This window comes from Candidatus Nanopelagicales bacterium (genome assembly GCA_030700225.1).
Taxonomy (GTDB): domain Bacteria; phylum Actinomycetota; class Actinomycetes; order S36-B12.
This window is the reverse complement of the sequence record JAUYJT010000020.1, coordinates 1-57,671: the sequence shown is the minus strand read 5'-3', so window position 1 is coordinate 57,671 and position 57,671 is coordinate 1. Positions and strand designations below refer to the sequence as shown.

Below are 57,671 nucleotides of genomic sequence, written 5' to 3'. Positions count from 1 at the left end.
GTTGGAGATCTGATGCGCGTTCCTGTGTCCTGGCTACGCGTCTACGCGGCAGTTCCGTCAAGCGAAACCGGGCGGGACATCGCCCACCGATTGATCGCCGCCGGGCTCGAGGTTGAGACGGTTGACGTCATCGGCGGGGACGTCAAGGGGCCGCTGGTTGTCGGCCGGGTCCTGGGGATCGAGGAGCTGGTCGGACACCGTAAGCCCATACGGTTCTGCCGGGTCGAAGTCGGCGCGGCGCACGGCCACCCCGATACCCCAGGAGTCCGCGACGTCATCTGCGGCGCGTCGAACTTCGCGGTCGGTGATCTGGTTGCTGTGGCGCTGCCGGGATCAGTGCTGGCGGGAGGCTTCGAGATCGAGTCCCGCAAGACCTACGGCCACGTATCCGACGGAATGATCTGCTCGGCCGCAGAAGTCGGCCTCGCCGGGGACCCAGCCGGGATCATGGTTTTGCCTTCCGACGCTGGAACGCCTGGCGATGACGCTGCCCCGCTGCTGGGACTGGGCGAGGAAGTCCTCGACATCGCCGTGACCCCCGACCGCGGGTACGCGCTGAGCATCCGAGGCGTCGCCCGCGAAGCCGCGATCGCGTACGACGTGCCATTCGAGGACCCAGGCACGGTGTTGTCCGAGCTGCCAGTGCCCGCGGAGGGGGAACCTCATCCTTGCGGCACGAAGGACCCGACTGGATGCGACCTGTTCACGTTGCGCACGATCAAAGGCTTCGACCCGTCCGTTCCCACGCCGCTGTGGATGTTGAGACGGCTCGAAGCCTGCGGAATGAGGTCCGTGAGCCTGGCCGTTGATGTCACGAACTACGTGATGCTCGAAACCGGTCAGCCGCTTCACGCGTTCGATTTGGACTCGCTGCGAGGACCAGTGCGTGCCCGCCGCGCCCACCTGGGCGAGAAGCTCGAAACCCTCGATCACGTCGAACGACTGCTTGACCCCGACGACATCGTCATAGCCGACGACCGGGGGGCGGTTGGGCTGGCCGGCACGATGGGAGGTCTCGACGCGGAGATCACCCGGGAGTCTACGAACCTCGCGCTCGAGGCGGCTCACTTCAGCCCGCGGGGGGTCGCCCGGATGTCACGGCGGCACAAGCTGTCAAGCGAGGCCTCGCGTCGGTTCGAACGTGGCGTAGACACCACGCTCGCCCCCTACGCCTCCGCGAAAGCGACGGCGCTGATGCTCGAACTCAGCGGCGGGACCTACCTGGGCATGACCGGCGTGGAGACCGGGCACGAGGAAGTGCGGATAGAGATGGCCGCCGGGCTGCCGGCCGAGGTCGCCGGCACGCCGATTGATGGATCGGTGGCGGCGGATCTGCTCGGCCGGGTTGGCTGCGAGGTCGCGGTCACCGGGAACACGCTTGTCGTGACTCCACCGCCTTGGCGCCCGGACCTGACAGACCCCTACGACCTAGTTGAGGAAGTTGTCCGCCTCGTTGGGTATGAGCACGTGCCGTCAGTGCTCCCAGCGGTACCCGCTCAGCGGGGCTGGACGCGCGATCAGCGGCTCCGGAGGCGCGCGGGCATAGCCCTGGCGGGGGCTGGATACGTTGAGGTGCCGGCGTACCCGTTCATGGGCCAGGCGGATTTCGATGTGCTCCGCTTGCCGCCCGATGATCTGCGGCGCCGCGCGGTTCGCCTCGCGAATCCGCTCAGCGATGAGGCGCCGTTGCTGCGCACGACGCTGCTGAACGGACTTCTGGCGTGTGCGCGGCGGAATCTGAGCCGGGGCTCCGATGACTTGGCGCTGTTCGAGCAGGGGCTGGTGTTCCTCGCCTTGGATGGCCCGTCGGCCGGATCTGCGGGTCGCCCGGACGTGTCAGCGCGCCCGTCCGAGGCCGAGCTGGACGAGCTGGATGGTGTACTCCCGGACCAGCCCCGGCATTTCGCCGTAGTGCTGACCGGGTTGCGCGAGCGCGCCGGCTGGTGGGGTCCGGGGCGTACGGCGTCGTGGGCGGACGCGATAACGGCGGCACGTGTGATCGCGGTCGCTGTGGGATCTGAGATTGACGTCGCGGCGGGCAGCGATCCGATGTTCCATCCCGGCCGGTGCGCGGCTCTGAGCACCGGTGGCACCGTGATCGGAAGCGCGGGGGAGCTGCATCCGCAAGTGATCGCAGCGGCGGGATTGCCAGCCCGGACTTGTGCGATGGAGATGGATTTCGACGCGCTGACTAGCGCCGCCGTGGCGGTCGTGCCCGCCCCTGTGGTCGGCACTATGCCGGTCGCGAAGGAGGACGTTGCTCTGGTCGTCGACGCCGACGTGCCCGCAGCGGCGGTGATGGCCGCGCTAGCCAGCGGGGCGGGTCCGCTGCTTGAATCAGTGCGCCTTTTCGACGAGTACTCCGGGGAGCAGATCGGCGCTGGGCGCAGATCGTTGGCGTTCTCGCTGCGGTTCCGCGCCCCGGACAGGACGCTCACGGCGGCGGAAGTGGCCGAGGCGCGCAACGGCGCCGTCGCCGCGGCCGAGGTGGCGCTGGGCGCCGTGCTGCGCAGCTAGGGCGCAGACTGCCCTCCCCAGCGAATCAGATCGAGCGGGGCAGCGTCGACATTCCTGAGTCCAGCGCATCTTCGATCGCCGCCAGAGGGGTAGTCGCCGGACCCTTAGCCTTGGTTGCCTGCTGCACCGGCGACCGAGCTGGCACGACCCCAGTGGCGCTGACGCTGTGCAATCTGTCAGACACGTTAGCGAATGCCGCCAGGGCCGCGTCCAATTCCGGACTAGCGGTGTCGGCGACTCCATCGGCAAGGTCGGCTCCGTAGAGCGAGACGTTGTTGAGCTCGCGCAGAACCCGCTGCCCAACCTGCGGGTGGAGGCCATGTCCGGACGGCTCGGCCCAGACTTGGTCGAGCTGCGCCGCCGCCTCATACCTGAGCTTGTTCGATGCGGCGACGACGACGGTCAGGTCGCCCTCCGGGGCCCCATCGCGGATGAGGATCAGGGAGGAACGGACGGAGTCAGCCAATGCGGCCAGCTTGGGTGCCAGATTGGGAGCGGAACGCTGCGGGGCGATCATCGCCGCCACGATGACGAGAGCACCGCCAATGAGAGTATCCACGGCTCGGAAGAGAACTGGCCTGTCGCCCGGACCAATCAGAATCTCGATAGTCAGCACCGCGAATACCGTGATGAACACAACGGCGACGCCGTAGTTGGCTGGCATGAACAGGTATATGCCGACAGAGGCGGCCCACAGAATGAGGATCGAGAAGGCGGGGGTAGGGGCAAGGTCGAGCACAAGAGCTGTGACGACCAGGCCGAGCATGGTCCCCGCGACCCGTGACATGGTCTTGTAGATCGTCGCGGAGTACCCGGGCTGTGTGATCAGCGCGACGGTAAAGGCGATCCAGTAGCCCAGGTCGGGGCTTATAGCCATTCCCAGAAGCGTCGCGAGCGTGAACGTTATCGACAGGGGGATAGCTTGGCGAACGACGGGCGAGGCCATTCCCAGTGCCAGCGGCCGTGTCACAAGAGCGCCGCTTGCCGAGTAGCTGCGCAGCGTCGCTTGAGCGCTTGGCCGGTGCAGAGCGACTAGGGACGCGATCGCGTCGTCGAGCGCGCGGTCGATCTTCGATCTATCCGGCCTGACCCTGGGCTCGACACTGGGACTAGCGAGAACCGAAGCCACCGCGTCCGTGGCCGCCTTCACCTGTCGGCGCATGGAAACCGCTCGGCCGATGAGCAGGCAAGCCGTCGCCGCCGCAGTCACATATGCCGTCGGCAGGGGGGTGCGGGAGGTCGCTGACGCTCTCTCGGAGGTGCCATGGGAGTCGGTGGGCGTGCTCCTCTTCGGATTGCTCACAGTTAGCGTTCTTCGGACGATGTTGGCGTCTATGGCCAACGCCAGTAAGTCGTCACGGCCCGGAGCGCCTGGGGGTAGGTCCTCGGCGCGGCGTAGTGCGGAACTGGTCGCCTCGGTCAACGACGGGGACAGCAGGGATGGGCCTTCCGGCATCGCGGCGCGGCCAATCATGCGCCACGCGTCGCCCACGGGCGAGAATGCTTGTCCGGGGCGACGCAGGAGCCAGGCCGACAAGGTGACGGCGAGTTGGAAGGCCCCGCCGAGAGCGAAGGCGGCCGCTGCCCAGACGGCGGACGCTACCGATTCCGGGGCTGCGGCGAAAGCGGCGAAGACCGCCAGCGCGATCGCCGCCGCGTGGCCAAAGCGCGGACCCCAGGCAGTCGATAGCCCGCAGCCGAGGGCGACTACCGCCGCCGCGGCCACGTGCCAGCCAACCGAAAAGCTTACGATGCCCGCCACGAGCACGACCGGCGTCATGACGCCGAGTCCCATGAGCATGGTTTGAACGCGGTGCCGATAGGCGTCGCGCTCATCGAGCATGCCGATCAGTAGGGCGCCAAACGCGGGCGTGGACGCCGACGCCAGATCGCCCATGACCAGGCCCGCCAGGAAGCAGAGAGCCACTGGCGTGCTGCGTGTTAGGGCGAGCCCTGGGTGGATCGCGTCGCGATCGAAGCGCAGGAGCCGTGCCTTGAGGGCCTGAGCCCGCGACGCCATGCGGGGATCATCTCAGATCGCGATGGCATAGTCCGGGCAAGACGAGGAAGGCGCGGGCCGGGACAATCGGAGCTCTAGCGTCGATAGCCGCGGGTCTTGAGGTACTTCGTGTACGAATCGGTTAGGGGCGCCTTCAACGTGATTGTCGTGGCCCCCCATTGCCCTTTCGTGCGGATGCGCAGTTCATGCGTGATTGGGCAGGATCTGAAGCCGCGTCCGTAACCAGCTTTGCCCGTCGTGGTCGCTTCCTCTCCAGGGGCCTTGCAGACCAGGTCGTACTTGCTCTTGTTCGCTACGACCTTGACGCCCACCAGCTGCCCGGCGTTGGTCTGGCAACCCAGATCCACGAGCGTGCGACGGCCCGATGCGGGCAGCTTCTTCGGCAGCGAGGCGCACTTGGCGACGGGGTGCTGCTTGTACTTGCCGTAGACGCGTGCGATGCGGTTCACGTGGCGCCTGCCGCCAGCGTGAGTGAAGCCGCCGGTCAGGAGGATCTTGCCGTTGGCCTGCATCGCCACTGAGGAGCCGAAGTTGTTCAGGCCGCCGCTGTCGCTGATGTTGGTGTTGAACCTCGTGTCGGGCGTGCCGTCGGCGTTGAACCGGCCGACGTGGAGCACACCTTCGCCACCCACGCTGAAGAAATCACCGGTGACGGTGATCTTGCCGTCAGCCTGTGCCGCCACCGAGGCGCCATCACCGCCCAGGCCGCCGTTGGCGGCGATGACGTTGTTGAAGGCAACGTCTGGCGTGCCGTTAGCGTTGAACCGAGCGATGCCGTTCGTGGCAGCACCACCGGCGGCTGTGAACTCGCCCGTCACCAGGATCTTGCCGTCGGGCTGCACTACAACCGATCCGCCCCCTTCGTTCAGCCCGCCATTGACGGTGATGTTGTTGTTGAAGGCAGCGTCTGGGGTGCCGTTGGCGTTGAAGCGAGCGATGCGGTTCGTGAGCGCTCCGCCGGCCGCTGTGAACCAGCCAGTGACGACGATCTTGCCGTCGTCCTGCACGGCCAGAGACGATCCGGTGTTATCGAGCCCGCCGTTGGCGACGATGTTGTTGTTGAATACCGCGTTTGGCGTGCCGCCCGCGTTGAAGCTCGCGATGCGGTTCGTGAGCGCTCCGCCGGCTGTCGTGAACCAGCCCGTGACGACGATCTTGCCGTTGTCCTGAACCGCCAGCGACCGGGCCGTCTCGTTGAGTCCGCCGTTGGTGTTGATGTTGCGGTTGAACTTCTTGTTCGGCGTGCCGTTGGCGTTGAACCGGGCGATCCGGTGAGTGGTGTTGCGGCCAGCCCTCGTGAAGGAGCCCGCCGTCACGATTCTGCCGCTGTTCTGCAGGGCTACCGAGGCTGCCCAGCCGTTGAGTCCGCCGTTGCTTCCGATGTTGCGGTTGAACTTCCTATTTGGCGTGCCGCTGGCGTTGAACCGGGCAATGCGGTGGGCCTTGGTGCGGCCGACTCGGGTGAAGTCCCCGCTGACTACGATCTTGCCGTTGTCCTGAATCGCCAGCTCTGAGCCCTGGCCGTTGAGTCCGCCGTTCGTGTTGTTCGAGAAGCTGGTGTCGAACCGGCCTGGGCGCCCCGCGGCATTAGCCGGGGCTGCGCCAGAGATGAGCAGTCCAGCCGCCACTAGAACACCTGATGTCAGTCCGGCGAGCAGTTGGCTCGACTGCTTCCGCTGCGCTGGGTTAAAGAGGTTCATGTGAAACAAGCTACACGTCCAGGCTTGGTGACGCTCGCGCATCGAAGCTGCTTCACCGACGCCCAACCTTCACCAGGTCCGGGCCCTCGACTGTTGCGCACCGGTTGAGTCGGGGCTATCGGCTCCCCTAGCGTTCGCTTATGGCTTCACGCACAGCGGGGGAGATCATCGCTGAGGGTCTGGAATTGCACGGAGTACGCCACGTCTTCGGCATCCCCGGGGCGAAGATCGACGGGGTCTTCAACGCGCTGGAGGATCACACGCCTGAGGTTGTCGTGTGTCGGCACGAGCAAAACGCCGCTTTCATGGCGGCCGCTGTTGGTCGCCTGACACGGCGTCCGGGAGTGTGCATCGCTACATCGGGTCCGGGCGCGACAAATCTCGTGACGGGGTTGGCGACTGCCACGACCGAGGGCGACCCAGTAGTGGCCCTGGTCGGTGCTGTGTCCCGGGCTGATCAGCCCAAACGAACTCACCAATCCCTGCATGCCGCCGAGATGTTCGCACCCGTCACCAAGCGGAGTATAGAGCTGCAGGACCCTGTCGACGCTCCGGACGTACTGGCTAACGCCTTTCGGATCGCTACCGAAGCGCCGTCGGGTGCTGTGGTAGTCACGCTGCCGCAGGACGTGTTGGCGGAGCGGACCGAGGCTCACGCGATCGGGTGGCATGAGCCACCGGAGCTTGGCCCGCCACCGGCACACGTGGTGCGTCAGGCAGCGGATCTGATCGCCGCGGCGGACTTGCCTGTCTGGATGATTGGGGCTCGCGGCAGTCAACCTGACGCCATCCCCCCGTCGCACGCGCTACTCAACGCCTTCCCGATGCCGATTGTGGAGACCTTCCAGGGCGCGGGCGCCGCGTGCGGGGATCCCGAGCACCTCTTCGTGGGGCGCGTAGGCCTGTTCCGCAACCAGCCGGGCGACAAGGTGCTGGCCAAAGCGGATGTCGTTATCACCGTCGGGTACGACCCGGTCGAGTACGAGGCGAGGTTCTGGAACTCCGGACGGCCGAAGAAGATCATCCACCTGGACTCGCTGGCGGCTGACTGGGATGCCAGCTACGAACCGGACATGGAACTGCGTGGAGGCATCGCGGCTACGATCGCGGCCCTCGGGGCGACGCTGACCCCGCGACCTTTGCCGCCAGGAATCGTCGCTGTCATCGACGAGAATCGGCCCGCCCTGGGTGGGGCACTCGAGTACGAGCTTGGCACGGCCCAACGCTGCCACCCCCTGGCGATCGTGTCCCAGCTGCGCCTCGCCGCACCCTTGGATGCGGTCGTTGCGTGTGACGTGGGCTCGAACTACATCTGGATGGCCCGGCACTTCCGCGCGGGGGGTCCCAACCAGCTGCTCTTCAGTAACGGGCAGCAGACCCTCGGCGTCGCGTTGCCTTGGGCGATGGCCGCGAGCTTCCTGGGGTATCGGGCCGTGTCCGTGTCCGGTGACGGCGGATTCTTGTTCTCCGGCGTGGAGCTGGAGACGGCCGTACGCAACGGCTTGAACCTGGTCCACGTCGTCATGCGGGACGAGGCATACGACATGGTGGCGTTCCAAGAAGTCATGAAGTATGGCCGAACCTCTGGCACACAACTGGGGTACTACGACGTGGTCGGATTCGCCCAGGCATTCGGTGCGACCGGGCTGCGGGTTGAGTCGGAAGATCAACTTCCTGAGGTTTTCGAAGCGGCGTTCAATACCCCTGGCGTTGTCGTCGTCGATGTCCCCGTGAACTACGAACATAACGCTGACCTTGCTGGCAGCCTGCTGCCGACCAGCTCTGCCTGACCAGCGAACAGGAGCACATGGTGAACGAAACCGGCACTCAGGGTCCCGCCGGGACCACCGGCTCTTGCTGGGACCTGGCGATCGCGGCGGCCGCGCACCACGCGGGGGGTGGCCGTTTGTCCCCCCATGAGGCTCACCATGAGATCTTCCAGGTGTCGACCATGAGCGCCCTGGTCGAGGGCATCCTGGACGGCGACACCCCGTACCGCGAGCTCATGCTCCACGGCGACTTCGGGTTGGGCACCTTCAACGGCCTGGACGGCGAGATGGCCGCGGTGGATGGCGCTTTCTTCCACATGTACGGTGACGGTTCCATCAAGCCCGTGAACCCCGATGATCTCACCCCCTTCGCCGCTGTCACGTTCTTCAGCGGCGACGCGGAGGTGGACGTCGCCGAGCCCCAGACGCGGGACGAGCTGCTGGCGGCCGTTGACGCCACGGTGCCCAGCGAGAACCTGTTCTACGCCATTCGGATCGACGGCACGTTCTCATACGTGACCACGCGCACAGCGGTGCGCCAGGAGCGGCCGTATCCATCGCTACTGGAGGCGACGGGGGGTCAAGTGGAGAACAGATTCGATAACGTCAAAGGGACTATCGTCGGCTTCCGCGCGCCGCACTACGCACAGGGCATGACAGTCGCTGGGTATCACCTCCACTTCCTCGACTCCGATCGAGCTCGCGGAGGACATGTGCTCGACTTCGTGATCGAGTCCGGCTCGGTGCTGGTGGACGAAGACACCGACGTGCACCTGGAGATGCCCACCTCGCCGATGTTCCTGGACACGCATATCGATACCGAAACCGAAGATGTCGCTCGTCAGGTCGAGGCGGCCGAGAACGCTCCCCGAGTGGGGGTCCCCCCGCCCGCCGCGCACGCTGGACCTGTGGATGACGACTTGGTCTGAGCAGCCGGGCGCGATTGGAGTGGACTCCCCGAGTTCGAAGTGGAAGCGTGAAGTGATCGAGTTCGGCGGGCTAAGGAAGCCGAACTCCTGACATCCGGAGGATCAATCGTGCCCGACGACTCGAAGGCGATGGCAATAAACCCGTTGTTCACCAGGCCTGGGGAGACATCCAGCCACCCGATGATGTCTTTGGCCGACACAGAGATGCTCTCGCAGACCGCCTACCAGATCGTCCACGACGAGGTGATGCGGGACGGCAACGCCCGGCTGAACCTGGCGACGTTCGTTGGCACCTGGATGGACCCGTGGGCCGATCGCCTGGCCGAGGAGACGGCTGACAAGAACATGATCGACAAGGATGAGTACCCCGCCACGGCTGCCATCGAGGACCGGTGCTGGCGGATACTCGGGGACTTGTGGCACGCGCCTGACCCGTCGAAGACGATCGGCACGTCAACAGTGGGCTCGTCGGAGGCCTGCATGCTCGGCGGCCTGGCGTTCAAGAGGCTTTGGCAACACAGGAGGCGGGCGGAAGGCAAGTCCACGGACAAGCCGAACATCGTGATGAGTTCGGCGGTTCAGGTGTGTTGGGAGAAGTTCGCCAACTACTGGGACGTCGAGATGCGCCTAGTGCCCATCTCGGAGTCGCACAAGACGCTGGACGCTGAGGGCGTGGAGAAGCACGTTGACGAGAACACGATCGGCGTCGTGGCGCTCTTGGGTGTGACCTACACCGGAATGTATGAGCCGATCGCGGAGATCGCCGCCGCTTTGGACCGGGTCCAGACCTCCACCGGCCTCGATATTCCGATCCACGTCGATGGGGCGTCCGGAGGCATGGTCGCGCCGTTCCTGCAGCCTGACCTGGAGTGGGATTTCCGGCTCGACAGGGTTCACTCCATCAGCACCTCGGGTCACAAGTACGGACTGGTCTACCCCGGCGTCGGGTGGGTGGTGTGGCGCGACAAGGAGTACCTGCCGGAAGACTTGATCTTCAGGGTCAGCTACCTGGGCGGCGACATGCCCACGTTCGCGCTCAACTTCTCACGACCCGGATCCCAGGTCCTGCTGCAGTATTACGTGTTCCTCAGGCTGGGACGGCCCGGCTTCGAGGCAGTGCAGGGGAACTGCCGGGATGTTGCCATGTTCCTGTCCGATGGGATCTCGCGGATATCGGCGTTCGAGCTGTGGAACGACGGCTCGCAGATCCCCGTATTCGCCTACAGATTGAAGCCCGACCACACCAAGAACTGGAACCTGTACGACCTGGCGGAGCGCCTGCGGCTGGCGGGCTGGCTGGTTCCGGCGTACCCGATGCCGGACGACCTGACTGATCTTGTCGTGCAGCGGATTGTGGTTCGGAACGGGTTGAGCATGGAGCTCGCCGGGAGCCTGCTTGAAGACATCCAGCGTGAAGTGGAGTTCCTGGACAGCCTCGATGGCCCGCTTCCACGCACCAAGCCGCGCGTGGCGTTCCACCACTGAACAGGAGAGAGTCGTGAGCCAGAAGCAGGAATCTACGCCGACCCCGAGGCCCGCAGCGCGAATCTCGATCTTCCAGCTGGCGATCCTTACTACTGTCACTGTCGCGAGCCTGCGCAGCCTGCCGACGATGGCCACTTTCGGGATGGGCAGCATCTTGATGTACGTCATCCCGGCGGTGTTCTTCCTCGTCCCGACAGCCTTGGTGGCGGCCGAACTGGCTACGGGGTGGCACGGTGGTGTGTACGTCTGGGTCAGGGAAGCGTTCGGCAATCGTTGGGGATTCCAGGCGGTCTGGTTGCAGTGGATACAGAACGTCGTGTGGTACCCGGTGCAGCTGGCCTTCATCGGCGCCGCCTTCGCCTACATGGTCGTGGACCCCGGCCTAGCCACTTCCGGGCTCTACACCGCGATCATCATCCTGGTGTTCTACTGGCTCGCCACCTTGCTCACGTTGCGCGGCGGCAACCTGTTCGCCCGCGTCGGGTCGTGGGCTGGGCTTGTGGGAACGATCATCCCGGGGGTCATTCTGATCATTCTCGGCGCACTATGGCTGTCGACCGGGAACCGGAGCCAGGTTCCCCTGGAGGCGGGGGACATGATCCCCCCGTTCGCCGGTATCGCGAGCATCGTGCTAATCGTCAGCAACTTCCTAGGATTCGCGGGGATGGAGGTCAACGCGGTTCACGCGCAGGACATGAAGAAGCCAGGCAAGGAGTATCCGAGGGCGATCCTGCTGGCGACTGTGTTGATCCTGATCGTGTTCGTGTTGCCGACGATCGCTGTGGCGCTGGTCGTCACCCCTGACGACCTGGGTCTGACGACCGGCATCGTCGTGGCGTTCCAGAACTACTTCGCTCACTGGGGCCTGGGCTGGGCCGCCCCGGTGCTCGCCGGGATGGTCGCGATTGGTGCCCTGTCGTCCGTCATCGCGTGGGTAGCGGGCCCGAGCCGGGGTCTACTCAATGCCGCACGTACGGGCCTGCTGCCTCCGCTTCTGCAGCGGCGCAACGCCGCCGGTGTGCAGGTCAACATCCTGATAATGCAGGGAATGATCGTCACGCTTCTGGCAGCGATATTCGTGGTTCTTCCCAATGTCAGCGCGGCGTTCTTCACGCTGGTCGACATGGCGGCGGCGCTGTACCTGATCATGTACATGCTGATGTTCGCTGCCGCGATCAAGCTGCGCCGCAGTCGGCCCGGTGTCGTGCGAAGTTACCGCGTGCCGGCCCTGACCGCTGTGGCGTCAATCGGGTTCATCGCTTCGCTGTTGGCGTTCCTGCTCGGTTTCGTCCCACCGAGCGGCCTGGCTGGGATACCGACGAGTGTGTACCCGTTCTTGATGGGTGTGGTGATCGTCGCGCTGGGGGTTCCTCCGCTGCTGTTCTTCCGCTTCCGGAAGGCCAAATGGGACCAGCGCACAGATTCCGAGAAGGCCCAGAGTGAGCAGGACATGCTGGCCAATCCGTTGCCCGCCTCGCCGGGCGCGTCCTGATCCGGTAGTGATCTTGTCGCGAATTCGGCCACATTTGGCCGCTTGCCGTCATTTTGGCGGCCACAGCCGCAGCCGCAGCTGACGAGCTGACCCGGAGGACTACGCAGCGTCATGGGGCACGTTCGCTGAGCAACAGCCTCTAGGAAGTGCTAGCTTCGCCGCATTCCCTAACGGGAGTACCGGCGAAGGCCGGGCGAATGGGATAGAGACGGGGCGTGAGCGCCATCGGCGGGCTCAGCCGTACAAGAGTTAAGGAGAAAACCATGAGAAAAGTAGGCATAGCTCTCGCAGCGGCCTTGACACTCGTCCTGGCCGCTTGCTCGAGCAGCCCGGCACCGCAAGAAACGCGGGAGGCGGCGGGGGATCAGACGGCCACTGTCACGTTCAACGGTGGGACGCTCAAGTTCCCGAAGGGTGACCCGCAGGCGATGGACGCGTTGGCTCCCATGACGGCGACCAACACGGGCGGCTCGAACTGGTCGATCCAGGACTTCGAATGGCCTTGCGTGTCTGAGAAGGTCTCAATCGGTACCGTATACGTCCAGTCGAGCGCGACCGCCGTCACGATGACGTGGGCTTCGGGCAGCCCGGAACAGACAACCTTCAGCACTGACGTGAGCGTCACGGTCTCAACTGACAAGCCCGCGGGCAAGACATGCACACCCGTTGCGAAGTCTGGGTTGTCGCTGCGCAAGGCTGATCTCGCCGGCGTCGAGAACGGTTCAACCGTAACGATCGCGATCTCGGGGCTCAAGGTCAGCTACGTGAAGTCGTCGGGGAGCGACTACAGCCTGGCGAACAGCAAGGTGTCCATCCCCAAGGCGACAGGCAGCGTACTCCTCGCGACCGTTATCAACGCGCTGTACGGGCTTCCCGGAACGGGTGCGGTGACCGCCGACCTCACCATCACGTCACCGTGACCAACTAGGTCCGCGGCCTCTGATCCTTCGGGCGGGAGCACCGCCTGAAGGAAACGGCCAAGGATCTGGTTGGCGTGAGCCGGGCCGACCTCAGCCCCGCGACCGGCGCGGGGCATGGGGCCGACCCGGCTCCACGTGGCCGGAGGTCACAGAAGCCGTCGCTGGACCTTGCCAAGCTCATCGCGGGGAATGGTGTCGTGCACGACGACCTTCTTCGGCCTTTGGTACGGCGCGAGGCGCTCGGCTGCCCAGTCCTGGATCCGTGCCGCCAACGCGTCGGGCTCGGCGTCCGGGTCGGCGGGCACGACGTGCGCTGCCACGACCTGTCCGAACGTTTCGTCCGCGATGCCGACGGCGACCACATCGGCGATCTCCGGATGCTGTTGAAGCACGGTTTCTACCTCGGCCGGGTGGACGTTCTCCCCGCCGCAGATGATCAAGTCGTCGTCCCGGCCTACGACCTTCAGGCGGCCTTCGAAGTCGATCAGTCCCTGGTCGCCCAGGGTCAGCAGACCCGACTCGCGCTTCGAATCGGTGCCGTCGACGTAGCCGTCGAACGCGATGGGCGAGCCGGCCCAGATCTCGCCGATCTGCCCTGGGCCGAGAGGTCTGCCCTGGTCGTCGAGGACCCTGACGTCGACGCCAGGAAGCGGCCGCCCCGCCGTCGACGGGTCAGCAGCGAGGTCTTCGGGAGACGCGCACGTAGTCGGCCCAGCCTCAGTCGACCCGTAGACGTTGTACAGCACCGGCCCGAAGGCATCGAGGAAGCGGGTGACCACATCAGGGCCTAGCAGTGACCCGCTAACGAGCACTCCTTCGAGGCAGGACAGGTCCCGGTCGCCCGGGCCCTCCTCGGCGAGGCGCCCCACGGCCACGGGGGTAGTGACGACTATCCGGGCGCGGTGATCTTCGACGGCGTCCAGGATGTCGGTGGCGGACGCGCGGGTGAGCATCACCTCGGTCACATCGAGCAGTCCCGCGAGCCTGTGGTTCATCCACCCCCACGCGTGGAACATGGGAGCGGCCATCACATGGGTCGAGCCCTGCCGGAAGGGCAGCGCTGCGAGCATCGAGACTGTGGCCTCGAGCGGAGTTCGAGACCGGTCGGCGCCCTTGGGCTTGCCAGTGGTCCCCGAGGTCAAGATCACGTGGCGCCCGCCCGGGGACTTCGTCAAGTCGGCTGGCGCGCCGATTGATCTGGACGCCAGGTCGTCGAGCAGCCACATGGGTGTTCCCTCGGGCAGCCGGGGGGCCAGGGCCGCGTCGGCGAGAACCAGCTTGATGCCGCGGTCGGCGATCATCGCCTCCAGTTGCGGCTCGGTGAATCCCGGGTTGAGGTAGACCAGGTCCGCTCCGGTCCGTGAGACCGACGCCATCGCAAGGGCGAAACCACCGCTGTTGCGGCCGAGGATCGCCGCGGTTTTGCCGGGCTCGAGTCCCGCTTCACGCAATTGATGCGTGCAGCTCAGCGTCAGCGCCTCGGCCTGTGCGAAAGTCCAGCGCTGGCCGTCAGTGTCGATGAGTGCGATTTGCTTGGGGTGGCGGGCCGCGCCGCCCGCCCAGCCGATTGACGGTGAGACCCCGCGGGTCAGCAGCTCGAGCGCCAATTGCAGGCCGTGCCAAGGTACGACCGGCGGTGTGAGTCGTGCACTCGTGGCTGCGCGGACTGCCGGTTTGATCAGGGAAGCTTTTCGTCGAAGATCCCGCCAAGCCATGGTCCCCATCATGGCGGGGTGTGGGCCGGGTCGCACTCCGGGCTTGGCCTGCCCGCCTCGGGGCATGGCCTGAAGCGGCGCCCCCCGCCCCGCAGAAGCGGCCGCTCCCGACAAACGCGCCCGTTGGGCAAGGAAACACTCGTTGCAACGGGCGCGTCTGTACCCAAACGAACGCGTTTGTCCGGAGCGGCCGCTTCTGCGATTGGGGGGTGGGCTCCACCTGGTGGAGTCGCGCCACAACAGCGATATGCGTATACTCGCATATCGTGAGCGATACTCATGCCGTCGCGATAGCGGGAGCCAGCGGGTACTCCGGTGGGGAATTGCTGCGCATCCTGGCGGGTCACCCAGGATTCGATGTGGTGATAGCGGGTGCCGGCGGCAAGGCGGGTAAGCCGATCACGGAGGTGCATCCGCATCTTGTGGACAACGCGGGGCGAGTATTCGACGCCACCGATCCAGACCGCATGGCCGACGCTGATGTTGTGTTCCTGGCCCTGCCGCACGGTGAGTCGGCGGCGATCGCTCGCAAGATTCCCTCAAGCACGCTGGTCATAGACCTTGGGGCGGACCACAGGCTGAGCGACGCCGACGCGTGGGAGTCGTTCTACGGTTCTGGCCACGCGGGAACCTGGTTGTACGGACTGCCCGAACTGGCGGGGACCAGGGACGCACTGCCCGGAGCATCCCGGATCGCCAACCCTGGCTGTTACCCGACAGCGGTCGGCCTCGCCCTCGCGCCGCTGCTGGCCGCGGGCTTGATGGAGCCTGATGATCTGATCGTCGTCGCGGCGAGCGGCACGAGCGGTGCTGGCCGGACACCATCGGATGCCCTGTTGGCCTCGCAGGTCATGGGGTCGATGACCGCTTACAAAGTCGGCGGAGTCCATCAACACACACCCGAGATGGAGCAAGTCCTGGGCCAAGCCGCGGGACAGCCGGTCAAGGTCTCGTTCACGCCGACGCTGGCGCCAATGCCCAGGGGGATCCTGGCGACGTGCTCGGGTCGGGTCGCGGGATCGGTGACTGAGGAGGACATCCGGGACGCGTTCCACGAGGCCTACGGCGCCGAGCCGTTCGTGCATCTGCTGCCGCACGGCCGCTGGCCCGCGACGGCCTCGACCGTCGGCTCGAACTGTGCGCACATTCAAGCCGCGGTGGACGCTAGGACCGGTCGCGTGACCGTTGTCTCGTCCATCGACAACCTGGTGAAGGGCGCGGCGGGCCAGGCTGTGCAGAACGCCAACCTGGCGCTGGAACTGCCCGAGACGATGGGCTTGGTAGCGAATGGGGTGGCGCCATGACGCGCGGAACGTCAGGGGCCGTTGGAGTGACGGCTGCCTCCGGTTTCCGGGCAGCCGGAGTCGCGGCGGGGTTGAAGAACTCGGGCAAGCCTGACGTGGCTGTCGTCGTCAACGACGGGCCGCTTCAGTCGGCGGCGGGGGTGTTCACGGCGAACCGCGTCAAGGCCGCTCCCGTCATCTGGACGCAGCAGTGTCTGGCCAAGCCGGACGCGGCCGCGTCCCAAATGCGCGCGGTGGTCTTGAACTCCGGCGGCGCGAACGCGTGCACCGGCGCGCAAGGGTTCGCTGACACTCGCGAGACCGCCGAGCGTGCCGCAGAGCTTCTGGACTGCGACCCGTCGTTGATCGGCGTCTGTTCGACCGGACTGATCGGCACTCCGCTGCTGATGGACTTGTTGTTGCCGGGAGTCGATGCTGCGCTGGCGAAACTGTCGCCGGACGGGGGCTCAGCGGCGGCGCACGCGATCATGACCACGGACACTCACGCCAAGACAGGTGTGGCCCGAACCGGTCTGGTCACCACGGGGGGCATGGCCAAGGGTGCGGGGATGCTGGCGCCGGAGCTGGCGACCATGCTGTCGGTGATCACGACCGACGCGATCGCGGACAGCGCCACGCTGGCTCGCGTACTGTCGCGCGCGGCTGAGCTGTCGTTCAATCGCGTGGACTCCGACGGCTGCATGTCCACCAACGACACGGTGCTGCTCCTGGCTTCGGGAGCCTCCGGCCACGAGCTGACCGAGCCGCAACTCCTCGACGCCGTGACCGAAGTTGCGCAGGACCTGGCCCTGCAGCTGATCGGTGACGCCGAAGGCGCGGGCAAGGAGATCCGCATCGAGGTGATCGGGGCCGACAGTGAGGCCGATGCGGTAGCCGCCGCGCGCGGGGTAGCCCGCAGCAACCTGTTCAAGTGCGCAGTACACGGTGAGGATGCGAACTGGGGCCGGATCCTGTCCGCCGTCGGCACGACGGATGCCGGATTCGAACCCGACGTGATTGACGTCGCGGTGAACGGAGTTTGGGTCTGTCGCGGTGGCGGAGTCGGCGAGGACCGGAACCTGGTCGACATGCGCGGCCGCGAAGTCCACGTCCTCATCGACCTGCACAACGGCAACGCCTCCGCGACGGTCTGGACGAATGATCTGACCGCCGACTACGTCCACGAGAATTCCGCCTACTCATCGTGAGGTTCACATGAGCACCCTTCGCACTACAGACCGCGCGACCGCGATCGCTCACGTCGGAGTCCTCGCCAAGGCCTTGCCCTGGATGACCCGGTTCCACGGAGCCACTGTCATTGTCAAGTACGGCGGCAACGCGATGATCGACGATGACCTGCGCCGGTCGTTCGCTGAAGACGTCGTGTTCCTGCGGCTGGCGGGATTGCGGCCCGTCGTCGTCCACGGAGGTGGCCCCCAGATCACCGAGATGCTTCAGCGGCTCGGACTGGACAGCGAGTTCCGGGGCGGTTACCGGGTGACCAGCCACGAGGCGATGGACGTTGTCCGGATGGTCCTGACCGGCCAAGTCCAGAGGCAGATCGTGGGCCTGATCAACGAACACGGCCCTCACGCCGTGGGGGTTTCCGGCGAGGACGCGCATCTGTTCGCCGCTGCCCGGCGGAACGCCATGGTGGACGGAGAAAGCGTTGACATCGGATTCGTCGGCGACATCACCGACGTGCGGCCGGACTTCGTGCTCACGCTGTTGGACGACGACTTGATTCCAGTGGTGTCCAGCGTTGGAGTTGGCGCCGACGGTGAGGTCTACAACGTGAACGCTGACGCCGCCGCGGCTGCCCTGGCCGTGGCCATCCGGGCCGACAAGTTCGTGCTGCTCACCGACGTCGAGGGCCTGTACGCGGACTGGGGGCGGGGCGAGAACCCGGAAGTCATCCGGACCCTGTCGCTGTCAGAGCTGAACGCACTGTTGCCGACGCTGGAGTCCGGCATGGCGCCGAAGATGCGGGCCTGCGCCGACGCGGTAGCGGGAGGGATTCCGCGCGCGCACGTCGTGGACGGCCGGATCCCCCATTCGCTCCTGCTCGAAGTGTTCACAGATGAAGGATTCGGCACCATGGTGCTGCCGGACGGGGTGGCGGACGAATGAACACCAAGCAGACCACCGACGCGCTCGCCGCAACCGCCGCCTTGGCCAAGCGGTGGCAGGCCGTGATGATGGGCAACTACGGAACGCCGCCGCTGGCGCTCACGCACGGCCAGGGCTGCCGGGTTTGGGACGTGGACGGCAATGAGTACTCCGACCTCATCGCCGGGATCGCGGTGTCAACCCTTGGCCACAATCACCCGGCGATCGTCGAGGCCGTCACCAGGCAGGTCAGCCGGATCGCGCATACCAGCAACCTGGCGATGCACGAGCCGGGCGTTCTCCTGGCCGAGCGGCTGACCGGGTTGCTTGGGCAGGACGCGCGAGTGTTCTTTTGCCAGGACGGCGCGACCGCGAACGAGGCCGCGTTCAAGATCGCGCGTCGGCACGGCTGGGAGAAGGATCCCAGCGGCGGGTCGTTGGAGATCATCGCCGCCGAAGGGTCATTCCACGGTCGGACCATGGGAGCGCTGGCGATCACGGGGGGCGCGCCGAAACGGGCGCCGTTCGAGCCCCTGCCCGGCCCCGTGAAGTTCGTGCCCTACGGGGACGCTGACGCGCTCGCCGACGCCGTGTCTGAGCGGACGGCGGCGGTGTTCCTCGAGCCGACGCTGGGCGAGGGCGGCATCGTCGTTCCTCCCGCCGGGTACATGGCCGAGGCCCGGCGCGTGTGCGACACAGCGGGGGCGCTGCTCATCGTCGACGAGGTCCAGTCAGGCATGGGGCGCACTGGGGACTGGTTCGCGATCTCGGCCCAGGGCGTCGTGCCCGACGTGATCACACTGGCTAAGGGCCTGGCCGGCGGGCTGCCGCTGGGGGCGTGCGTCGCGGTCGGCGATTGCGGCGGGCTGCTGCGGCCGGGCGACCACGGCTCAACGTTCGGAGGCAACCCGGTGTCGTGCGCGGCGGCGCTGGCCGTGATCGACACGATCGATTCGCAGGACCTGCTGGCGTCGGTCAGGCGGGTCGGGGATCGCATGGCGCGCGAGTTCGACGGGATTGACGACCCGTGGCTGCTTGGCCACCGGGGAGTAGGGCTGTGGCGCGGGCTGCGGCTCAGCGGCCCGAACGCGGCGGCGGTTGAGAAGGCCGCGCGGGACAAGGGATTCCTCGTCAACGCGGTGCGGCCTGACGTGGTTCGCGTCGCCCCGCCGCTGATCTTGTCTGAGCAGGAAGCCGATGAGTTCACAGCGGCGTTGCCGTCGATCTTCCGGTCCGCCCGCGCTGATCAGGGGGACCGGCCATGACACTGCCCAAGAGCCAGTCGGCCAGGCGGCTGCGGATAGTCCAGCTGACGCAGCAGCGGCCGATCACGTCCCAGACCGAGCTCCAAGCGTTGCTCGCCGACGAGGGCATTGAGGTAACGCAGGCCACGATCAGCCGCGACCTGGGCGCCTTGCAAGCGACGAAGGTCCCAGGGCCGGGCGAGAGTCTGGTCTACGCGGTGCCGGGGGAGGGCGGCGACGCCACGCCACGCTCACCGGACGCGGCATCGATCCGCACTGACCGGATGGCCAGAGTGTGTGAGGAGCTGCTAGTCAGCGTCGATGGATCGGCCAACGTCGTCGTGTTGCGCACTCCGCCGGGAGCCGCGCAATACCTGGCGAGCACGATCGACCACTCGGCCCTGCCCGGGGTAATAGGCTCGGTCGCCGGCGACGACACGGTGCTGTTGGTGACCAGGGAACCTGACGGCGCGCAGAGTGTGGGACGCCGGATCCTAGAGCTCGTCAATGACAGGGTGAGACCGTGACCGGGATGTGCGGCAGCGGCGCCGACGCCGGTTCGCTTCAGATGGAGGAAGAAAGTGACTGACCGCATAGTGCTCGCTTACTCGGGCGGGCTCGACACCAGCGTCGCGATCGGATGGATAGCCGAACTCACGGGCGCCGAGGTGATCGCCGTCGCTGTGGATGTGGGCCAGGGCGGCGAGGACCTCAGCGTCATCGCCAAGCGCGCGCTCGATTGCGGCGCAGTCGAGGTCGAGGTCGCCGATGCCCGCGACGAGTTCGCCGAGGAATACTGCCTGCCCGCGCTTCGGGCCAACGGCTTGTACATGGACCAGTACCCACTCGTGTCGGCGTTGTCCCGGCCGGTGATCGTCAAGCACCTCGTGGCCGCCGCGGCGAAGCACGGCGCCAGCACGGTTGCGCACGGTTGTACCGGTAAGGGCAACGATCAGGTCCGGTTCGAGGTCGGTGTTACGAACCTGGCGCCGGACGTGCGTTGCATCGCGCCTGTGCGGGATTACGCGATGACCCGCGATAAGGCCATCGACTTCGCCGAGCTGCACGGATTGCCGATCGACGTTACAAGGAAGTCCCCATACTCGATCGACCAGAACGTGTGGGGCAAGGCCATCGAGACCGGCTTCCTTGAGGACATCTGGAACGGCCCGACCGAGGACATCTACACCTACACCGACGATCCGGCCGTTCCGCGCGACCCCGACGTCGTCATCATCACGTTCGACGCGGGCTGCCCAGTAGCGATCGATGGGCGCGCGGTCACGATGCTTCAAGCGATCGAGGAGTTGAACCGCAGAGGCGGGGCACAGGGCGTTGGTCGGCTTGACCTGATCGAGGACCGTCTCGTCGGCATCAAGAGCCGCGAGGTGTATGAGGCTCCCGGCGCCACGGTTCTGCTGACCGCGCGGCAGGAGCTGGCGAACGTGACTATGGAACGCGACCTCGCGAGATTCTTCGGCACGGTGTCGCAGAGGTGGAGCGAACTGGTCTACGACGGGCTTTGGTTCTCACCGCTGAAGCGGGCACTGGACAACTTCGCTTTGGAGGCGAACAAGCCAGTGTCCGGCGACGTGCGGGTGTGCCTGCATGGGGGCCGCGCGGTTGTTCAAGGCCGCCGGAGCGCGGAGAGCCTGTACGACTTCGGGCTGGCGACGTATGACTCGGGCGACACGTTCGACCAGTCGCTGGCGAAGGGGTTCATCGAACTGTGGGGGTTGCCGAGCACATTGGCCTCGGCCCGGGACCGGCGAGCCGGCCGTGAGTGACTCCGGCGATGTCAGGCTCTGGGGAGGCCGGTTCGAAGGCGGCCCCGACGGGGCCATGGCCGCGCTGAGCAAGTCCACGCGGTTCGACTGGGTCCTGGCGCCGTATGACATCGCCCAGAGCCGGGCCCACGCGCGGGTTCTGCAAGGTGCCGGGTTGCTGGATGCCGATGAGCTGGATCGGATGCTGGGCGGGCTTGACCAACTCGCTGACGGCGTCGCGTCCGGGGCTGTGGTTCCCGCGCCCGGTGACGAGGATGTGCACACGACGTTGGAGCGCTGCCTGCTAGAGCTGCTGGGGCCGGAACTTGGTGGCAAGCTACGCGCGGGCCGGAGCCGGAACGACCAAGTGGCCACGGATCTGCGGTTGTATCTGCGGGACCAGTCCCGGGCCGTCGTCGCGGGGGTGCTTGACCTCGCGGGGGCGCTGACGGAGCAGGCATCGCGGCATGTAGATGTCGCGGCGCCGGGGTTCACGCACCTGCAACGCGCTCAGCCCGTGTCGTTCGGGCATGAACTGGCCAAGCACGTCCACGCTTTGCTGCGGGATGTCGAGCGGATGACCGATTGGGACCGGCGTGCCGCGCGCTCGCCCATGGGCGCTGGGGCGCTGGCGGGATCGTCGCTGCGTTTGGATCCCGAGGCCGTGGCGGTGGAGCTTGGATTCGATTCGCTGCTGGGGAACTCGATCGACGCGGTCAGCGACCGGGACTTCGCCGCGGAGTTCCTGTTCGTCGCGGCGATGCTTGGCGTGCACCTTTCCCGCCTCGGCGAGGAGATCTGTCTTTGGGCGTCTGTCGAGTTCGGTTGGGCCCGGTTGGATGACCGGTTCTCCACGGGGTCGAGCATCATGCCGCAGAAGAAGAACCCGGATGCCGCCGAGCTCGCGCGCGGCAAGGCGGGGCGGCTGATCGGGAACCTGACGGGGCTGCTGGCGACGCTGAAGGGGCTGCCGTTCGCGTACAACAGGGATCTGCAGGAGGACAAGGAGCCGGTGTTCGACGCAGTGGACCAGCTTCTGGTTCTGCTTCCGGCGCTGACGGGGACGGTGGCGACCTTGGTGTTCGACACTGGGCGCATCACCGGAGCGGCGCACGCCAGGTTCTCCCTGGCGACAGACGTGGCTGAGTGGCTGGTGCGGCGGGGAGTGCCGTTCCGGGATGCGCACGAAGCGGCCGGTGTTTGTGTGAGCATCGCTGAGCAGCGCGGGGTGGAACTTGGCGAACTGACTGATGCGGAGTTCGCGTCGGCTTCGCCGCGGCTGACACCCGAAGTCAGGAGCGTGCTCGACGTCCAAGGGGCGCTCGCGGCGCGGTCGACGTTGGGGGGGACGGCACCGGCGCGGGTGCGAGAGCAGATAGCCGGGCTGTTGGCTCAGATCGAGTGCCAGGCTGAGTGGGCGCAGCGCAACCCGGTGCCGGTGAAGCCGCGTTGAGCGGATCCGATGCTGAGGCGATGGCGGGCTTCGGGTCGGCGGTCGGTGAGTCGTTCTTCGCGCGGTCGGCGGACGTTGTGGCCCCGGATCTGCTCGGGTGCGTGCTCGTGGCCGGTGGCCCGGACGGGTCGGTGGCGCTGCGGATCGTCGAAGTCGAGGCCTATGGGGGACAGGGCGCGGACCCCGCATCGCACGCCTATCGAGGCCCGACGAAGCGCAACCAGTCGATGTTCGGCCCGCCCGGCAGCGCGTACGTGTACTTGTCGTATGGGGTTCATCACTGCCTGAACCTCGTGTGCGCCGAAGCGGGGCAGGGTGAGGCGGTTCTGATTCGCGGCGGCGATGTCGTGGCGGGGGAGGCCCTGGTCGCTGCCCGGCGGCCGGGTGCTTCGGGGCCGGGCCTGGCGATCGGACCTGGACGGTTGAGTGCCGCGCTGGGCATCGACTTGAGTTGGGACGGGTTGGCCTTGGGGCAGCCGATCGCAGGCGGCAGGTTCCTGGCGGTCCTGCGCGGGCGCGTGCCGCCGACCGACGCGGTCCGCTGCGGCCCCAGGGTCGGCATCAGCCGCGCCACGGACCGGCCCTGGAGGTTCTGGACCGAGGCCGCCGCCAAGTGTTGACCGCTGGAGTGTTGACCGCGCGGTCATACCGGGTCATACTTCATCTATGAAGACCGCCATCTCGGTTCCTGACTCGACTTTCGCGCGGGCTGAGCAGAAGGCTCACGAGCTTGGATGGAGTCGATCGCAGTTCTATGCCACCGCCGCTGAACGGCTCCTTGCCCAGATGGATCAGGAGTCCTTGACGAACGCGATCAACGACGCACTGGGCGTCATCGGTGACAGCGATGATTCTGGAAAGGCGGCCGTCGCAGCGGGTCGCAAGACGCTCCGGGCTGGCGCCAAGTGATCACACGGGGGGACATCTACTGGGTGGACCTCGGAGTGCCCGAGGGAAGCAAGCCCGGTGCGCGCAGACCCGTCGCGATCATCCAAGCCGATCCGTACAACTCCAGTGGGCTCGCCACTGTCCTTGGAGTCGTGCTCACCAAGAATCAGCGATTGGCGAGCATGCCCGGAAATCTGTTTCTCCCCAAGGAAGCGACCGGGCTCCCCGCAGATTCGGTTGCGAACGTCACGGCTCTGGTCACGCTCGACAAGGACGAGTGCCGTGACGTGGCAGGCACGATCCCCTCGCACCTGATGAGGAGTCTTGATGAGGGGCTGCGGAGAGTCCTCGCCCTTTGACAGCCGCGCCTCTGCTGAATGGCGCCATGACAGTGATTCCGCTTGACTGAACGGCGGGACAGGCTGAAAGTGGACAAGTGACAAGCCCCGCCGACCACGACTTCCACACGTACCTGTCTGTTCAGCGCCGTGGTCTCATCGCGCTGCCGAGGTGACGGAGCGTGCCGATGACGGCGTGATCGAACTTCGACCGAAGCTGCCCACGTCCGCGAAGGACGCCTGGTTCTGGGACGAGGAGTGGCAGAAGGGCGAACGCGAAGTCGATGAGCACACCGCCGCTGGGCGCTACACGGTCTACGGGACCGCCGCCGATTTCGCCGCTCAGCTCCGTGAGACCAGCGACAGCGAAACACGTTGAAGTGGGTAGACACTCCCACGTTCTCGGAAGACTGGCGCAGACTCTCTAACGCGCACCGCGAGATGTTCTTGCAAGCGATCCCAGACTTCAGCGAAGCCCGCGACGGGTTTTTCGCCGACCCAGCGCAGTTCAAGTGGCCTCAACGTCTGCGCGTTTCGCGCCTGCAAGGTGTCCATGGGGTTTGGGAGATGACGTGGTCGTTCGCTGGGCCCGACGGACGAGCGACGTTTGACTTCATCCAATTGGAGGGGGATCTCGTCCTTCGTTGGCGACGGATCGGCGGGCACGCGATCTACCGGAAGCCTTGACCAAGGCTTGCCCGCGGTAACGGCCTCGCCGGACAGGGTTCCGGCGACGCGAGGCTGTCTTGCTGTTGGGCGGACTGCGGGTCGGGGTCGGGCGCTGGGCAACGCGGGCCGGATTCTGGCACACTGCCGATCAAGGGCTAGATCGGCAGATGGAGGACACCATGACGGAAGAAGACGACCTGCGAAAGGCAGCGCTCAACCGGGTCAACGCGAAGCGGAATTTCTGGCGCATGGTCGGCGTCTTCGTGATCGTCAACTTGATGATGATCGCCATTTGGTGGATGAGCGGCAAGGGCACCTTCTGGCCCGTATGGGTCATGTTCGGCACAGGCATCGCCGTGCTGTTCAGCGGCCTGTCCGCGTTCGGCCCGGGCCGCGGCCCTGTCACAGACAGCGAGATCGAAGCCGAGGTGCGCAAGATGAAGGGCGAGTCCTAAGGGAGCGGGGGGCCGGTAACCGATACCGGAGTCGAAGCCCTAGCGGGCGCGCCACGTATGCTTTGCGGTTAGGACTCCCGGGGGAGGAACCGAATCATGACGTGGCACACCGGAGCGCTCGCCGTCCTCGACCTTGAGGCCACGGGCGTCGACCCGGCGACCGCGCGCATCGTCGAGGTGGCTCTCCACGTGAGCGACGTAGAGGGCGGCGTTGACGCGATCGTCGACACGCTCGTCAACCCCGGTGTTCCGATGCCCGCGGATGCCGCAGCAGTCACCGGCATAGTCACCGCCGACCTTGAGGCGCGCGGCGCGGACCCCGCCACGACCCTCGAACAGGTGGTCGGTGCCCTGCGCGAGTTCGCCCGCGAAGGTGTACCGATCGTGATCTACAACGCGACCTACGACTGGCCCCTGCTGGCCGCTGAACTCGCACGCCACGGACTCCCGACGCTCCCGGACGTTCCGCCGGCCGTGATCGTTGATCCGCTGGTACTTGACCGACATGTTGACAAATACCGCAAGGGCAAGCGCACTCTTTCAGTCGCCGCTGAGCACTACGGCGTGCGCGTCGGGGGAGCGCACCGGGCCAGCGCGGACGCGATGCTGGCGCTAGGAGTCGCGCGCGCCATCGCTGCTGCCTACCCGGCGGTCCTCGACGTGGGAGGGACCGATCTCGTGGCGCTGCAGGTTGAGGCGCATCGGGCCTGGCGCGATGACTTCAACGCCTACCTTCGACGCATCGGCGCTGAACGCGAGCCCGTCTCCGGCGAATGGCCGGGTGTCTGAAGGTTGGGCTCTGAGCGCGAGCCGCTCCTTGCTCGGCTCCCGAGGAGCTTCGTGAATGCGCGAGAAGGGTGTCCGCTCGATCGGAATCGCTGAGAGAATCTAGGCCCTGGGTGTGAAGTTTGGTGTGAAGTTCGACATACTAGATCAATGGACACTTTCTCTTTCCGCAGGGATCCTCCAGAAGTGATGCTCAAGGAGGACCCGCTCAAGCGTGTCCTCTGCCAGGTTAGGTTTAGTGCGAATCCAGAACTGATTGACGACGATCACGAGATCAAGCTCGCGAGCGAACTCAGGGATCAGTTCCCGGTCCGTAACTCTGTTCAGGGCGTTGCCCTGCAGCTGTTCGGGACGACACCGGCAGTCCAGAGACTCCGAACATTCGAGGACATCGAGGGCGTCTGGAAGGTCACGGTCGCTCCTGATTTCGTGGCCGTTGAGACCTCGCGCTACAAGAACAGAGATGGCTTCCTCGCCCAACTCAGCGGAGTGCTGGCCGCGCTGGGCTCGGTCTCAGCGCCAGCGCTTGTGACCCGTGTCGGGATCAGGTACACGGATCAGATCGAGATGTCACCTGAACTAGCCGACTGGGTGAATCCTGCGCTCCTCGGCTGTTTCGGGCACGTTGACGCACACAACGTCGAGATCCAGAATCAGGTCATCACCGCTCTCCTCCGCAACCGGCGGAGCGGCAGCGCTGTTCAGGTCAGGTCACTGATCCTGCCTGGGGGGGCCCAGATTGACGCTGGCGTCGAGCCTGAAGCGTTCGAGTCTTGGGTGCTGGACCTGGACTCCGCGGTTGAGGGTCGTGAGATCTTCGACGTGGCTCGGCTGGAGGGGACGGCAAGGGATCTCGCGCACGACGCCTATCGTGTCTTCTACTGGGCGGTGACCGACGAGTTCCGCAAGGCGTTCAGGGGCGGGGGGACATCATGATCGAAGTGCTGGAAATTGTTGGCGCCGCAACGGGGTTTGCGGTGGTCAGGCCACCGGTGCGTGTCGCCTGGGCGGCATTTGAGGAGGCGACGTCGGCCGCACCTCGTGACCTTGCAGCTGCGATGAGCTTGGCCCGACTCGTTGAGCCAACGACCGGATATCGTCTTGTTGGCGATGTCGTGCCGCAGTGCACCGCTGGTCTCAAGCGGGCGAAGGAGGCATCCGGACTCACCTGGTCAGAGGTGGCGGTTGTCTTGGGGGTTTCACGGCGGAGTGTCCACAACTGGCTTCGTGGCTCCAGGGTGCGAGGGATCAACGCCAGGCGAATCTCCGCGTTCTACATCGCGGTTATCACGGAGTTGGAGGGAGCCACTCCCGGCGAGGAGTTCGACGCGCGAGATTACATGCTGCGCCCGGGGGAGGACGGAGAATCGAGGGCGTCACGAATAGCTGCGCACTTGAGGTCGGAGTACCCGCGCAGGCCAACGCGACTCAGCCCCTGGGATGTCTTGAGAACGCCGACCGCGGGTGAGGCGCCTACCCAAAGCGGGGGTCTGGCGAGGAACATCCGAATAGCCAGCACTTCCTCGTAGAGGCGCTGTCCAATGTCCGAGCCGTCAAGCGACTCAGCGTTAGATGTTGTGGAAGCAGTGGCCAGACTCAAGCAGGGCTCAGTCGTTCAGTTTCCGGTGATACCGATCGTCTCCACGTTGGACATCCCCCGAAGCTGCGCGCCGACTCCTGTCTCACGGTCGTGGTGTGCGTTTGGGTACGAGTTTGGGTAACATTCTTGGTGTTAGGACGCTAGGATGGCCAGCATGTATCCAGGACGTGAGGTCTTCGCCAACACGCCGCTGGCCCTCGTTGCGGCCGAGGTCCGATTCACAGACTCAGCCCGGCTGCGTCAGCAGACGACGTTGGATGCCATCGCAATCGCCCTCGAAGATCGATTCCCTTTCGCTCGGCCTAGCCAACAGCCCCAGGCGGGTCTTCGGATCGCCGTGGGCGCCGCCTCGCCGCCGCCCCCGTCAGATCGCCTTGTCCTGACAGACGAAACCAGCACGCAGTCAGTAAGCCTGACTCCCACCTCCCTCACATATGAGACGACGGCATACGACGAGTTCCCCTACTTGCTGGGAGCGGTTGAAAAGGCATGTCAGGCGTTGGTGGACGCCGGGGTTCGTCCTGCCATCTCGCGCATTGGGTTGCGGTACATCGACGAGGTTCGGGTTCCCGTTGCCATCACAGACGCCCGCCAGTGGGGTGAGTGGATTAGCCAAAGGCTTGTCGATTCACTAAGTGTGGGTCCCGAAGGCAGCCCCGCTGTCACGTTTCAGGGTGTCGCGACCTACGACCTAGGCGACGGAAAGGGTCTCAATTTTCGGTTCGCGGCCCTGGATCAGTCTCCTGTTGTTGCGCCACTGGTCCTGCACCGACCGCACCCGGCCGGACTGGGTCCCTTCTTCGTCCTCGACTGCGACGGCTATCAGAACTTCGATGGGCAAGTTGCCATCCCCCTTGAACCGGGGGTGGTAGGCAGGAACCTCAGCGCCGTCCATGAACCCGCAGGCACCGCATTCCAGAAGTCCATCACCGATAAGGCTCGCGAACTGTTCCGGGGGGATCGACCATGACCACCACGCTCAACGCCCCTGCCTCGGCGGGCACCCACGCCGAAGGAGTGCGCGACTACGTCGCGGAACTCGCGCCGACGATGACATGCGCGCTTTCGCTGGGATACGACTGCTTGCGCACTGACGTTGACGCACTCGGCGCGGACGTGCGTGAGGACCATAACGCGATGCGCGAGAGGGAACTGAATGACAGGACCTTCGAGAAGGCCAAGAAGAGTATCGATGCGCTTCTCTCCGAACTGGCCTACGACCGTGGCCTTTCTTGGTCGAGCATCTCTGAACTCGTACACGTGAGCGTTTCCGCAGTGCGGAAGTGGCGGCACGGTGGGGCTGCCACGAAGGGGAATCGCCGCGCACTGGCTCGCATCGCCGCCATGCTCGACCTGCTCGAAGAGAAGGGCATCGTTGGTGACCCTGCTTCGTGGATGGAGATGGACCTGCCATTCGACGAGGACGGTTACTACGTCCGACCCCTCGACCTCTACCAGCAGGGCCACGCTGTAGCGCTGCTGGATATCGCCGAGCGCCGCAAGTCAGTCGCGCAGGTTCTCGACGAAATCACGCCGGGATGGCGGCAGAACCGCAGCAACTTCGAGGTCTACGATGACACAGACGGCCAGCGTTCCATCCGTATCCGTGGACATTAATCCCTTGCATGGAAGCGCAGGAGAACCCTATGGAGCGCATCGACATCGATGCGTTGTACGACGAACGGGGAGATGTCTCATGGACCCGACCACGAATCCAGGGTGACGTCTTCCGCGACATCGTCCTGCCCGGTTTCGGAGAGGACGTACAGATAGTCCAGGTCATCGCACACCCTTGCGCCATGCGCAGAGGTCCAGACCTCGCCGAGCGTGTCACCGTCGCTCCCGTCCTGTCCTACCCGCTGGTTGAAGATGGCGGCAACAAAGGATGGGACGGACATCTCAAGCGCATGCCCCTCGCTGATCTTTGCGAGGACGGCGAACACTACGCGACCCGTTTTGAAGATGTGACGGCAGCGGCGTCAACCCTGCTGACCCATGACAGGCGCATCGCGAGCCTGTCGAATCGGGGCATCTACGTACTCCAGCAGCGTCTCATCAAGCACTACACACGACTCACGGTCGACATCCCGACGCTTCGTAAGCAGTCGGCACCCGTCCTTGAGGAAGCCGAGCAGGAACGCGACTGGATCGAGACGATTCTTGACGGAGAACAACTCACGGTGGAAACGATCCGCGCTCAGTCCAACGCGTTCGATGAATGGCTCAGCGCTGGCGATCCCAGCCGTCGGGACCTCCTGCGGAGGGACGAGAACCACCGCGACATCCGACGCCAGGCACACGCGGAAGCAGGGGAACGAGCGCGTCAGCGACGGTCTTCGTGAGTTGGAGAGCGCGCCGCATCACGGGACCGCTCTAACGAAGCCTGAATCCACCAGCCCGCCGTCAGTCGTCTCCGCAGGTAGTCCGGACGAAGACGCTGCACGAGTTGGCGGGCGAGCTCCGGTGGGTTTCCAGCAGGAGGATTCCCTTGAGCAGCGGCTCTGAGCACCAGCTCGGCCAGGTTTGGTGGCAGATTCGGGAGCATCTGAGGCTGCGGCTTGACAGTGGGCTGAACGGTCAGGACCTTCGGGTGGAGGGCGTCAGCGTTGAGGTTCGGGAAGAACTCACGTGGCTGGAGTTCACTGACTCCGATGAAGTTGATCTGCGTCACCTGTCGCTCGAGTAGCGACGCGAGCAGCGACGTGGCCATGGGCCCGCTACGTCAACGACCCGCCGCCCACCGATGTCCCCTAGCTACGATGAGCCACTAGAGCGGCAGCGATCCGGCAAATGCCTCGCTTGCGGCTACTCTGTCGGTGCTCGATATCGACACGCTGTACGACGCAGGGCCTGCGGCAAGGCGCGTCGACTCCTGGGGGAGGAACTAGATCATGACGTGGCACACTGGACCGCTCGCGGTCCTCGACCTCGAGGCCACGGGCGTCGACCCGGCGACCGCCCGCATCGTCGAGGTGGCTCTCCACGTCGGCGGCGTAGAGGGCAGCGTTGACACCATCGTCGACACGCTCGTCAACCCCGGTGTTCCGATGCCCGCGGATGCCGCGGCCGTCACCGGAATAGTCACCGCCGACCTTGAGACGCGCGGCGCGGACCCCGCCACGATCCTCGAACGGACGGTCGGTGCCTTGCACGAGTTCGCTCGCGAGGGTGTACCGATCGTGATCTATAACGCGACCTACGATTGGCCCCTGCTGGCTGCTGAACTCGCACGCCACGCACTCCCGACGCTCCCGGACGTTCCTCCGGCCGTGATCGTTGATCCCCTCGTGCTTGACCGACACGTTGACAAGTACCGCAAGGGCAAGCGCACTCTGTCGGTCGCCGCTGAGCACTACGGCGTGCGCGTCGGGGGAGCGCACCGGGCCGGTGCGGACGCGGTGCTGGCGCTAGGAGTCGCGCGCGCCCTCGCTGCTGCCTACCCGGCGGTCCTCGACGTGGGCGGGACCGATCTCGTGGCGCTGCAGGTCGCCGCGCACCGGGCCTGGCGCGATGACTTCAACGCCTACCTTCAACGCATCGGCGCCGAACGCGAGCCCGTCTCCGGCGAGTGGCCGGGTGTGTGAGGGCGGACATCGAGGCTGACGTCGGTCTCCTTCTCCTCGAAGGTTCGGCGAAGTTCCTGGCAACTGGGACACCGGTGACGCCTCTGTTGAAATCGACCGAGGTGCACCTGAACCCGTGGGCAGTGGGCCCCCAGTGCCTGAGGGTACGTGTCCTGACGCCTGCCGCCCTCGGCATCCTTCCTAACCGCGGCCGTGAAGTAGCGAACTGTGACAAGTTGCTGGCCTGACTTGAGCAGGGACTCGCTGAGTTTCTCCAGGTCGAGCCACAGCCACTTCCGACCTGACTCTGCCTTGAGCCCGTGGTACAGATTGAACCCGTCGATCAGCACGGTGACACGATCCAACTGACACCTCCGATCAGTGGAGTCGACGGTCGGCTGTGCGGTATACAGTGGAGATACCCCGCCGGGGGGAAGACCTCCGGCCCGACGGCCCCGGTTCACCGGGGCCGTTTCTTGTCCCAAGTACTCCTCACCCCGCTCTGGCCAAACCTTTATGAAGCACGTCGATCGTCGTTGATGCCTACTTCCAACAGTCGTTCACGGATGTGGTCTTCTGTAAGCGGTTCCGTGTAATCGATCTCGACCAATGTAACGCCGACATTTTCACATTTTGTACGCTTCTTCTGATCTCGGCCTTGTAGCGTGCGTAAAGCAGCTACACCACCCCAAGCCTCAACCCCGTGGAAGTGTTGCTGGCCCTGGTACTCGATGCCGAGCCGCAGCTCGGGAACGAAAATGTCCAGTTCTAATCCGTCGAGCCAATCCGGGCGATGGTGATGGATCACTTCACTTTTAGCGAAGATGCGATCGACGATCTGATACAGCAGCGTCTCACTTACCCAGGCTTTGCCCACCTTCCGGAATCCAAATTCCTCGCGGGTGATGTTCTCAATCGCGTTCCTAAGCCTTCGCTCAAGTTGATCTCGGCGCTTTTTCAATCGTAGAATGGGCTCGGCCTCTTCGTTCCGGAGATTATGCCAGTACGTAACTTCATCCGAGGCGATGTCCGCTCTAGGTGGCCCCTCCACGATCTTCATCACGCGGTCACGCTCGCGATTGTAAGCTTCGTTTGCTTGACGGAACTCAACTATGCTTTTCTGAGAATCTTGAGGACACACATCGGGCAGGTACTGCAGGTCGAAGGACCGAATACCTAGCCGGAGGTACGTCTGGTGAATGTACCAGCCAAAGCTCTGTGCAAATCGTCCACCGTACATCTCATGGCACCATCGCAGAGTCGGCGGGATGAGATTGCACCGGTGACAGAGGCGACGTTCAAAATCAAGGACGGTGAGGGGGTCGCTGCTGTCGGGAAGTGCCATTCGAGCAATCACGTCCGGCACGTGCAGGCTGTCTAGTGGGGCCATTCGGAGAGGGTTTGAGTTCGGAAGCGGGGGTGCCTCGGCGTTTAGGCGTGCGAGATTCTCGAGGGCGGAACGCCCGCATGCGCACAGAACCGGTTTGCTTTGCTTGTCTTGGGCGAACGCAAAGAAGGTGCCGTAATGATTGGGGTAATACACGATTGGATATGGAAGAGCCTCCTCGCGCTCGATTCCCCCCAGCGATACGGGGGCTTGCGTCGCTGCAAGTCGTGGACGCCGCCGTTTTCCCATGTCCTCGTTCAAAACCATCCTCACCATCCTGTCGTTTCGGATGTGTGCCCGCTTAAGGCGCCTAACGCTCGGCATCAGCGGCGCGCCGCGAAGCGGACCGTCCGCTGCAACCGGTTGCTAGACGCCCATTCATATCGCGGCCCAATCCGCGGAGAGCAAGGCTGCCTGCTCCAGCACCGTCTGCGTCGCCTTCTCCTGCTTGTCCGGCGGGTACCCGTGCGTCCGAAGGATGCGCTTGACGAGCACCCGCAACTGCGCGCGGACGTTCTCGCGCAGCGTCCAGTCGATCGTGACGTTGTCGCGCACCGTCTCGACCAGCTCGCGCGCGATCGCCCGGAGCGTCTCGTCGCCGAGCACTTTGACCGCGCTGTCGTTCGCCTCCAGCGCGTCGTAGAAGGCCAGCTCGTCCTCGCTCAGTCCCAGCGCCACGCCACGTGCGTTCGCTTCCCGCATGTCCCTGGCGAGGGCGATCAGCTCGTCGATCACCTGCGCCGCCTCGATGGCGCGGTTCTGGTATCGGCGGATGGTTTCTTCCAGCATCTCGGCGAAGGAGCGGGCCTGGACGACGTTCTTCCGGCGGCGGGTCGCGATCTCACCCTTGAGCAGCTTCTGGAGCAGCTCGACGGCGAGGTTGCGCTGGGGCATGCCGCGCACCTCGGCCAGGAACTCGTCGGAGAGGATCGAGATGTCGGGCTTCTTCAGTCCCGCTGCGGCAAAGATGTCCACCACGCCTTCTGGGGCTACTGCGCGCGAGATGATCTGGCGGACGGCGTGGTCGAGCTCCTCGTCGGGGCGGGCCTCGCCCGGCGCGCGCTTGGCGAGGACCGCCTGCACGGCCTGGAAGAACGCCACATCGTCTCGGATACGCAGGGCCTCCTCGTGGGGCACGGAGAGCGCGAAGGCCTGCGACAACTCGCGCACGGCGCGCAGGCATCGGTCGTTGCCGTTCTCCTGCTTGAGTACGTGCTCCTGTGCCGCGGGCAGAAGGGCCAGACGCTCCTGCGGCGTGCCGCTCGTCCACTTGCTCCGATCGAAGCCGTGAAAGAGGTCGCGGCACACCTCGTACTTCTCCAGCATGACGGCGACGGCCTCGTCCTGATCGAGGGCCGTGCGCCCAGTGCCGCCGCTCTCGGTGTAGGTGGCGAGGGCCGCCTTGAGCTCGTGCGCCAGCCCCAGGTAGTCCACCACCAGCCCGCCGGGCTTGTCGCGAAATACGCGGTTGACCCGCGCGATCGCCTGCATCAGCCCGTGACCGCGCATCGGCTTGTCGATGTACATCGTGTGCAGGCTCGGCGCGTCGAAGCCGGTGAGCCACATGTCGCGCACCAGGACGAGCCGGAGCGGATCGGCGGCATCGCGGAAGCGGTTGGCCAGCGCTTCGCGTCGCGGCTTGTTGCGGATGTGCTCCTGCCAGTCCAGCGGGTCGGAGGCCGAGCCGGTCATCACGACCTTGATCGCGCCCTGGTCGTCCGCCTCGCTCGCCCACTCGGGACGCATCTTGACGATCTCTCTATAGAGCTCGACGCAGATACGCCGACTCATGCAGACGATCATCGCTTTGCCGTCTATCGCCTCGAGCCGACTCTCGAAGTGCTCGATGATGTCGCGCGCCACGATGCCAAGCCGCTTCTCGGCGCCTACCACGGCTTCGAGCTGTGCCCACCGGGTCTTGAGCTTCTCCTTGCGTTCTATCTCTTCGCCCTCGGTGGCCTCCTCGAAGTCCGGGTCGATCTTCGGCCGCTCCGCCTGGTCGAGCGCGAGCTTCGCGAGCCGGTTCTCGTAGTAGATGGGCACCGTGGCGCCGTCCTCGACGGCGCGCTGGACGTCGTAGACGCTGATGTAGTCGCCGAACACCGCCCGCGTGTTGGCGTCGGCCAGCGAGATCGGCGTGCCGGTGAAGCCGATGAACGAGGCGTGCGGCAGCGCGTCGCGCATGTGGCGAGCGAAGCCGTCGATGAAGTCGTACTGGCTGCGGTGCGCCTCGTCGGCGATGACCACGATGTTGCGCCGCTCGGAGAGAGTCGGGTGGCGGTCGCCCTTCTCTTCGGGGAAGAACTTGTGGATGGTCGTGAACACCACGCCGCCCGCCGCCACGCTCAACAGCTCGCGCAGGTGCGCGCGCGAGCCCGCCTGAACGGGCGGCTGGCGCAAGAGTGCTGCGCAGCGCGAGAAGGTGCCGAAGAGCTGGTCGTCGAGGTCGTTGCGGTCGGTGAGCACGACCAGGGTCGGGTTCTCCATCGCCGGCTCACGGATGACGCGGCCCGCGTAGAAGGCCATGGTGAGGCTCTTGCCAGAGCCTTGCGTGTGCCAGACCACACCGATGCGCCGGTCTGCGGCCTTGGGATTCTCGCGACCCTCGCCGAGGACCTCGACCAGCTCTGCCACTACCTGAAGCCGCTCTCCCTCGTCGGGTGGAAGAACGATCGGCTGGAAGTCGGGATTGAGCGGCTTGAGCGTAATCCGGGTGTGGCGCCAGGAGTCCCCTGACCGACCCTTCTCGCTCTCGTAGCGCTTGACGGTGTAGCGCTCACCCGTTTCGGGATCGATCGCGTCGCGGAGTTGCACGAGGACGGTCTTGCCCTGCCGCGTTCCCTCGACGGGCGCGGAGAACAGGCACGATGCGCCGTCCGGGATCGCTGGCTCCATGGACCGGCCTTCCACGTGAGCCACGAACATCCCCGGACGCAGGCGACGTCGGGTCTGGACGGCGACCCACTCGAAGTCCTCGTCGCGAACGTGCTGTGGGTCGCTGAAGGCCCCGGCCGCGGCCTTCAGTGGAACGAGAGGTACGCAGGTCGTGTAGCGTTCGCCGGGCTCCGGCCGGACGACGGTGAGTGTCGGTCTCGTGGAGCGCTCCGCCGCAACCCGAAGCTCGGCAGCCCGCAGCGTCTGGCCGACTGCCACCTGAACGGCGTGAAACTGGTGGTACCCAGCCATCTTCTTGGCAAGGCGGCCGCCACCCTCGTCCTCGAAGACGATGAAATCGCGCACCAGGTCGAGCAAGCGGCCCGGGGCGAGCATTCCCCCGATCACCACCTGTATCTCGGGCAACTGGGCATCGGCCACTACTTCGCCCGCGATGGTGCGCCAGGGCTTGAACCACTCACGCCCGGCGCTGAGCGTGCCGACGCGCGCCTCGACCCCGTCGGACACGACGAGCAGTTCGTTGGTGGCGAAGAGCGCCGGGATCTCGGTCTTGTAGGTCTGGAGCTGCTGGAAGGCGGTCCAGATCGTCGCGTCCTCGTCGGCGGCGTTCTTCAGCTCCAGCACCGCCAGCGGCAAACCGTTGACGAAGAGCACGACGTCAGGGCGGCGGGTGTGCTTGTTCTCGGTGACCGTGAACTGGTTGACCGCGAGCCAGTCGTTGTTCGTGGGATCGTCGAAGTCGATCGCCCGCGCCTGCGCGCTGCGGATATCGCCGTCGGCGTGGCGGTACTCGACCGTGACGCCGTCCACCAGCAGGCGATGAAGTGCGCGGTTGCGAAAGATGAGATCGGTGCCTTCGGATCGCGTGAGTTTTCGGAACGCATCCTCCAGCGCCTCGGCCGACAGGTCCGGGTTGAGTCGCGCCAGGGCGTCGTGTAGGCGCTGGACCAGGACGACCTGTCCGTAATCGTCACGCTCGGCCGCGGGCATGTCGGGGGCGATCTCGGCACCATTCCTGACCTGCCATCCGGCGCTCTCGAGCCACGCCAGCGCTGCCTCTTCGACGACGGATTCGGTGAAGGCGCTCACGCTCTTGGCTCCACGAGCAAGTTCATGATCAGCCGGACCATCAAGTCCTTGCTCGTCGGTGCGCTTTCGGCAATCAGCAGCGCCAGCGCCGTCAACGCCAGCGGGTTCAGCCGATGCGCCATGCCTTCCTGTCGCAGATAGAGCATGAACAAGAAGGAGCCGATGCGCTTGTTGCCGTCCGAGAACGGGTGATCCTTGATGACGAAGTACAGCAGATGGGCGGCTTTCTCTTCCCGCGAGCGATACAGCGGCTCGCCGAACATGGTCTGTTCGATGCTTCCGAGAATCGCATCGAGCGCTTCGCCACGCGGATTGCCGAACAACTCTGTCGCTTCGCTGCGCGCCATCAACGCGCGCTTGAAATCGGCAATCGCCGTGCTGGCACGGGCGAAGTCCAGAACGCCCTTCGCGGGCCGCGCACCGGGCGGCAACGCCAGCCGGTCTTCGTCGTACTCCAGCAGCAGCCGCCATGTGTCGGCGTAGCCAACGATCAGCTCGAGTACCGCGCGGCCCGTGTCGTCCACGAGTTCCTGGTTTTGCAGCGTGCGGGCCAGAAGGTCGAGCGCCTGCCGCGCTTCCAGCAGGCCGCGTTCGGCCAGGCGGCGCTCATTCAGCGTGTAGCCGCGCAGCAGGTGCTCGCGGAGGGTGGTCGTGGCCCAGATCCGGAACTGTGTGCCGCGCTTGGAATTGACCCGGTATCCGACCGACAGGATGGCGTCGAGATTGAAGAACTCGATCTCGCGGACGACCCCGCGGCCGCCCTCGGTTTGAACTGTTGCATTTTTCGCAACAGTTGCCGCCCGCTCCAGCTCCCCCGACTCGAATACGTTGCGCAAGTGCCGTGAAATCACGGACTTGTCGCGATCGAACAGCTCCGCCACCTGATTCAGCGATAGCCAGACGGTCTCCCGTTCCAGCCGCACGTCGACCCGCACCTGTCCGTCCGGTGCCTGGTAGACGATCACCTCGCCGCCGGGGAGCGCGTCCGGAGAGTTCATGCGGCGACCTCCCGCGTTACGCGTCCGCGCCTGGCTGAACGCCAGATCGGCTGTCGGCTGAACGCTAGTTCAGGGCCTGGCTGATCGCTAGCTCGACGACAGGCTGGTCGCAGGGCAAGACCGGACCGGATGGGGGAGCCGATGATTTCGAGCCAGGCCGGGGCGGCTTCCTCGACGGTGGATTCGGTGAACGCGGTCATCGTTCGGCCTTCTTCGCCTCCGGCTGCTGCGCGCCCCCGCGCCACAGAGCCTCCACGGGCAACGCGTAAAGATTTGAGCCGAACGGCACGACCTCGGTGCCGGTGTACAGCACGATGCCACGGCGGAAGCGCCGCCCGGCGGCCTTGGCGAGTGCACGCAGGCCCTTGAAGTCTGCGGCCAACACTGTCGCCGCGCTCTTGACCTCGATGCCCACCAGTGCCCCGCCGCGCCGTTCCAGCACGAGGTCCACCTCGTCGCCCTCGTGGGTGCGGAAGTGGTACAGCGCGGGCGGATCCACGCTCCAGCCCGCCTGCTTGACGAGTTCCATCGCGACGAAGTTCTCCAAGAGCCCGCCGAGCAGGCTGCGATCCTGCGAAAGCCGCGCCGCATTGATGCCCATCAGGTGCGCGGCAAGACCCGTGTCCGCGAGCAGCACCTTCGGCGTCTTGACCAGCCGCTTGCCGATATTGGCGTACCAGGGCGGCAGCAACCGGACCAGGAACACGGTCTCGAGCAGCGCGAAATAGCGTTTCAGCGTGGACTGCGGCAAGCCGGTGCCGCGCGACAGGTCCGCATAATTGAGCTGCGCCATCGGCCGCGACGCCAGCAGGGCGAGCAGGCGCGGCAGTTCGGTCAGCCCCTCGATGCGGGCGAGGTCGCGCACGTCGCGCTGCAGGATCGTCGTCACGTACGCATCGAACCAGGCGCGGCGCCGCTCGGCCGATGCGAGCGGTACCGCCTCCGGGTAGCCGCCGCGCAGCACGCGGTCCGTGAGGCGAGCCGATGAGGAGGAACGGCCGAGCGCCGACGGCGCGTCCCCGAACGCCGCGTCCCCGAACGCCGCGTCGATGAACCCTTCCGTTGTGCCCTCGATCTCGCCCTGCGAGAACGGCCACAGGGGCACGATCTCCATGCGCCCGGCGAGCGATTCCGCAACCCGCGGCACCAGCGGCACGTTGGCCGAACCCGTGAGCAGGAAGCGGCCCGGCGCGCGTCGGCGATCCACAGCCGCCTTGATGGCGAGCAGCAGCTCGGGTGCGCGCTGCACTTCGTCCAGCACCAACGGCTGCGCGAAGCCCCCGAGGAAGCCGACCGGATCGCCGCGCGCCGCAGCCAGCATCGTCAGGTCATCGAGCGTCACATACCGTGCGCCGACCTCCTCCGCCACGGCGCACGCCAGCGTAGTCTTGCCCGTCTGCCGCGCGCCGTGCAACAGCACGACCGGGCGGTCGGCGAGCGCCGTGCGCAGGCGGGTGGTGGCGTGGCGGGCGAGCATGGAGGCAATCTAGCCAACGCGTGGCTGAAAATCAACCATCAGATGGCTGATCCACGAGAACGGCGCCCGAACCCCCTCGGAGCGGCGGATTGAGACCTTCGGTGTCAGCCGCGTCGCGGCGCTCCGCGCACCGCATATCCCTACCCGTCGGGAGGCAGGGCGGCGCGATGTCGAGGGCCCGGGTGCGATCCGCCAGCCGGTGGCCTCCAGCCACGCGAGGGCGGCTTGCTCGACGATGGATTCGGTGAATGTCGTCATCAGGTTCCGACCTCATCGGTCGCGCCTGCCGACGGGGCCTCATCACCGTCATCGCGCTTTCCTTCCCACTGCGCGCAGATGCCTTCGACGTCGACCGCTGGAACAGCATCGCTCACCCAGTAACGGTAGAACTGCGGATCGCGGCTTCTGGGCACCGGCCGCGCCTCACGAATCTTCACCAGCGCAGGCGCTGGAACGCACTCGCCGAGGACGAGCGCCGTTTGCGGAGCGAGCGCCGGGATCTGCTCCAGCATCGGCCCGTAGATGCCGGGAACGATCTCCTTGAAGTACCGCAGATCCTCGGGGTTCTGCAGCCGGTGCACGATGAAGCTGCTGCACTGTGAGAGCACCGTCTTCGAAAGCTCGCTCGGCCTCTGGGAAGCAAGGACGAGGCTCAGGCCGTACTTTCGGCCCTCGCGTGCAATCCTTTCGAACACGACGCGGGCAATCGACTCTTCCTCTGCGAATCGTGGCTGTTGGATGTAGTTCTGGGCCTCCTCCAGAACGAGCACGACCGGGAGCGAGCCGCGCGCTCCTTCGCCGCCATGCTCGCCGAGCCGCTGAAGGAACTCGAGGACGAGTCGGCCGATCAGCGCGGTGACGTTTTCTAGCACCTCCGCCGCGAGCAGGCTCAGGTCGAGGATGACGACGTCGACGGCGCTCTCCTTGTCGCGTTGTCGGTCGTAGAAAGGAAGGCGCGACTTCGGAACGTCGGTCGCATTCGACAACTCAGTCTTCGAGGAGGCGCCGATGCCGAGCGTATCGCGAAGAAACGTGGCCAGTGCGTGCGCCGGGTTCGGCAACGCCTCACCGACAGGGCCGAACAGGAAGTCGAACCGCTGATCGGCTAGCAGGCGGTCGATACGTAGCAGCATCGTTCCGGAAAAATCCCGCGCCCGCGCACCACCCGACTCCTCGCGTCGGAGGACTTGCTCGATGTGACGGGAGCGGAACTTCAACTTGTCGAAGTGCGACGGCGCATCCGCCGAGCGGCCTGTGCCGTCGGCACTTTCGCCGGGGTGCGCCCCTGTCAGCTTCTCGTAGATGGGACCGATGGCATCGCGAACCGCCTTCCGCGCGTCAGCGGGAAGCCCCTTGGGATAGGTGCCGTTGTCGACGTGGTTCTCGGCGGTCGTCGCGACGGAGTCGAGCGCGGACTCGACATCGGCTTTGGCAAGGGAGTACGTGGCCTGCGCCTCCGTCCACGCCGTGGTCAGGTCATTCTGCCCGATTCGTGTCTTGAGGCCATTGGCCACGTCCCGCACATCCTTCGACGTCTTCTCGTCCTTCCCCGAGAGCGACCAGATGCGATTGACCTCGTGGATCAGTTCCTCTCGCAGGATGGCAAGTGGTGAGCCGCTGCCCGTGTCGTTGCGCGCGAGGCGCAGCGCCTCCAGGAGTACCGGGCGCTGCACGCCTTTGGACGCCTGGAAGAGCCGCACGAAATCCTCTGCGTTCATGAACCAGTACGGAATGGCGAGGCGCTCGGATGCCTTTCTGGGATCAGACGGAATGTAAAGAGCCTTTCCGGAACCGGCGTCCTCCCAAGCACCACCGTCCTTCTGTTTCTGAAACGCAGTGCGGTATTCGCCGTTGGTGTCCAGGATCACGACGGTCGTCCGCTTCACGGCCGGCTGCTCACGAATCGACTGAATCAGGCTGGCGATCGTGCAGGACTTGCCGGAACCGGTGCTGCCCAGGATGGCGGCGTGCTTGCCGAAGAAGGCGTTCGGGTCGATCCGGATGGGCCTCCCTTGCACGACGGCGGACTCGCCAATGGGGATGCAGTAGCCGGGCTCGGCCGGGTCGGGCGCTGCCGCCGCGCCCTGCTCGATCGGGCCGAAGATCGCATCGAGGTCGGCCCGTCCGGCCAGGTGGACCGGGTTGTCGAGCACCGGAAAGAGCGAAATGCCCTGACGGAATGCGTCGCCGTCGATCGTGCCGATGAGTGTCGCCTTCATCAGGCGCCGGGCGGCGGGAAGCGCCACCATCGTCCGGTCGGCCTTCATTTCCGCTTCTTCCACCAGCACTACGCGCGTCACCATCGCAACGAGACGCCGCGCGCCCACCGGGATGATCACGTAGGAGTTGATGCGCCCGACTTCCTGAGGGCCTTCATAGGTGCTCCTGCTCATCCCCTTGATGTCGCGGTTCAGCTCGATGCTGACCTGCGCGGTGTCCACGGCGACAACGCGCCCGATCTCGGAGTCACTCGCCATCGGCCGAATCTCCCTGCGCGTGGCTTCCGTTCGCGAGCGCTCGGTGGGTTGCGAGAACCTTCTTGAGGATCTCCTCGTCCCGCAGGTCCGGAAGTAGTTGGTCCACGAATCCCGCGAGCGTTCCGATCCTCGATCCCTCGGCGATCCAGACCCGTCGGTCCTTCTGCTCGCGAAGTGTCGTCACGAACTTGCTCGTCGGCGCCGGATCCACGATGACGAGGGTGAAGCTCGGAACAGCGAGGGCCTGACGGATGATGGCGTTCACGTGCTCATCACCGAATCCGTAGCCGACTACAAATAACACCGATTGGGGCCGAGCCAGCGCACCGGCGAACCGGCGGAACAGCTCCGAGTAGGGGGATCCCAGCGTCTCGCCGTACTTGGCTGGCGTCGGGTAGATCAGGAGCGGCTGCGTCCCATCCGGGTCGAAGACCGCTGACTGTACGCCGTATGGATCGTCGAGCGTCGACTCGTTCGCCGTCCACGTGATCGAGCCGTGCAGTTTGTAGAGGTGCAGCACCCGGTCGAATCGGTGAACGCGGCCCTCCGTCGTCTCCGCCGGGAAGTAGAGATCCTGCTCGTAGCTCTCGGGCCGGAAGATGCGGCGCTGGGCACCGACGAATCCATCGAGCAGCACGACACCTTCGGCGTCGGAAGCCTGCTCGACGAGCGTGTCGTAGTTGAGCGTGAAGACGTTCACCCGCTTGAGGTTGAGCGGCCGCGTCAGGAGCTTGCGGACGATGGTCTTGTAGGTAGAGAGGCCGCCTTCCTTGTCGGTGGTCGGAAGCTGGCAGGCTCGCGCCAGCGCGCGCGTCGCGTGATTGAGGCATCCATCAAGGTCTTCCGAGTTGGCATCGAGCCCCGGGGAGCCCTCAAGACGCAGCCGCCCTCCAGTCTTGGGGAGGGCCGCGCGCCAGCGATGCAGCGTCGAAAGTACCTGCTCGAAGTTAGCCGGGAGCGTGTCCGCGTCAGCGCGGTTCAGTGTTGCTCGACGAGCAACAATCTGGTCACGAGTGACCGGAGTGGTCGTCGTGCCCGCGCAATGTCGCACAGCCACGTAGAAGACCCCGAGCCAACGTCGAATGCGCGGAGTTTTCTTGCCCGTGATGCCTTTCTCATGCAGGTCCCGCTCAACCGCCAGCGGAACGGCACCGAGCAGTTGGCCCCCGCAATCCACCGACGCGCCCGCACCAAGCAGGAACGACACGGTCTCCGTCTTGAGGAGCGTACCGACGCGGACGCGGATGTCGTCGAGCGTCTCGCGTGGCAACGGCTGAGCCGGTGTTCCTTGAGCCGCCGCAAGCAGGTCCTCGCCGCCAATCTCGAAGCAGTCCTTCGGCTCTCGATGTGTCTCGTTCATGCCTGCGCTCCCGTCGCATTGGCTGGACTACCCGCAATGAACCGCTCCGCATCCTTCACCCGCAGCTCGCCGGAGATGAGTTTGGGCAGCAGCGTGTCGCGCAGGGCGGCGAGGGTGCGGGCTTCATGGTCGGTGACTTCGATCCGACCGTCGAGTGGCGCAAGCCGCCGTTCGAACTCCGCCACGAGGCCTCGCGGGGGCACCACGCATGCGATGGCGTGGAAGTCCTTCTTGCCAATCGAGCCGAAGACTGTCCCCTCTGCTTCGAAGCGATCGAAGGCATCAGCTTGCGCGCGCATGAATTGGTAAGAGTAGGAACGGCTTCCCGTCTTGTGGCGAGCTGCGGCCACGCCGCGCCCGATCACGCAGTCCTCCGCCGCCATGTTGATGTCGCCGACCGGGGCTCGCACGCTGATGAGCGTGTCGCCCTCCTTCGCGAGCCTCGTCGGAGACGTGCAGTACACACGGCGGGTCGGGAAGCGGAAGCCGAAGTCTGTTCGGCCCTGGTAGAACGGCAATCCGTCGCCAACCTCGTTGTAGGTAGGGCCCGGCGGAGATTGGCCCATCGTGAGGTCGAACTCGTCATCCACGCACCCCACCTCCCACCCCTTCGGAATCTCCCCCAGCTCAGAGTCCTCGAAGGAATCCGGGAAGAGGTCGGCGAGGGGCTGGGGGAGGCCGGGGTCGCGGCCTGCGGCCTTGGCGCGGACGGGGTCGAAGTCCACGAACCACGACTTGAAGAGCGCCCGCGCCATCGCCTCCAGCGTCTCGTTCATCCGCCGGTTCAGCTCGATCTTGTCGTCCAGCGTGCCGAGAATGTGGGCGATGGCACGTTGTTCGGGGACTGGCGGGATGCGCAGTTCGAAGCTGGGGACATCCGCGCACCTCAGACTGTCGAAGATCGCGCCAACGTTGAGGAACTTGCCGATCTGATCCCACCACTCGGGCCCTCGGACCAGCCAGCGAAGGAATGGCGGGTGGACCTTGGTGCCATCGGCCCGAAGCAACACCAAGTTCTGGCCAAGCGCAAACTCCAGATCGAACGGCACGACCGCAGTTTCGCCCGGATTGCAGCGGCGAGAGAGGATCACGTCGTTGGCGGACGGCTTCGCCTTTCGAGTCCACTCGACAAGATGCTCGCGCTTGATGCGACGCACATTGGACAGGTCAACCCGTCCACCGCGAAGCTGCGGGATCGCGACGTAGGGATACCCGGCCTCAGACGCCGGTGGCGTTCGATGATCGCAGTCGATCAGCGTGACATTCGCTTCTCGAAGCGAGAGCGTGGGCCACTCACCCCCCATACCCAAGCTCCTTCAGGCTGGCGGCAATGGCCTCATCGAGTTTCGCGCTGCGAACCCCGCCGCTCATCGCTTCCTCCGCTTCGGTGCCAGTTCCGCCTCGATCTCTTCCACCGTCGGCAGTACCGACTGCAGGCGCGCCGGCAGCGCCCGCGTCAGCTCATAGGTCGAGATGCCGATGGGCTTGTCGATGCCAGCGAAGCTGTACTCGGCCAAGAGCTGGTCCCGCGTCTGGCAGAGGATCAGGCCGATGGTCGGGGCGTCGGTCGGGTGCTTGAGCCGGTCGTTGACGACGTTGCAGTAGAAGTTGAGCTTGCCGGCGTACTCGGGTTTGAACTTGCCCTTCTTCAGCTCGATGACGACGAACGACCGCAGCCGCAGGTGGTAGAAGAGCAGGTCGATGTAGAAATCCTCGTTGCCGACGTCGAGGCGATACTGCCGACCGATGAACGCGAAGCCCTGGCCGAGTTCGAGCAGGAACTTCTCCAGATGACGGACGAGCTCGGTTTCCAGTTCGCGTTCGTGGAAGGGCTCGGTGAGGGTGAGGAAGTCGAAGATATAGGGGTCTTTGAGCGTTTGCTGCGCGAGGTCCGACTGCGGCGCGGGGAGCAGGGCGGCGAAGTTGGAGACGGCCTTGCCGTGCCGGGCGTGGGCACGGGCATCGATCTGCAGGCCGAGGACGTTGCGGCTCCAGCCATTGGCGAGCGTTTGCTCCATGTACCAGCGGCGGGTGGTGAGGTCCTTGACCTTCTGCATCAACAAAACGTTGTGCGCCCAGGGGACTTGGGCAACCGGCAGTTGCCCTTCTAGGTCGCTGGGCAATTGGGCAACCGGCGGTTGCCCAATTGAGTCGGGGGCCGGAAAGGCGTGCGGGTACTCTGACGCCAACTGCACCATGAGCTTGAGGTTGCGCTCGGAAAAGCCCTTGAGCTCCGGGAGTTCGTTGTGCAGTTCGCGGGCCAGCCGGGGGACGACGGCAGCGCCCCAGCCTGCGCGTTTCTGGCGGTCATGGATGATCCGACCGATGTCCCAGTAGAGGCGGACGAGTTCGGCGTTGACCGCCAGCACCGCCCGCGTCTGGGCAGCCTCGATGCGGCCCTTCACATCGGCGAGCAAGGCCGCGAAGTCGGAACGGGCGACGGCCGCGCTTTTAGGCTTCCTACCCGCCATACCCAAGCTCCTTCAGGTTGGCGGCGATGGCCTCATCCAGCTTCGCGGCCCCGGCCTGTTGCTCGCGCAACGTCGCGACGAGCCGCTGCATCTTCTCGTCGAACGGCTCGCCGTCGTCCGCCACCGCCTCGGCGCCGACATAGCGGCCGGGCGTGAGCACGTGGCCGTGCTTGCGGACCTCATCCAGCGCGGCGCTCTTGCAGAAGCCGGCGATGTCCGCGTACTCGCCCGCGTTCTTCTCGCCGCGCCAGGCGTGATAGGTCGTGGCGATGCGAGCGATGTCGTCGTCGGTCAGCTCCTTGTGCGTTCGATCCGCCATGCGGCCGAGTTTGCGGGCGTCGATGAAGAGCACCCGGCCGCGGCGGTCGCTCAGTGTTTGTCCCCCTCCGGCTCCCCCAAGGGAGCGGGTGCCGTCCTTGCGGTCGCGCGCGAGGAACCACAGGCACGCGGGGATTTGCGTCGAGTAGAAGAGCTGGCCCGGCAGCGCGACCATGCAGTCCACGAGGTCGGCCTCGATCAGGCTCTTGCGGATCTCGCCCTCGCCGGACTGGTTGGACGACATCGAGCCGTTGGCGAGTACGAACCCGGCCACGCCCGTGGGCGCCAGGTGATGCACGATGTGCTGCACCCAGGCGAAGTTGGCGTTGCCCTTGGGCGGCGCGCCGTACTTCCAGCGCTTGTCGTCGCGCAGGCGCTCGCCGCCCCAGTCCGAGACGTTGAACGGGGGATTGGCGAGGATGAAGTCGGCCTTGAGGTCGGGGTGGCGGTCGTTATGGAAGGTGTCGCCGTGGCCGATCTGGCCATCGATGCCGCGGATGGCGAGGTTCATCTTCGCGAGGCGCCAGGTCGTGTAGTTCGACTCCTGGCCGTAGATCGAGATGTCGGGCCGCATCCCTTTGGGGGCCTTGCCGCCGTTGCCGTTGCCGTTGGCGTGCGCGCGGATGAACTCCACCGACTGAACGAACATGCCCGACGAGCCGCAGCACGGGTCGTACACCCGGCCGCGGTAAGGCTCGAGCATCTCGACCAGGAGCTTGACCACGCAGCGCGGCGTGTAGAACTCGCCGCCCTTCTTGCCCTCGGCGCTGGCGAACTGCGAGAGGAAGTACTCGTACACGCGGCCAAGCACGTCCTTCGCGCGGCTCGCCTCGTCGCCGACCTTGATGTTGCTGATCACGTCGATGAGCTGGCCGAGGCGCTGCTTGTCGAGCGCCGGGCGGGCGTAGTCCTTGGGCAGCACACCCTTGAGCGCCGGGTTGTCGCGCTCGATGCCGGCCATGGCGTCGTCCACGAGCTGGCCGACGGTGGGCTGGCGGGCATGTGCCTTCAGGTGCGTCCAGCGCGCCTCGGGCGGGACCCAGAAGATGCTCTGCGCGCGGTATTCGTCGGGGTCTTCGGGGTCGGCGCCCTTCGTCTTCTCCGCGACGAGCTTCGCGTGGCGCTCCTCGAAGGCGTCGGAGATGTACTTGAGGAAGATGAGGCCGAGGACGACGTGCTTGTATTCGGCGGCGTCCATGCTGCCGCGCAGCGCGTCGGCCATCTGCCAGAGTTGGGCTTCGTAGCCAACGGTGGCGCCGGTGGTCACGGCTGCTTGCGCGTTGTTCTTCCTTTTCGCCAAGGTCTACCTCATCAGACGTTTGCCCATCGGCGTGGTTGGGGGCGTCTAACACTGATCATGCGACCAATATGGTGCTACCGCCGACCGTGACACCACGGTACGCGCGGTCGCACGCCGAACACGAACTCGCCGCATCCAGGTCTCCGGGGAGCCGTGGCCGCAACGCGGTTCCGTGGAACCGCAGATTGAGAGGTTCGTTCCGGATTCGGGAAGCTGATCCGGCGTGGGCAGCGCTGTTGAACGCGCGGTAGTCGGGTCAGCAGCGGATGAGCATCATCGATGGCCTGCTGCAATGCCGCTTCCATCCGGTTGAGCTGGCTCTGCTTGGAGTCAATCAGAACAGCTTGATGTCGCTGCCCTTCCAAGTACCGCGGCTCGGAGGCGAACACCCCCACCGATCCCTGCGTAGCGGCGAACTTGGCGGGCGCGATGCTTGCATGCGGCCCGGCCGCCGGGCGCAACTCCGTCACTGACACCAGGCAACTCGGCCCGCCTGCGGACGATGCGGCAACCAACTGATCCAACGACAACGATGACACGGATATCCCTCCGTTTCGAGCGCACACATGCGTGGCCGCGCCGAGGTGAACGACAGTATCTGAGGGGTCCGACACTCGGCCGTGATTCCCGTCAGTTGGCGCGCACAGGGCGTGCTCCCCGCTGCCTCGTCCCTGGTCCCAGCCTTCGTACCGGAACCAGTTCTGCTCGACGAGCCTCTACGTCGCCGTCAGGCAGGAACTGCAAGTCCCGGCGCTGTCGGCGGTGGAGAATCCGCAGCTGGCGCCTCAATGAAGGGCAGTCCCCGAAGGAACTGGGAAATGATCAGAACGCTTCGTGTCAACCTTCCATGAGACAGGTTCCCGGTTAGTTTCGTTTCACTGATCAGGGGCGGGGAAGGGACAGAGACACCGTGAATGCCAGCGAACTGGCCACATGGGCAGGGGTCCTCGTGGCACTGATCGTCGGGACAGTCGGCTTGGTGATCGCCGTGCAGACGCGTGCGGCCACGAGGCGCCAGGCGGGGGAGATGGCCCGCTCTAACGCCCTGGCCCAGGAAGCGAACCGCATCGCCAAGCAGGCCCACGACTTGGCTGAGGAGCGATCTGCACCGCGAGTGCGCTGGCAAGTGCGTTGGAATGGTGGGGACACGTACGTCGTCGAGAACCAAGGCGACGGCACCGCCTTCCAAGTGGAAGTCGCTCACGAGGGGTTGGTCGAGACGTTCAGCGATTCGCGCACGAGCCGTCTCGCACCTAGTGAAGCCGTCGAGTTCATGGCCACCGTCACGATGAGTACCCGGGATAACACCGTCTACGCGAATTGGGCCCCTGACAAAGTCAGTGGTGATCGCCAGCAGTGGCAGCACCCACTCCCACCGCGACCGCGCACGTGAACGGGAAGAGTGACTTCCTGTGCCATGAAGGACCCAGCACATGTCGAGAGCGTCCGGCTGATCGCCAGCCTGCCCATTCCCGTGCTCCGGCGCACTGACCACAGACGCGGGAGATCGCGTACGAAGCTTTGACGTCGATCGACGGTAGCGTCTGTGCCGTCATTGACGGGTCGAACGCGCGAGGTGCCGCTGGGGGAAGGTCACGCATCGGGGGTGGAGTGGGTGATTCGGGCTCACCCTGTCGAAGGTTGGACCGATACTGTCATCGGAACCGTAGGGACACGGAAGGCGGGAGGGGCCATGGCTACGTTGCACCGGCACACTGAGGATGACTTGCATGCAATGCGCCGGGAGGTGGAGAGTCGATACTCCCTCAGGGACTTGCTGGACCTGTCACAGATCCGCCCATTGACCAGCGACGAGCGCGATGCGCTGCTGGAACTGAAGAAGATCGCGTTCCTGCTCGGCGAGGATGTCCCGCCTGACGAGTGACGGGTGACGAGTGACGAGTGACGAGTGACGGGGGGCGCATAGTGAGCGGTCTGGCTGGTGGCGCGCAAGTGTTCGCGGAGAACCTGGAAGCCACCCTCAACGGCGTGTTGCCCGGCGGGGACGGGAGACCCATAGTCGTCGGCATTCGGCAGATGAAGAGCCACTACGTCGTCGAACCGGAGAGCGGGCCGATCCCGTTGTTCATCGAAGGGCAGACTGTCGGCTGGCTGGCCTTCTCGTTCTTCTTGATCATGGATAGTGCCGAGTCGTACCTGAAGGTGAAGAGTTCACTTGTGGACTTGAAACCAGAAGGATCCGGCGAGCCGGTTCTGCGTTGGGAGTTCGATCCGGACCACTCTGGCCCCGCCAGCCACTGGCACGTCCACGCGGAAAACGGCGCCCTCTCCGTATGGCTGTCCCGGGCGCATGAACACCACCGCAACACCCTGACGCGATGGGCGCTGTCGTCCATCCACCTGCCCACTGGCGGGGAACGGTGGCGACCCTGCCTGGAGGATTTCTTGGAGATGACAGTCCGCGAATTCGGAATCGACACCGCACCCCGCTGGGAGGATGCCATCAGGGCCGGACGCGCGGAGTGGCGTGAGCGTCAGCTGCGCACCTCGGTCCGGGACAACCCTCGTGCCGCCGCCGCAGAACTGCGCGACCTGCAGTACGAGGTGACCGCCCCCGCCACCGAGCGCGAGCCACGACGGGACCGCATCGAACGCTACTGAGACCTCAACGAGCCACCTTGGACGTGTTGTCCCGCCGAATCCGGGATGTCGTCGAGGGGGAGAGCGGATCGCGGACACGTTTCGCGGCATTGCGGAAACCGGCACGCACGGCGGCGGTCCCTCACTTCACGACGCCAGGAAACGTTCCAAGGCCTCGCGCGCCAGAGCTGAGATGCTCGTGCCCTCAGCCTCCGCTCGCCGTGACGCCTGCTCCCTCAGCTCCCTTGGCAGCCGGAATGTGACCTGCGGCGAGGTCTCCCCCCCGCTCAGCGACGGGCGACCGGGGCCGCGCAGCTGGTATCCGCGTTCGGCTTCGTCCGCCTGGGACTCGGCCAGGGCGTCCGTGATCTCGGCTCCGGACCTAGTTCTCCTGGCCATGATGCCTCGCCTCCTCGTACGCCGGCCGGTACTCGTGACGAGCGGGTACCTCCCGCGAAGTCCGCCGCGAGGACTTCGCGAACTGCATGTGATCCCCACTAGTGCACGACAAAACCGCTGTTGTCGCAGTTCCAGGTCAACAGTGTCGGTCAGCGGCCCGGGCAGAACCTCCTCGGTCCAGGCCAGATCGAACAAGCCGAACTCGACGCTGCGTAAGACGAGGTCAGCCACGCTGACCAGGTACCAGACGTTGGTGTCGACGAAGACTCTCACGCGGCTCAGATGTTGTCCGGTTCAGTACTCGGCGCCGACGTCGAGCAGCTCATTGACTGCGTCACCGATCCGGGCGCTGCCCTCCTGGCGGGCGGCTTCGAAGGCGACAAGGTCTCGCACTCGGATCACGCGGTGCTTGCTTGCCGGCTTGCGGAACACCGGGATCTTCTTCCCGGCGATGAGTTTGTCGATGTACTGGCGAGACACCCCCAGAAGTTCGCCCGCCTCTCGTGGCGTGACCAGGTCCTTGACCCCCGTCACCACGGCTCCTTCGGATTCGAAGCCTGCCACCAAGGTGAGGACGGCGTCGCGCGCTGCCGGATCCCGCAACTGCTCGACCACGTCGCGCAGGAGGGCCGGGAGTCTTAGCCAAGAATCCGCTAGCTCTGCTCCAGTACCGAGTGGTCGCCGACGTAAAGGAGTACCAAATGGTCACCGTCCAGCGTCCACACCACCCGGCCATTCGCGCTGTACGTGGCCTCCATTCGCTTGGGGACTACCCGCCTGGATCTTTGGATCGGCTTGACCCTGAGCCTTCTTCCCAGAGCCCGGGCCTCCTCCGATCTAGGACTACCCAGGTTCACCAATGCGGCCAGGTCACGGATCAAGTTGTCCACCAGTCGTTGTTGAGCCTGGGGCAACTTCCTGTACTGCGGGACGAAGGAGGGTCGTAGTTCGACCTGGAACCCGCTAGCCACGCAGGGCCGCGATCGCCTCGTCGGCCGTCTCGAAGCTGGCTCCCTGCTCTCGTTCGGCCCGTTCGATCTCCAGGAGCACCTGGTCCGTCAGCCACTCCTCACTAGGTACTACCGGCAGGGCCTCAATGATGATCCGGCCCTGCTCCACCCGAAACGTGATCGGGTCACCTACCTCTATGCCAACGTCCTCGACGATAGCCGCGGGGATAGTAACTTGATTCTTAGGGCGCAGGGTCTGGATCGCCATGGGTTGCTCCCTTAGTGGAACTGTCCTACTGTCTTACTTTCTGAATCTAGTCCCTAGTTCCCTGCGTGTCTAGCTCTCGTCCGGCACCGGCACCAGCACCGGCACCGGCACCAGCACCGGCGCGGGTGGGGCACTCTGCGCGGAAGGCCGGGAATCCCGACAACGATTGGGCAGGGGATGCCATCAGTCGGCCGCCTCGTACTCAAGCTCGCGATCGGGGTCCTAGGCGGCGACCCCCATGGACCTCACGACGCCAGGAACCGCTCCAAGGCCTCGCGCGCCAGAGCTGAGATGCTCGTGCCCTCGGCCTCCGCCCGCCGTGATGCCTGCTCCCGCAACTCCCGGGGCAGCCGGAAGGTGACCTGCGGCGAGGGATCTCCGCCGCTCAGCGAAGGACGACCGGGGCCGCGCAGCTCGTAGCCTCGTTCGGCTTCGTCCGCCAGCGACTCGGCCAGGGCGTCCGTGATCTTGGTTCCGGACCTAGTTCTTCTGGCCATGTGCCTTCGCCTCCTCGCACGCGGCCCGGTACCTGTCACGAACCGGACATCTCACGATGGTCGCCGCGAGGACTTCGCGAACTGCATGTGACCCCCATTATTGCACGACAAAACCGCCCCCGCCGCGTTCGAAGGCCAACCGTGCCCATCAGCGGCACCAACGGCGTACAGCGCGATCCTGTCCGAGCTGGTCCCCTGAGCAAGAGCCCCGACTAGCTTGGGGACACATTCGCCCAGGAGCTGATCCGTGGATACGAAGTCCCTGCCCCAGGAGCCTCAGGCACGACGTGGGCTGCCGTGTCCTACAGCGTCGCGAAGCCGAGCGCCCCGACGATGACCAAGCAAGTTCCGCAGGGCATCGGTTCCTGAAGCGGCCACGTCGCCTCACTCATCATGCTGAGTAGAACTACTCAAGATGCTGAGTAAACCGGCGATCCGGGGCGTTTGTTGTGTGCGAGTGCTCGCAGATCACGAGGTGGGCTCAAGGGCGTCGACGCTCTGGCGTTCGACGAGCGTGCGGAACGGACCCGGGGCCGAGACCAGGGCGGCGAAGCTGCCCTCCTGCACGATGCGGCCACCGTCGAGTACGGCGATGCGATCGGCACGCCGGATCGTGGAGAGCCGGTGGGCAACCACGATGCGCGTGACGGCCATGGTGTCGAGATTCGCGACAACGGCGGCCTGGCTGACGTTGTCCAGTGCCGAGGTCGCCTCGTCGAGGATGATGATCCGCGGGTTCCCGGCCAGTGCGCGGGCGAGCAGGATGCGTTGGCGTTGGCCGCCTGAGATGCCGCTTCCTCCCTCGATGACGACCGTGTTGATACCCATCGGCATTGCGCGTACGTCGTCTCCCACGGCAGCGCGGTCGAGGACCTCCCAGACCTGTGTTGCCGTCAGACCGCGACCAAGGTCGACGTTGTCGCGGATGCTGCCGGGCAGCAGCGCCGAAGACTGCATGACCACACCGATCTGACGTCGGAGCGCGGCTCGGTCCAGGCGCGGCAGGCCCTTGCCGTCGAAGGAGACCTGTCCCGTCTCGGGTTCGTCCAGGCCCAGGATGAGCCGTAGCAGGGTCGTCTTGCCGGCGCCCGACGGGCCGACGAGTGCCACATGCTCACCGGGCTGGATCGACAGCGAAAGCCCGGTGAAGATCGGGGGTAGTTCGGGCTCATACCGGTACGTGACATCGCGCAGGTCGACGCCGCCGCGCAGCGGCGCGATCTCGCCTCCACCCGCCGACTCCGGCACTGCCGACAGGATGGACTCCGCGCGCCGAAGCATGGCCGCCGACGCAAGCAGCACGCCGATCATGGAGGTGGACTGGGACACCGCGGAATTGGCAGCCGTGAGCGCTACCTGCCCCGTGACCAGGACGCCGAGCACCTCCGCCTGGCTGCGGCCCTCCATCGTGACGGCGATAACCCCGAGCATGATCGCCAGGCTCAACGCCGGCCACAGTGCCGCGGACACCTGTTGGGCGATGTTGATCCGTCCGAGCCTGACCTTGACGCGCACGACCGCCGCCCAGAAGTGCGCCCATTGCGCATATGCGCGCCGCTCGGCCCCAGAGGCACGCAGTCGAGAGTAGCCGCGCAGCAGTTCCAGGACCGGCGACTGCGCGTCCGCATCGACCGCCTGCGCGCTGACATGTGACAGCCTTCGCACGAGCGCGATGTCGACGATTGAGCGCACTGCGAGAATCACCAGAATGGTCACGGCCAACCACGGATTCATGAGGTACGCGCCAAGTAGCGCTCCGAACACCGTGACAGTGTCGAGGATGACGAAGATGACCCCGTCTGTTGCGTTGTTGGCCGCCGTATCGACTGCGGTGGCGTCGACGATGCGCTCGTTCTGGCGCTTGCCCTTGTGCCAGTGCATGGGCAGCCGCAACTGCCGGTCGAACACCGCTGCGGCGGCCGTGGAAACCGCCCGCGTTCGGATGCGGCGGATCGCGTACCCACGGACCGCCGCCAGCGGAACGGTGGCGGCAACGATCAGGACCAGAGCGATTCCTACCGCTAGCAGCGACGCTCTCGCTGAGTTCGCCACCTCGGTGGTGAGGCGACCGGAGACCACTGGGATGGCCGCACTCAGCAGTGCCATCACGGCGGTGACGGATAGGAGCATGGCGGCCGACGAGCCAGCGCCGCGCAAACCCATGCGTACGAGGTCGCGCATCTGCGCCGGTCGGCTCGGGTCGAGCAATGGCTGCAGGAGCATCCCGGTGGGCGACAGGGTGTCATCGGCCGACGCATCGATCCGCACGTCGCGATCGGTCTTGGGATCCCAGATGGCGTATCCGCCGCGCCGCCAATGCGCGACGACATGAGCTCCCGTGGCCAGCACGGTGAGCAGCAGGGGCGGCCCCTGCGACTTCCACCACGACGGCGGCAACTGCTGACGACGTACCGTGGCATCACAAGCCGCGGCCAGTGCAGTTATGCGATCGCGCCCGCTGACGTGGGCATCCGCGACCGCCGCGCGCAGGCGCAATGGATCGACAGGCAGCCCGATGAAGCCAGAGAGACGCCGCATCGCGATGACATCCGCGGACGAGTCGTCTGCCGCGCCAGCCTCGGCATACCCGGGGACCGCCGCCGCCAGGTCGGTCAGCGCATCGCGGATGAGCCAAGTGTCGTGGTCGCTCTCCAACTGGTCGGCCGCCGACTTGCGAGCAAACTCCTCGTCGGCCTCGGCTAGGGCAGCGGTCGCCTCATGAGCCAGGTCAATGCCCTCGATTGCGGACGTGACGGTTATGACGTCGTACGCTGCGCTCGCCTGCGGCGACGCCAGCAGGACCGCTGTCGGCAGGTCGCAACCCAGGATCGTGGTCGGCCCCGTCACCTGGGTGACCGGGACCCAGCGTCCCAGGTTCTCGTCGGTCGAAGGCGCCGCGAAGATCAAGACTTCGCCGTGGTGGATGCGCAGTGCCGTGCCACTGGGCAGGGCCCGCGAGGTCGTGGTGGGGCTGGCTGTCATGACCGCACCAGGTCCGCGTAGGGCCCGTGATTGGCGATCAATTCATCATGCGTACCGCGTTCGACGACCTCGCCTTTGTCCAGCACGATGATCTCGTCGCAGTCGCGGATCGTGGACAACCGGTGGGCGATCACCAGCACGGCCGCGCCGCGGCGCCGGATGGCGGCGTCGACCGCAGCTTCGGTGGCAGCGTCGAGCGCCGATGTCGCCTCGTCGAGGACGAGCAACGACGGATTTCGGGCCAGTGAACGCGCTATCTCTAGTCGTTGCCGCTGGCCCCCAGAGAGGTCTTCCCCCTGCTCGGCGAGGACCGACTCATAGGCGCCGACACGCTTGATGATGTCGTCGTGGAGGCACGCGTCCTTGGCGGCCTGGATGATGTCAATCTCGGGAATCGTGGGATTCCACATCGAGATGTTGTCATTGATGGTGCCGGAAAAGATCTTTGGATCCTGTTCGACCATGGCGATGTAGCTTGTCAGGGTGGACTCGGGCCACTCGTCCCGAAGTTTGCCATCGACGCGTACCTCCCCCGACCAGGGCTCGTACCAGCCGACGACGAGGCGACTCACCGTCGACTTGCCACAGCCGCTGGGGCCCACGAGGGCGATCCGCTTGCCTGGGGTGAGGTGCAGGTCGAGGTCAGTGATGAGCGGTGGCGCATTCTTGTTGTAGCCGAACGAGACGCCGCGCAGACTCAGTTCGCCGGTCACCGGCGTCAGGTCATCTGGCTGCGAGACGGACCACTGGACGAGGCGCGGATCGGGTCTGGTGCCCAGGACGTCTTCTATTTGGTCGAGTTGGCCAGTGAGGTTCTCGGCCTGCTCAAGTTGAGTCACAGCCGACGGGATGGAACCGAGCACGAGCCCGTTGAGGGTTTGGACAGCTACGAGCCCGCCCAGGGATAGGGCACCGACGCTGACTCCGTACAACGCCGTGATCGTGACCGCGATGCCGGCGACTGTCGTGACTACGCGAGGGAGATAGAGCGTCATTGAGGTCTTCTCTCCCAGTTCCTGGGAGGCGGTGAGCATCCGATCATGCGCTTGGGCCCACTTCGCGACGATGGCGTCCTCCGCGCCGCTTGCCTTGATGACCTCGATCTGCGCGAGGGCGGTGGCCGTGATGACTGAGATGTCGGTCTGCCCTCGCACGGTCCGCTCCGCCAGCGTCTTTCGCCTTGCACGCGCGGACCGACGCATGATCACGATGGCGACCAGAGATACCAGGGCAACGATCCCAGCGGGCCAGTACGTGAACAGCAGCACCAGCGCCGCAGTTGCGCTGCTGAGGACTGCGATGACCAGAGTCGAGAACAGCGACGCCACAGTGGTGGCCACGATGTTGGGCTGGGCGGCGCGTTGGTTGAGCGTGCTGGGGCCGCGCAGATCGTAGAACTGCATTGGGATACGCAGCAGCCGGTCCATCATCGCCGCGCTGAGCAGGACCGAGACCTTATTGGCGAGGCGCACGCCGATGCTGCCCTGCAGCCCGACGAGAACAGCCTGCAGGATCGCCGCCAGGACGAGTGCGCCCAGGATTGTGGACATGCTGGCTGCTGAGTTGCCGACGAACGCATCGACGAAAGCCCGGGCGAGGCCGGGCACCAGGATCGCCGGCACTATGAGGATGACGCCGATGAGAGCCATCAGGGCGATGCCGTCGCGCGAACCAACCAGGTGTGCCCCCAGCCGATGGAGAGTGCGCGGTGGACGACCTCCGCGCTCGAATTGCGGCCCGGGTGTCGCTGTGATCACGGTTCCCGTGAAGGCCTCATCGAATTCATCCGCTGGGCAGACTCGATGGCCGACTGCCGGATCGTTGAGCAGCCACCCCTTCTTCGACCAGCCCTCGAGCACGATGTAGTGCTTGAAACGCCAGTGGATCACCACCGGCATGGACATCGAGAGCAGGTCCTGTGGCTCTGTCGCCGTGATCGTCGGTTGTAGCCCGTAGGACCGCGCCGCGATCGCCACAGATTCTGGAGTGCTGCCATCGCGACTCACCCCGCAGGCATCGCGGGCTTCCTCCAAGGACACCCACCTGCCGTAGTGCCCGAGCAGGATGGCCAGGGCGGCGGCGCCGCTCTCAGTGGGCGCCAACTGCATCCGCTCCGGGGTGGACACGGACGTCCGGCGGCTGTCGCCCGTCGGCCCGCTAGCCCTCACATCAATCATGACCGGCCGAGAACCTGCTGAAGCAGATTGCGCTCGCTGACGATGACATCAGCACGAACAATGGAGCCCGGACTCACCGGCTGGTCCAGCGCAATGACGGCAATAGTCTGGTCTCCGTCAGGCTGTTCGGGCAGTGCGAGTCCAACGTATACGTCTTTGGCGTCCATCTCCCTGGCCAATTCAGTAACGACCCCGGTGACGACCGTTCCGGTGCCGCCTATCCCCTGGGCGAGCGACGCCTCGACCGTGACCGAGACCTTCTGGCCACTCGCCAGTCGATCACCGTCAGCCATCGAGTACGTGGCCAGGACGAGTTTGCCGTCCGACGAGCTCGCGGAGATCGTTGTCAGCCAGTCCCCTACATTCACGGGGTCGCCTGGGCGCATGGCCAGTCCCAGGACGGTGCCGTCCACCTGCGCACGCTGGGGTACCCGCTGGTCAACGGTGATGATGTAACCGATGATCTGCCCGTCCTTGACGGTGTCTCCGGCCGTGACGCTGTAGTCATCAAACTCACCGGCGACCGTTGCTGTGACCAGGCGCACGCCATTCGAGTCCGACGCGCGCCCCGTTCCCGAGACGGTGACCGTCTTGTAGGTGGCCGCAGCGTACAGCACGGCCGCTACGACCAGTAACAGACAGGCCAGGGCGATGAACCAGTACCGCCAACTCGTGACGGGTAGGAGTCGTTCGATGTCCTCGTGGGAGTCCATCGCGACTACCGCCTGCGCGCGGCCCTTGTCGGAAGATCCCATCGGTCACCTCATCGCCTGGCTGGCCGCACCCTATCCGATACCGAGGTCGGCTTGGGGTGGTTCGAAGAGACTCACGAAATGTGCTCGCATAGCTGTGGTGGGGTTGACCCCTTTGGGTGGACATCCTTGACCGCCGGGTTTGATGCTTGGCAGGGAGGATGTTCGTATGGGAGCACAACGGAAGAGATTCACGCCGACGTTTCGCCGGGAGGCGGCAAGACTGGTTATCGACACCAGCCGCCCGATCGCACACGTTGCTGGCGAGATCGGGGTCGTGGAGCAGCTGCTGGGCCGGTGCGGCGAAGATGGGCATGCCCTCGGGGGAGTGCCTGGCCGCGATCATGGCCGACACGCTGGGGGTACCGCCCTTTGGGGGAGACCACCTGGACTCCTTCGGTGAGCTGGATGGCCCCCGGTACACCCGAAATGTGGGCTCTCCCGGCATGAATGTGGGTCATCGGGTCGGCCGCTCGTGAGGGAGGCGTAGGTCGATGGGGCCGCAGGAGAGCATGACAAGGGCGAGGGCTGCGTGGGCGGAGTGGAAGCCGTAGGCGCGGCGGGTGATCAGC

The 57,671-nt window shown here is 65.6% G+C and carries 51 protein-coding genes and 1 pseudogene (1 of these 52 running past the window's edge); 32 read left to right on the top strand and 20 right to left on the bottom strand.

Annotated elements, in window-relative coordinates:
* Positions 1-13, top strand: the final stretch of a protein-coding gene (gene pheS / locus Q8P38_02665; protein MDP4013515.1) for a phenylalanine--tRNA ligase subunit alpha. Its footprint begins 1,091 nt before the window's first position; 13 of the gene's 1,104 nt are visible here — the last part of the coding sequence; the start codon falls outside the window, past its left edge; its stop codon occupies positions 11-13.
* Complete coding sequence (gene pheT / locus Q8P38_02660) at positions 13-2,517, top strand: phenylalanine--tRNA ligase subunit beta (GenBank protein MDP4013514.1); 2,505 nt, start codon at positions 13-15, stop codon at positions 2,515-2,517. Before pheS ends, pheT begins: the two co-directional genes overlap by 1 nt.
* Before the next feature lie 25 nt (positions 2,518-2,542).
* Here pheT and Q8P38_02655 read toward each other — a convergent pair whose 3' ends face one another.
* Together Q8P38_02655 and Q8P38_02650 are read right to left on the bottom strand one after the other, a co-directional pair.
* Complete coding sequence (locus Q8P38_02655) at positions 2,543-4,537, bottom strand: FUSC family protein (GenBank protein ID MDP4013513.1); 1,995 nt, start codon at positions 4,535-4,537, stop codon at positions 2,543-2,545.
* A 74-nt stretch (positions 4,538-4,611) separates the two neighbouring features.
* A complete protein-coding gene (locus Q8P38_02650; GenBank protein MDP4013512.1) occupies positions 4,612-6,237 on the bottom strand; it encodes a hypothetical protein in 1,626 nt (541 codons plus the stop codon).
* A gap of 140 nt (positions 6,238-6,377) precedes the next feature.
* Here Q8P38_02650 and alsS point away from each other — a divergent pair, with 140 nt between their 5' ends.
* The 5 genes from alsS to Q8P38_02625 all read left to right on the top strand — a co-directional run bounded on the left by alsS (position 6,378) and on the right by Q8P38_02625 (position 12,832).
* Positions 6,378-8,027, top strand: coding sequence for an acetolactate synthase AlsS (gene alsS / locus Q8P38_02645; GenBank protein ID MDP4013511.1), 1,650 nt, complete (start codon positions 6,378-6,380; stop codon positions 8,025-8,027).
* 17 nt (positions 8,028-8,044) lie between these two features.
* Positions 8,045-8,935, top strand: coding sequence for an acetolactate decarboxylase (gene budA, locus Q8P38_02640; protein ID MDP4013510.1), 891 nt, complete (start codon positions 8,045-8,047; stop codon positions 8,933-8,935).
* A gap of 108 nt (positions 8,936-9,043) precedes the next feature.
* Positions 9,044-10,420, top strand: a complete 1,377-nt coding sequence (locus Q8P38_02635) for a glutamate decarboxylase (GenBank protein MDP4013509.1) — start codon at positions 9,044-9,046, stop codon at positions 10,418-10,420.
* 13 nt (positions 10,421-10,433) lie between these two features.
* Complete coding sequence (locus Q8P38_02630; protein ID MDP4013508.1) at positions 10,434-11,912, top strand: amino acid permease; 1,479 nt, start codon at positions 10,434-10,436, stop codon at positions 11,910-11,912.
* A gap of 263 nt (positions 11,913-12,175) precedes the next feature.
* Positions 12,176-12,832, top strand: coding sequence for a hypothetical protein (locus Q8P38_02625; protein ID MDP4013507.1), 657 nt, complete (start codon positions 12,176-12,178; stop codon positions 12,830-12,832).
* 146 nt (positions 12,833-12,978) lie between these two features.
* On the opposite strand, the gene Q8P38_02620 is transcribed toward Q8P38_02625, so the two are convergent.
* Entirely contained in the window at positions 12,979-14,439 is a 1,461-nt protein-coding gene (locus tag Q8P38_02620; GenBank protein ID MDP4013506.1) for an AMP-binding protein, read from the bottom strand.
* Between the two features lie 374 nt (positions 14,440-14,813).
* Between Q8P38_02620 and argC the strand changes: the two genes are divergently transcribed.
* The 21 genes from argC (at position 14,814) to Q8P38_02515 (ending at position 30,722) form a co-directional block, all read left to right on the top strand.
* Entirely contained in the window at positions 14,814-15,851 is a 1,038-nt protein-coding gene (gene argC / locus Q8P38_02615) for an N-acetyl-gamma-glutamyl-phosphate reductase (GenBank protein MDP4013505.1), read from the top strand.
* A complete protein-coding gene (gene argJ, locus Q8P38_02610; GenBank protein MDP4013504.1) occupies positions 15,848-17,038 on the top strand; it encodes a bifunctional glutamate N-acetyltransferase/amino-acid acetyltransferase ArgJ in 1,191 nt (396 codons plus the stop codon). The genes argC and argJ overlap by 4 nt, the downstream gene beginning before the upstream one ends.
* Before the next feature lie 7 nt (positions 17,039-17,045).
* The gene (gene argB, locus Q8P38_02605) at positions 17,046-17,960 is read left to right on the top strand and encodes an acetylglutamate kinase (protein ID MDP4013503.1); all 915 of its coding nucleotides are present in this window, start codon (positions 17,046-17,048) and stop codon (positions 17,958-17,960) included.
* Positions 17,957-19,204, top strand: a complete 1,248-nt coding sequence (locus Q8P38_02600; GenBank protein ID MDP4013502.1) for an acetylornithine transaminase — start codon at positions 17,957-17,959, stop codon at positions 19,202-19,204. Before argB ends, Q8P38_02600 begins: the two co-directional genes overlap by 4 nt.
* Positions 19,201-19,710 carry an arginine repressor gene (locus Q8P38_02595; protein ID MDP4013501.1) on the top strand — a complete coding sequence of 170 codons (510 nt, stop codon included), beginning with the start codon at positions 19,201-19,203 and terminating at the stop codon, positions 19,708-19,710. The genes Q8P38_02600 and Q8P38_02595 overlap by 4 nt, the downstream gene beginning before the upstream one ends.
* 54 nt (positions 19,711-19,764) lie before the next feature.
* Entirely contained in the window at positions 19,765-20,970 is a 1,206-nt protein-coding gene (locus Q8P38_02590) for an argininosuccinate synthase (protein ID MDP4013500.1), read from the top strand.
* Entirely contained in the window at positions 20,963-22,402 is a 1,440-nt protein-coding gene (gene argH, locus Q8P38_02585) for an argininosuccinate lyase (GenBank protein MDP4013499.1), read from the top strand. The genes Q8P38_02590 and argH overlap by 8 nt, the downstream gene beginning before the upstream one ends.
* The gene (locus tag Q8P38_02580) at positions 22,399-23,022 is read left to right on the top strand and encodes a DNA-3-methyladenine glycosylase (protein MDP4013498.1); all 624 of its coding nucleotides are present in this window, start codon (positions 22,399-22,401) and stop codon (positions 23,020-23,022) included. The genes argH and Q8P38_02580 overlap by 4 nt, the downstream gene beginning before the upstream one ends.
* A gap of 46 nt (positions 23,023-23,068) precedes the next feature.
* Entirely contained in the window at positions 23,069-23,311 is a 243-nt protein-coding gene (locus Q8P38_02575) for a hypothetical protein (protein MDP4013497.1), read from the top strand.
* Complete coding sequence (locus Q8P38_02570) at positions 23,308-23,649, top strand: type II toxin-antitoxin system PemK/MazF family toxin (protein ID MDP4013496.1); 342 nt, start codon at positions 23,308-23,310, stop codon at positions 23,647-23,649. The genes Q8P38_02575 and Q8P38_02570 overlap by 4 nt, the downstream gene beginning before the upstream one ends.
* Before the next feature lie 151 nt (positions 23,650-23,800).
* A complete protein-coding gene (locus Q8P38_02565) occupies positions 23,801-24,007 on the top strand; it encodes a hypothetical protein (GenBank protein MDP4013495.1) in 207 nt (68 codons plus the stop codon).
* Positions 24,004-24,315 carry a hypothetical protein gene (locus Q8P38_02560; GenBank protein ID MDP4013494.1) on the top strand — a complete coding sequence of 104 codons (312 nt, stop codon included), beginning with the start codon at positions 24,004-24,006 and terminating at the stop codon, positions 24,313-24,315. The genes Q8P38_02565 and Q8P38_02560 overlap by 4 nt, the downstream gene beginning before the upstream one ends.
* 161 nt (positions 24,316-24,476) lie before the next feature.
* On the top strand, positions 24,477-24,752 hold the full coding sequence (locus tag Q8P38_02555) for a 2TM domain-containing protein (GenBank protein ID MDP4013493.1): 276 nt from the start codon (positions 24,477-24,479) through the stop codon (positions 24,750-24,752).
* Between the two features lie 96 nt (positions 24,753-24,848).
* Positions 24,849-25,541, top strand: coding sequence for an exonuclease domain-containing protein (locus Q8P38_02550; protein MDP4013492.1), 693 nt, complete (start codon positions 24,849-24,851; stop codon positions 25,539-25,541).
* Positions 25,542-25,688: 147 nt separating this feature from the next.
* Positions 25,689-26,474: a TIGR04255 family protein gene (locus Q8P38_02545; protein ID MDP4013491.1), complete on the top strand. Its 786-nt coding sequence runs from the start codon at positions 25,689-25,691 to the stop codon at positions 26,472-26,474.
* The gene (locus Q8P38_02540; GenBank protein ID MDP4013490.1) at positions 26,471-27,067 is read left to right on the top strand and encodes a helix-turn-helix domain-containing protein; all 597 of its coding nucleotides are present in this window, start codon (positions 26,471-26,473) and stop codon (positions 27,065-27,067) included. The genes Q8P38_02545 and Q8P38_02540 overlap by 4 nt, the downstream gene beginning before the upstream one ends.
* A 225-nt stretch (positions 27,068-27,292) precedes the next feature.
* A complete protein-coding gene (locus Q8P38_02535; GenBank protein ID MDP4013489.1) occupies positions 27,293-28,108 on the top strand; it encodes a TIGR04255 family protein in 816 nt (271 codons plus the stop codon).
* A complete protein-coding gene (locus Q8P38_02530) occupies positions 28,105-28,755 on the top strand; it encodes a hypothetical protein (protein ID MDP4013488.1) in 651 nt (216 codons plus the stop codon). The genes Q8P38_02535 and Q8P38_02530 overlap by 4 nt, the downstream gene beginning before the upstream one ends.
* 29 nt (positions 28,756-28,784) lie before the next feature.
* Entirely contained in the window at positions 28,785-29,480 is a 696-nt protein-coding gene (locus tag Q8P38_02525; protein ID MDP4013487.1) for a hypothetical protein, read from the top strand.
* Between the two features lie 146 nt (positions 29,481-29,626).
* Positions 29,627-29,824, top strand: a complete 198-nt coding sequence (locus Q8P38_02520; protein ID MDP4013486.1) for a hypothetical protein — start codon at positions 29,627-29,629, stop codon at positions 29,822-29,824.
* Positions 29,825-30,029: 205 nt separating this feature from the next.
* The gene (locus tag Q8P38_02515) at positions 30,030-30,722 is read left to right on the top strand and encodes an exonuclease domain-containing protein (protein ID MDP4013485.1); all 693 of its coding nucleotides are present in this window, start codon (positions 30,030-30,032) and stop codon (positions 30,720-30,722) included.
* 493 nt (positions 30,723-31,215) lie between these two features.
* On the opposite strand, the gene Q8P38_02510 is transcribed toward Q8P38_02515, so the two are convergent.
* The 9 genes from Q8P38_02510 to Q8P38_02470 all read right to left on the bottom strand — a co-directional run bounded on the left by Q8P38_02510 (position 31,216) and on the right by Q8P38_02470 (position 46,473).
* Positions 31,216-32,355: a hypothetical protein gene (locus tag Q8P38_02510; protein ID MDP4013484.1), complete on the bottom strand. Its 1,140-nt coding sequence runs from the start codon at positions 32,353-32,355 to the stop codon at positions 31,216-31,218.
* Between the two features lie 111 nt (positions 32,356-32,466).
* Positions 32,467-36,072, bottom strand: a complete 3,606-nt coding sequence (locus Q8P38_02505; GenBank protein MDP4013483.1) for an HsdR family type I site-specific deoxyribonuclease — start codon at positions 36,070-36,072, stop codon at positions 32,467-32,469.
* Positions 36,069-37,070 (bottom strand): virulence protein RhuM/Fic/DOC family protein, encoded by a 1,002-nt coding sequence (locus Q8P38_02500; protein ID MDP4013482.1) that lies wholly within the window; start codon positions 37,068-37,070, stop codon positions 36,069-36,071. Before Q8P38_02500 ends, Q8P38_02505 begins: the two co-directional genes overlap by 4 nt.
* 196 nt (positions 37,071-37,266) lie before the next feature.
* Positions 37,267-38,547, bottom strand: coding sequence for an ATP-binding protein (locus Q8P38_02495; GenBank protein ID MDP4013481.1), 1,281 nt, complete (start codon positions 38,545-38,547; stop codon positions 37,267-37,269).
* A gap of 257 nt (positions 38,548-38,804) precedes the next feature.
* The gene (locus tag Q8P38_02490; GenBank protein MDP4013480.1) at positions 38,805-41,024 is read right to left on the bottom strand and encodes a DUF87 domain-containing protein; all 2,220 of its coding nucleotides are present in this window, start codon (positions 41,022-41,024) and stop codon (positions 38,805-38,807) included.
* Positions 41,014-42,384, bottom strand: a complete 1,371-nt coding sequence (locus Q8P38_02485) for an SIR2 family protein (protein ID MDP4013479.1) — start codon at positions 42,382-42,384, stop codon at positions 41,014-41,016. The genes Q8P38_02490 and Q8P38_02485 overlap by 11 nt, the downstream gene beginning before the upstream one ends.
* Complete coding sequence (locus Q8P38_02480) at positions 42,381-43,688, bottom strand: restriction endonuclease subunit S (GenBank protein MDP4013478.1); 1,308 nt, start codon at positions 43,686-43,688, stop codon at positions 42,381-42,383. Before Q8P38_02480 ends, Q8P38_02485 begins: the two co-directional genes overlap by 4 nt.
* Positions 43,689-43,751: 63 nt before the next feature.
* The gene (locus tag Q8P38_02475; GenBank protein ID MDP4013477.1) at positions 43,752-44,855 is read right to left on the bottom strand and encodes a PDDEXK nuclease domain-containing protein; all 1,104 of its coding nucleotides are present in this window, start codon (positions 44,853-44,855) and stop codon (positions 43,752-43,754) included.
* On the bottom strand, positions 44,845-46,473 hold the full coding sequence (locus Q8P38_02470; protein MDP4013476.1) for a class I SAM-dependent DNA methyltransferase: 1,629 nt from the start codon (positions 46,471-46,473) through the stop codon (positions 44,845-44,847). Before Q8P38_02470 ends, Q8P38_02475 begins: the two co-directional genes overlap by 11 nt.
* 910 nt (positions 46,474-47,383) lie before the next feature.
* Here Q8P38_02470 and Q8P38_02465 point away from each other — a divergent pair.
* The 3 genes from Q8P38_02465 to Q8P38_02455 all read left to right on the top strand — a co-directional run bounded on the left by Q8P38_02465 (position 47,384) and on the right by Q8P38_02455 (position 49,095).
* A complete protein-coding gene (locus Q8P38_02465) occupies positions 47,384-47,866 on the top strand; it encodes a hypothetical protein (protein MDP4013475.1) in 483 nt (160 codons plus the stop codon).
* Positions 47,867-48,166: 300 nt separating this feature from the next.
* A complete protein-coding gene (locus Q8P38_02460) occupies positions 48,167-48,358 on the top strand; it encodes a hypothetical protein (GenBank protein MDP4013474.1) in 192 nt (63 codons plus the stop codon).
* A 17-nt stretch (positions 48,359-48,375) separates the two neighbouring features.
* Entirely contained in the window at positions 48,376-49,095 is a 720-nt protein-coding gene (locus Q8P38_02455) for a hypothetical protein (GenBank protein MDP4013473.1), read from the top strand.
* A gap of 126 nt (positions 49,096-49,221) precedes the next feature.
* Here the strand turns inward: Q8P38_02455 and Q8P38_02450 are convergent, their stop codons facing one another.
* The 8 genes from Q8P38_02450 to Q8P38_02415 form a co-directional block, all read right to left on the bottom strand.
* Positions 49,222-49,746 (bottom strand): Arc family DNA-binding protein, encoded by a 525-nt coding sequence (locus Q8P38_02450; protein MDP4013472.1) that lies wholly within the window; start codon positions 49,744-49,746, stop codon positions 49,222-49,224.
* Between the two features lie 21 nt (positions 49,747-49,767).
* Positions 49,768-50,088, bottom strand: a complete 321-nt coding sequence (locus Q8P38_02445; GenBank protein ID MDP4013471.1) for a helix-turn-helix domain-containing protein — start codon at positions 50,086-50,088, stop codon at positions 49,768-49,770.
* 38 nt (positions 50,089-50,126) lie between these two features.
* On the bottom strand, positions 50,127-50,444 hold the full coding sequence (locus tag Q8P38_02440) for a hypothetical protein (protein ID MDP4013470.1): 318 nt from the start codon (positions 50,442-50,444) through the stop codon (positions 50,127-50,129).
* The gene (locus tag Q8P38_02435) at positions 50,437-50,691 is read right to left on the bottom strand and encodes an AbrB/MazE/SpoVT family DNA-binding domain-containing protein (GenBank protein MDP4013469.1); all 255 of its coding nucleotides are present in this window, start codon (positions 50,689-50,691) and stop codon (positions 50,437-50,439) included. The genes Q8P38_02440 and Q8P38_02435 overlap by 8 nt, the downstream gene beginning before the upstream one ends.
* Before the next feature lie 245 nt (positions 50,692-50,936).
* Positions 50,937-51,188 (bottom strand): Arc family DNA-binding protein, encoded by a 252-nt coding sequence (locus Q8P38_02430; protein MDP4013468.1) that lies wholly within the window; start codon positions 51,186-51,188, stop codon positions 50,937-50,939.
* 468 nt (positions 51,189-51,656) lie between these two features.
* The gene (locus tag Q8P38_02425; GenBank protein MDP4013467.1) at positions 51,657-54,170 is read right to left on the bottom strand and encodes an ATP-binding cassette domain-containing protein; all 2,514 of its coding nucleotides are present in this window, start codon (positions 54,168-54,170) and stop codon (positions 51,657-51,659) included.
* A complete protein-coding gene (locus Q8P38_02420; protein ID MDP4013466.1) occupies positions 54,167-56,347 on the bottom strand; it encodes an ATP-binding cassette domain-containing protein in 2,181 nt (726 codons plus the stop codon). Before Q8P38_02420 ends, Q8P38_02425 begins: the two co-directional genes overlap by 4 nt.
* Positions 56,344-57,102 (bottom strand): HlyD family efflux transporter periplasmic adaptor subunit, encoded by a 759-nt coding sequence (locus Q8P38_02415; GenBank protein MDP4013465.1) that lies wholly within the window; start codon positions 57,100-57,102, stop codon positions 56,344-56,346. Before Q8P38_02415 ends, Q8P38_02420 begins: the two co-directional genes overlap by 4 nt.
* 166 nt (positions 57,103-57,268) lie before the next feature.
* Here Q8P38_02415 and Q8P38_02410 point away from each other — a divergent pair.
* Positions 57,269-57,397 (top strand): annotated as a pseudogene (locus Q8P38_02410) (transposase).
* The last annotated feature ends 274 nt before the right edge of the window (positions 57,398-57,671 follow it).

Excerpts from the sequence above, each read along its gene's own strand:
- Q8P38_02650 (MDP4013512.1), bottom strand. The coding sequence starts at position 6,237 with ATGAACCTCTTTAACCCAGCGCAGCGGAAGCAGTCGAGCCAACTGCTC.
- pheT (MDP4013514.1), top strand. The coding sequence starts at position 13 with ATGCGCGTTCCTGTGTCCTGGCTACGCGTCTACGCGGCAGTTCCGTCA.
- Q8P38_02510 (MDP4013484.1), bottom strand. The coding sequence starts at position 32,355 with ATGGTTTTGAACGAGGACATGGGAAAACGGCGGCGTCCACGACTTGCA.
- Q8P38_02535 (MDP4013489.1), top strand. The coding sequence starts at position 27,293 with ATGTATCCAGGACGTGAGGTCTTCGCCAACACGCCGCTGGCCCTCGTT.
- Q8P38_02430 (MDP4013468.1), bottom strand. The coding sequence starts at position 51,188 with ATGGCCAGAAGAACTAGGTCCGGAACCAAGATCACGGACGCCCTGGCC.
- Q8P38_02495 (MDP4013481.1), bottom strand. The coding sequence starts at position 38,547 with ATGCTCGCCCGCCACGCCACCACCCGCCTGCGCACGGCGCTCGCCGAC.
- Q8P38_02475 (MDP4013477.1), bottom strand. The coding sequence starts at position 44,855 with ATGGCGGGTAGGAAGCCTAAAAGCGCGGCCGTCGCCCGTTCCGACTTC.
- Q8P38_02460 (MDP4013474.1), top strand. The coding sequence starts at position 48,167 with ATGGCTACGTTGCACCGGCACACTGAGGATGACTTGCATGCAATGCGC.
- Q8P38_02600 (MDP4013502.1), top strand. The coding sequence starts at position 17,957 with ATGAACACCAAGCAGACCACCGACGCGCTCGCCGCAACCGCCGCCTTG.
- Q8P38_02655 (MDP4013513.1), bottom strand. The coding sequence starts at position 4,537 with ATGGCGTCGCGGGCTCAGGCCCTCAAGGCACGGCTCCTGCGCTTCGAT.
- Q8P38_02515 (MDP4013485.1), top strand. The coding sequence starts at position 30,030 with ATGACGTGGCACACTGGACCGCTCGCGGTCCTCGACCTCGAGGCCACG.
- argJ (MDP4013504.1), top strand. The coding sequence starts at position 15,848 with ATGACGCGCGGAACGTCAGGGGCCGTTGGAGTGACGGCTGCCTCCGGT.
- Q8P38_02490 (MDP4013480.1), bottom strand. The coding sequence starts at position 41,024 with ATGGCGAGTGACTCCGAGATCGGGCGCGTTGTCGCCGTGGACACCGCG.
- Q8P38_02500 (MDP4013482.1), bottom strand. The coding sequence starts at position 37,070 with ATGAACTCTCCGGACGCGCTCCCCGGCGGCGAGGTGATCGTCTACCAG.
- budA (MDP4013510.1), top strand. The coding sequence starts at position 8,045 with ATGGTGAACGAAACCGGCACTCAGGGTCCCGCCGGGACCACCGGCTCT.
- Q8P38_02575 (MDP4013497.1), top strand. The coding sequence starts at position 23,069 with ATGAAGACCGCCATCTCGGTTCCTGACTCGACTTTCGCGCGGGCTGAG.
- Q8P38_02625 (MDP4013507.1), top strand. The coding sequence starts at position 12,176 with ATGAGAAAAGTAGGCATAGCTCTCGCAGCGGCCTTGACACTCGTCCTG.
- Q8P38_02435 (MDP4013469.1), bottom strand. The coding sequence starts at position 50,691 with ATGGCGATCCAGACCCTGCGCCCTAAGAATCAAGTTACTATCCCCGCG.
- Q8P38_02530 (MDP4013488.1), top strand. The coding sequence starts at position 28,105 with ATGACCACCACGCTCAACGCCCCTGCCTCGGCGGGCACCCACGCCGAA.
- Q8P38_02555 (MDP4013493.1), top strand. The coding sequence starts at position 24,477 with ATGACGGAAGAAGACGACCTGCGAAAGGCAGCGCTCAACCGGGTCAAC.
- alsS (MDP4013511.1), top strand. The coding sequence starts at position 6,378 with ATGGCTTCACGCACAGCGGGGGAGATCATCGCTGAGGGTCTGGAATTG.
- Q8P38_02525 (MDP4013487.1), top strand. The coding sequence starts at position 28,785 with ATGGAGCGCATCGACATCGATGCGTTGTACGACGAACGGGGAGATGTC.
- Q8P38_02420 (MDP4013466.1), bottom strand. The coding sequence starts at position 56,347 with ATGATTGATGTGAGGGCTAGCGGGCCGACGGGCGACAGCCGCCGGACG.
- Q8P38_02550 (MDP4013492.1), top strand. The coding sequence starts at position 24,849 with ATGACGTGGCACACCGGAGCGCTCGCCGTCCTCGACCTTGAGGCCACG.
- Q8P38_02425 (MDP4013467.1), bottom strand. The coding sequence starts at position 54,170 with ATGACAGCCAGCCCCACCACGACCTCGCGGGCCCTGCCCAGTGGCACG.
- Q8P38_02480 (MDP4013478.1), bottom strand. The coding sequence starts at position 43,688 with ATGGGGGGTGAGTGGCCCACGCTCTCGCTTCGAGAAGCGAATGTCACG.
- Q8P38_02595 (MDP4013501.1), top strand. The coding sequence starts at position 19,201 with ATGACACTGCCCAAGAGCCAGTCGGCCAGGCGGCTGCGGATAGTCCAG.
- Q8P38_02485 (MDP4013479.1), bottom strand. The coding sequence starts at position 42,384 with ATGAACGAGACACATCGAGAGCCGAAGGACTGCTTCGAGATTGGCGGC.
- Q8P38_02545 (MDP4013491.1), top strand. The coding sequence starts at position 25,689 with ATGGACACTTTCTCTTTCCGCAGGGATCCTCCAGAAGTGATGCTCAAG.
- Q8P38_02540 (MDP4013490.1), top strand. The coding sequence starts at position 26,471 with ATGATCGAAGTGCTGGAAATTGTTGGCGCCGCAACGGGGTTTGCGGTG.
- Q8P38_02415 (MDP4013465.1), bottom strand. The coding sequence starts at position 57,102 with ATGGGATCTTCCGACAAGGGCCGCGCGCAGGCGGTAGTCGCGATGGAC.
- argB (MDP4013503.1), top strand. The coding sequence starts at position 17,046 with ATGAGCACCCTTCGCACTACAGACCGCGCGACCGCGATCGCTCACGTC.